General features: G+C 66.3%; 52 protein-coding genes, 1 tRNA gene and 1 pseudogene (2 of these 54 running past the window's edge). 25 read left to right on the forward strand and 29 right to left on the reverse strand.

Translation table 11 applies throughout. From position 1 onward, the window contains the following. On the reverse strand, positions 1-953 hold the 5' portion of the coding sequence (locus Q8S38_RS12735; RefSeq protein WP_305680793.1) for an acyltransferase family protein. Its footprint begins 103 nt before the window's first position; only the first 953 of its 1,056 coding nucleotides appear in the window; the start codon lies at positions 951-953; the stop codon falls past the left edge of the window. A gap of 703 nt (positions 954-1,656) precedes the next feature. Here Q8S38_RS12735 and Q8S38_RS12740 point away from each other — a divergent pair. From Q8S38_RS12740 to Q8S38_RS12760, 5 genes are all read left to right on the forward strand, one after another. Beyond that, positions 1,657-2,691, forward strand: coding sequence for an ABC transporter substrate-binding protein (locus Q8S38_RS12740; protein WP_305680794.1), 1,035 nt, complete (start codon positions 1,657-1,659; stop codon positions 2,689-2,691). 31 nt (positions 2,692-2,722) lie between these two features. After that, entirely contained in the window at positions 2,723-4,846 is a 2,124-nt protein-coding gene (locus Q8S38_RS12745; protein WP_305680795.1) for an ABC transporter permease, read from the forward strand. Further along, entirely contained in the window at positions 4,843-5,886 is a 1,044-nt protein-coding gene (locus tag Q8S38_RS12750; protein ID WP_305680796.1) for an ABC transporter ATP-binding protein, read from the forward strand. Before Q8S38_RS12745 ends, Q8S38_RS12750 begins: the two co-directional genes overlap by 4 nt. Positions 5,887-6,084: 198 nt before the next feature. Then, the gene (locus tag Q8S38_RS12755; protein ID WP_305680797.1) at positions 6,085-7,389 is read left to right on the forward strand and encodes an arsenic transporter; all 1,305 of its coding nucleotides are present in this window, start codon (positions 6,085-6,087) and stop codon (positions 7,387-7,389) included. 43 nt (positions 7,390-7,432) lie between these two features. Beyond that, positions 7,433-8,485 (forward strand): ArsO family NAD(P)H-dependent flavin-containing monooxygenase, encoded by a 1,053-nt coding sequence (locus tag Q8S38_RS12760; RefSeq protein ID WP_305680798.1) that lies wholly within the window; start codon positions 7,433-7,435, stop codon positions 8,483-8,485. A gap of 103 nt (positions 8,486-8,588) precedes the next feature. On the opposite strand, the gene Q8S38_RS12765 is transcribed toward Q8S38_RS12760, so the two are convergent. From Q8S38_RS12765 to Q8S38_RS12775, 3 genes are all read right to left on the reverse strand, one after another. Continuing rightward, positions 8,589-9,044 (reverse strand): RbsD/FucU family protein, encoded by a 456-nt coding sequence (locus Q8S38_RS12765; RefSeq protein WP_305680799.1) that lies wholly within the window; start codon positions 9,042-9,044, stop codon positions 8,589-8,591. Positions 9,045-9,076: 32 nt separating this feature from the next. Next, entirely contained in the window at positions 9,077-9,934 is an 858-nt protein-coding gene (locus tag Q8S38_RS12770) for an amidohydrolase family protein (protein ID WP_305680800.1), read from the reverse strand. A gap of 151 nt (positions 9,935-10,085) precedes the next feature. Continuing rightward, entirely contained in the window at positions 10,086-11,111 is a 1,026-nt protein-coding gene (locus Q8S38_RS12775) for an aldo/keto reductase (protein ID WP_305680801.1), read from the reverse strand. 182 nt (positions 11,112-11,293) lie between these two features. Here Q8S38_RS12775 and Q8S38_RS12780 point away from each other — a divergent pair, with 182 nt between their 5' ends. The 9 genes from Q8S38_RS12780 (at position 11,294) to Q8S38_RS12820 (ending at position 20,431) form a co-directional block, all read left to right on the forward strand. Continuing rightward, positions 11,294-12,646 carry an ABC transporter substrate-binding protein gene (locus tag Q8S38_RS12780; RefSeq protein WP_305680802.1) on the forward strand — a complete coding sequence of 451 codons (1,353 nt, stop codon included), beginning with the start codon at positions 11,294-11,296 and terminating at the stop codon, positions 12,644-12,646. Positions 12,647-12,744: 98 nt separating this feature from the next. Beyond that, positions 12,745-13,674 carry a carbohydrate ABC transporter permease gene (locus tag Q8S38_RS12785; RefSeq protein WP_305680803.1) on the forward strand — a complete coding sequence of 310 codons (930 nt, stop codon included), beginning with the start codon at positions 12,745-12,747 and terminating at the stop codon, positions 13,672-13,674. 151 nt (positions 13,675-13,825) lie between these two features. After that, positions 13,826-14,644 (forward strand): carbohydrate ABC transporter permease, encoded by an 819-nt coding sequence (locus Q8S38_RS12790; protein WP_305680804.1) that lies wholly within the window; start codon positions 13,826-13,828, stop codon positions 14,642-14,644. A 158-nt stretch (positions 14,645-14,802) separates the two neighbouring features. After that, the gene (locus Q8S38_RS12795) at positions 14,803-15,696 is read left to right on the forward strand and encodes a dihydrodipicolinate synthase family protein (RefSeq protein ID WP_305680805.1); all 894 of its coding nucleotides are present in this window, start codon (positions 14,803-14,805) and stop codon (positions 15,694-15,696) included. Positions 15,697-15,707: 11 nt separating this feature from the next. Further along, a complete protein-coding gene (locus tag Q8S38_RS12800; RefSeq protein ID WP_305680806.1) occupies positions 15,708-16,385 on the forward strand; it encodes a GntR family transcriptional regulator in 678 nt (225 codons plus the stop codon). Between the two features lie 156 nt (positions 16,386-16,541). Then, entirely contained in the window at positions 16,542-17,537 is a 996-nt protein-coding gene (locus tag Q8S38_RS12805) for a sialic acid TRAP transporter substrate-binding protein SiaP (protein ID WP_305680807.1), read from the forward strand. A gap of 164 nt (positions 17,538-17,701) precedes the next feature. Continuing rightward, positions 17,702-18,199 carry a TRAP transporter small permease gene (locus Q8S38_RS12810; RefSeq protein ID WP_305680808.1) on the forward strand — a complete coding sequence of 166 codons (498 nt, stop codon included), beginning with the start codon at positions 17,702-17,704 and terminating at the stop codon, positions 18,197-18,199. Between the two features lie 2 nt (positions 18,200-18,201). After that, positions 18,202-19,482: a TRAP transporter large permease gene (locus tag Q8S38_RS12815; protein ID WP_305680960.1), complete on the forward strand. Its 1,281-nt coding sequence runs from the start codon at positions 18,202-18,204 to the stop codon at positions 19,480-19,482. A gap of 199 nt (positions 19,483-19,681) precedes the next feature. After that, entirely contained in the window at positions 19,682-20,431 is a 750-nt protein-coding gene (locus Q8S38_RS12820; RefSeq protein ID WP_305680809.1) for an SDR family NAD(P)-dependent oxidoreductase, read from the forward strand. Between the two features lie 272 nt (positions 20,432-20,703). Here Q8S38_RS12820 and Q8S38_RS12825 read toward each other — a convergent pair. From Q8S38_RS12825 to dctP, 6 genes are all read right to left on the reverse strand, one after another. Next, positions 20,704-20,778: transfer RNA gene (locus Q8S38_RS12825), tRNA-Glu, on the reverse strand. 161 nt (positions 20,779-20,939) lie between these two features. Further along, positions 20,940-22,742, reverse strand: a complete 1,803-nt coding sequence (gene recJ, locus Q8S38_RS12830) for a single-stranded-DNA-specific exonuclease RecJ (protein WP_305680810.1) — start codon at positions 22,740-22,742, stop codon at positions 20,940-20,942. A gap of 82 nt (positions 22,743-22,824) precedes the next feature. After that, on the reverse strand, positions 22,825-23,268 hold the full coding sequence (locus Q8S38_RS12835) for a type II 3-dehydroquinate dehydratase (RefSeq protein ID WP_305680811.1): 444 nt from the start codon (positions 23,266-23,268) through the stop codon (positions 22,825-22,827). Positions 23,269-23,293: 25 nt separating this feature from the next. Beyond that, positions 23,294-24,589, reverse strand: coding sequence for a TRAP transporter large permease (locus Q8S38_RS12840; RefSeq protein WP_305680812.1), 1,296 nt, complete (start codon positions 24,587-24,589; stop codon positions 23,294-23,296). After that, positions 24,586-25,038: a TRAP transporter small permease gene (locus tag Q8S38_RS12845; RefSeq protein ID WP_371125880.1), complete on the reverse strand. Its 453-nt coding sequence runs from the start codon at positions 25,036-25,038 to the stop codon at positions 24,586-24,588. The genes Q8S38_RS12840 and Q8S38_RS12845 overlap by 4 nt, the downstream gene beginning before the upstream one ends. Before the next feature lie 107 nt (positions 25,039-25,145). Next, complete coding sequence (dctP, locus tag Q8S38_RS12850; RefSeq protein WP_305680814.1) at positions 25,146-26,135, reverse strand: TRAP transporter substrate-binding protein DctP; 990 nt, start codon at positions 26,133-26,135, stop codon at positions 25,146-25,148. Positions 26,136-26,332: 197 nt separating this feature from the next. Between dctP and Q8S38_RS12855 the strand changes: the two genes are divergently transcribed. Next, positions 26,333-27,004 (forward strand): GntR family transcriptional regulator, encoded by a 672-nt coding sequence (locus tag Q8S38_RS12855; RefSeq protein WP_305680815.1) that lies wholly within the window; start codon positions 26,333-26,335, stop codon positions 27,002-27,004. A gap of 111 nt (positions 27,005-27,115) precedes the next feature. On the opposite strand, the gene glpX is transcribed toward Q8S38_RS12855, so the two are convergent. The 5 genes from glpX to Q8S38_RS12880 all read right to left on the reverse strand — a co-directional run bounded on the left by glpX (position 27,116) and on the right by Q8S38_RS12880 (position 32,009). After that, positions 27,116-28,114 carry a class II fructose-bisphosphatase gene (glpX, locus tag Q8S38_RS12860; protein WP_305680816.1) on the reverse strand — a complete coding sequence of 333 codons (999 nt, stop codon included), beginning with the start codon at positions 28,112-28,114 and terminating at the stop codon, positions 27,116-27,118. A 60-nt stretch (positions 28,115-28,174) separates the two neighbouring features. Then, positions 28,175-29,521 (reverse strand): homoserine dehydrogenase, encoded by a 1,347-nt coding sequence (locus tag Q8S38_RS12865; protein ID WP_305680817.1) that lies wholly within the window; start codon positions 29,519-29,521, stop codon positions 28,175-28,177. Positions 29,522-29,575: 54 nt separating this feature from the next. Next, positions 29,576-30,007 carry a hypothetical protein gene (locus tag Q8S38_RS12870; RefSeq protein WP_305680818.1) on the reverse strand — a complete coding sequence of 144 codons (432 nt, stop codon included), beginning with the start codon at positions 30,005-30,007 and terminating at the stop codon, positions 29,576-29,578. Between the two features lie 213 nt (positions 30,008-30,220). After that, on the reverse strand, positions 30,221-31,441 hold the full coding sequence (locus tag Q8S38_RS12875; RefSeq protein ID WP_305680819.1) for an LL-diaminopimelate aminotransferase: 1,221 nt from the start codon (positions 31,439-31,441) through the stop codon (positions 30,221-30,223). A gap of 208 nt (positions 31,442-31,649) precedes the next feature. Then, a complete protein-coding gene (locus tag Q8S38_RS12880; RefSeq protein WP_305680820.1) occupies positions 31,650-32,009 on the reverse strand; it encodes a hypothetical protein in 360 nt (119 codons plus the stop codon). Between the two features lie 119 nt (positions 32,010-32,128). On the opposite strand from Q8S38_RS12880, the gene phaC reads away from it, so the two are divergent. Next, the gene (gene phaC, locus Q8S38_RS12885) at positions 32,129-33,952 is read left to right on the forward strand and encodes a class I poly(R)-hydroxyalkanoic acid synthase (RefSeq protein ID WP_371125877.1); all 1,824 of its coding nucleotides are present in this window, start codon (positions 32,129-32,131) and stop codon (positions 33,950-33,952) included. Positions 33,953-34,050: 98 nt separating this feature from the next. Continuing rightward, positions 34,051-34,974 (forward strand): hypothetical protein, encoded by a 924-nt coding sequence (locus Q8S38_RS12890; RefSeq protein WP_305680821.1) that lies wholly within the window; start codon positions 34,051-34,053, stop codon positions 34,972-34,974. Between the two features lie 221 nt (positions 34,975-35,195). Here Q8S38_RS12890 and Q8S38_RS12895 read toward each other — a convergent pair whose 3' ends face one another. After that, positions 35,196-36,533: an OmpP1/FadL family transporter gene (locus Q8S38_RS12895; RefSeq protein WP_305680822.1), complete on the reverse strand. Its 1,338-nt coding sequence runs from the start codon at positions 36,531-36,533 to the stop codon at positions 35,196-35,198. On the opposite strand from Q8S38_RS12895, the gene Q8S38_RS12900 reads away from it, so the two are divergent. Both Q8S38_RS12900 and Q8S38_RS12905 read left to right on the forward strand, forming a co-directional pair. Then, positions 36,532-36,966, forward strand: coding sequence for a hypothetical protein (locus Q8S38_RS12900; RefSeq protein WP_305680823.1), 435 nt, complete (start codon positions 36,532-36,534; stop codon positions 36,964-36,966). The two genes, Q8S38_RS12895 and Q8S38_RS12900, sit on opposite strands and share 2 nt — an antisense overlap. Beyond that, positions 36,963-37,811: a fumarylacetoacetate hydrolase family protein gene (locus Q8S38_RS12905; RefSeq protein ID WP_305680824.1), complete on the forward strand. Its 849-nt coding sequence runs from the start codon at positions 36,963-36,965 to the stop codon at positions 37,809-37,811. The genes Q8S38_RS12900 and Q8S38_RS12905 overlap by 4 nt, the downstream gene beginning before the upstream one ends. A gap of 75 nt (positions 37,812-37,886) precedes the next feature. Here the strand turns inward: Q8S38_RS12905 and argC are convergent, their stop codons facing one another. The 8 genes from argC to Q8S38_RS12945 all read right to left on the reverse strand — a co-directional run bounded on the left by argC (position 37,887) and on the right by Q8S38_RS12945 (position 43,959). Continuing rightward, the gene (gene argC, locus Q8S38_RS12910) at positions 37,887-38,822 is read right to left on the reverse strand and encodes an N-acetyl-gamma-glutamyl-phosphate reductase (RefSeq protein ID WP_305680825.1); all 936 of its coding nucleotides are present in this window, start codon (positions 38,820-38,822) and stop codon (positions 37,887-37,889) included. Positions 38,823-39,179: 357 nt separating this feature from the next. Then, positions 39,180-40,136 carry an agmatinase gene (speB, locus tag Q8S38_RS12915; RefSeq protein ID WP_305680826.1) on the reverse strand — a complete coding sequence of 319 codons (957 nt, stop codon included), beginning with the start codon at positions 40,134-40,136 and terminating at the stop codon, positions 39,180-39,182. A 17-nt stretch (positions 40,137-40,153) separates the two neighbouring features. Further along, positions 40,154-40,435 (reverse strand): hypothetical protein, encoded by a 282-nt coding sequence (locus Q8S38_RS12920; RefSeq protein ID WP_305680827.1) that lies wholly within the window; start codon positions 40,433-40,435, stop codon positions 40,154-40,156. Between the two features lie 31 nt (positions 40,436-40,466). After that, a complete protein-coding gene (locus Q8S38_RS12925; protein WP_305680828.1) occupies positions 40,467-41,291 on the reverse strand; it encodes a bestrophin-like domain in 825 nt (274 codons plus the stop codon). 109 nt (positions 41,292-41,400) lie between these two features. Then, entirely contained in the window at positions 41,401-42,159 is a 759-nt protein-coding gene (locus Q8S38_RS12930) for an SDR family oxidoreductase (RefSeq protein WP_305680829.1), read from the reverse strand. Between the two features lie 181 nt (positions 42,160-42,340). Beyond that, a complete protein-coding gene (gene rpsI / locus Q8S38_RS12935) occupies positions 42,341-42,820 on the reverse strand; it encodes a 30S ribosomal protein S9 (RefSeq protein WP_305680830.1) in 480 nt (159 codons plus the stop codon). A gap of 2 nt (positions 42,821-42,822) precedes the next feature. Further along, the gene (gene rplM, locus Q8S38_RS12940; RefSeq protein WP_305680831.1) at positions 42,823-43,284 is read right to left on the reverse strand and encodes a 50S ribosomal protein L13; all 462 of its coding nucleotides are present in this window, start codon (positions 43,282-43,284) and stop codon (positions 42,823-42,825) included. A 258-nt stretch (positions 43,285-43,542) separates the two neighbouring features. After that, complete coding sequence (locus Q8S38_RS12945) at positions 43,543-43,959, reverse strand: PaaI family thioesterase (protein WP_305680962.1); 417 nt, start codon at positions 43,957-43,959, stop codon at positions 43,543-43,545. A 162-nt stretch (positions 43,960-44,121) separates the two neighbouring features. Here Q8S38_RS12945 and Q8S38_RS12950 point away from each other — a divergent pair, with 162 nt between their 5' ends. Together Q8S38_RS12950 and Q8S38_RS12955 are read left to right on the forward strand one after the other, a co-directional pair. Continuing rightward, positions 44,122-44,934: an enoyl-CoA hydratase gene (locus Q8S38_RS12950; protein WP_305680832.1), complete on the forward strand. Its 813-nt coding sequence runs from the start codon at positions 44,122-44,124 to the stop codon at positions 44,932-44,934. Positions 44,935-45,061: 127 nt separating this feature from the next. Further along, a complete protein-coding gene (locus tag Q8S38_RS12955) occupies positions 45,062-45,592 on the forward strand; it encodes a CoA-binding protein (RefSeq protein WP_305680833.1) in 531 nt (176 codons plus the stop codon). Between the two features lie 92 nt (positions 45,593-45,684). Here Q8S38_RS12955 and Q8S38_RS12960 read toward each other — a convergent pair whose 3' ends face one another. Together Q8S38_RS12960 and Q8S38_RS12965 are read right to left on the reverse strand one after the other, a co-directional pair. Next, a complete protein-coding gene (locus Q8S38_RS12960; RefSeq protein ID WP_305680834.1) occupies positions 45,685-48,534 on the reverse strand; it encodes a bifunctional diguanylate cyclase/phosphodiesterase in 2,850 nt (949 codons plus the stop codon). Positions 48,535-48,548: 14 nt separating this feature from the next. Then, the gene (locus Q8S38_RS12965) at positions 48,549-49,310 is read right to left on the reverse strand and encodes an alpha/beta fold hydrolase (RefSeq protein WP_305680835.1); all 762 of its coding nucleotides are present in this window, start codon (positions 49,308-49,310) and stop codon (positions 48,549-48,551) included. Between the two features lie 197 nt (positions 49,311-49,507). On the opposite strand from Q8S38_RS12965, the pseudogene Q8S38_RS12970 reads away from it, so the two are divergent. Continuing rightward, positions 49,508-49,633, forward strand: a pseudogene (locus Q8S38_RS12970) (transposase); the annotation flags it as partial. Positions 49,634-49,731: 98 nt separating this feature from the next. Further along, entirely contained in the window at positions 49,732-51,009 is a 1,278-nt protein-coding gene (locus Q8S38_RS12975) for an O-acetylhomoserine aminocarboxypropyltransferase (protein ID WP_305680836.1), read from the forward strand. Between the two features lie 162 nt (positions 51,010-51,171). On the opposite strand, the gene Q8S38_RS12980 is transcribed toward Q8S38_RS12975, so the two are convergent. Continuing rightward, positions 51,172-52,239, reverse strand: coding sequence for a COX15/CtaA family protein (locus tag Q8S38_RS12980; RefSeq protein ID WP_305680837.1), 1,068 nt, complete (start codon positions 52,237-52,239; stop codon positions 51,172-51,174). A 141-nt stretch (positions 52,240-52,380) separates the two neighbouring features. Between Q8S38_RS12980 and Q8S38_RS12985 the strand changes: the two genes are divergently transcribed. After that, positions 52,381-52,590 (forward strand): DUF2842 domain-containing protein, encoded by a 210-nt coding sequence (locus Q8S38_RS12985; protein ID WP_305680838.1) that lies wholly within the window; start codon positions 52,381-52,383, stop codon positions 52,588-52,590. Between the two features lie 93 nt (positions 52,591-52,683). Here the strand turns inward: Q8S38_RS12985 and Q8S38_RS12990 are convergent, their stop codons facing one another. After that, positions 52,684-53,736: a polysaccharide deacetylase family protein gene (locus Q8S38_RS12990; RefSeq protein ID WP_305680839.1), complete on the reverse strand. Its 1,053-nt coding sequence runs from the start codon at positions 53,734-53,736 to the stop codon at positions 52,684-52,686. 134 nt (positions 53,737-53,870) lie between these two features. Here Q8S38_RS12990 and Q8S38_RS12995 point away from each other — a divergent pair, with 134 nt between their 5' ends. Continuing rightward, on the forward strand, positions 53,871-55,136 hold the full coding sequence (locus tag Q8S38_RS12995; RefSeq protein ID WP_305680840.1) for a GNAT family N-acetyltransferase: 1,266 nt from the start codon (positions 53,871-53,873) through the stop codon (positions 55,134-55,136). Between the two features lie 6 nt (positions 55,137-55,142). On the opposite strand, the gene Q8S38_RS13000 is transcribed toward Q8S38_RS12995, so the two are convergent. Next, a protein-coding gene (locus Q8S38_RS13000) for a GumC family protein (RefSeq protein WP_305680841.1) crosses the window boundary here: on the reverse strand, positions 55,143-55,577 show its 3' portion. 1,746 nt of this gene lie beyond the right edge of the window; 435 of the gene's 2,181 nt are visible here — the last part of the coding sequence; its start codon lies beyond the right edge, outside the window; the stop codon is at positions 55,143-55,145.

Here is a 55,577-nt window from a genome sequence, read left to right on the forward strand (position 1 = left end):
GCGGCGATCAGCAAGGCCCAGAGCGAGGCCACGACGGGATAGGCCAGCGCTGCATTGATGCCCAGATCGGCGCCCAGGCGCATGAAGATGACCGTGACCATCGGCAACGCGATGACATGCGTCAGATACAGCGAATAGGACACATCGCCGAGATAGAGCGCCGGGCGAAACACTGCCTGCCTGGCCCTCGCCTCGAGTTGCAGACTGCCCAGCACGATCATCAGGGCCGGGATGCCGGAGGCGATGGATCTGGGAACCGCCGTCATCGTCGCCATCCACATGACCAGGCAGACCGACGCGACGATCAGGATCACACCGAGGGGGACACCCAGCGGCCTCGTCTTCCTGAACAGATAACCCGCCAGCAGACCCATCAGGAATTCGAGGACGATGTCGTCGCCATAGAAGGCGATCGGCCCGGCCGGTTTGCTGATCTGGAGCGCGGCCAGAATCCCGATGACGATCGCGGAGGTGACGGCGACCCTGAAACCCCGCGGCGCCAACAGGCCGATCGCCACCGTAGCGTAGAAATACATCTCGTAGTTCAGGGTCCAGCCCGGGATCAGCACCGGCCAGTATCCCGCATAGGCGGGGTTGGGCCAGGGCAGGAACAGAAGCGACGCCAGGATATGGCTCGGGTCGAGGCGCGTGCTGGACAGCAGGGACGGCGCCACCGCGGCGACGGCGATGATCGCTCCCGTCAACAGCCAGTAGAGCGGCACGATCCTGATCACCCGCCGCAGCAGGAAATCGCCGGGCCGGGCATCGATATCGATCGCGGCGACATACATGATGAAGCCGCTGATGACGAAAAAGATATCGACGCCCCAGTTGCCGAGGTTGGCCAAAGGCAGGCCTTGATCGGGCGATAGTCTCAGAATCTGCGTATCGAGATGGGTATAGACCACCAGTGCCGCCGCCAGGCCGCGTAGGTACTGGATCACCACAACCATCGAAGATCGTTCCCTTGCGTCATCCACGTCGCCGACAAGATAAGCTGTGACGCTCTACAAGCGGCTGACGCATTGACACAGCGTAGCGAGCGCCGTCCAGTCAGGTCGCTCCTTAGCCTTAACTCGTTTCAGTTTGAGGCATGCAGGCCCCGTATTCGCTCCAGCGGTTGTTGCCGGCGATCCTCGCGACGGCTGCTCACCCCGCCGTGGGTCTCGCATCGCTCGGCACGGCCCCCGGCGACATCCGGCGGGCCTGGTCGCGCCTGGCACCGCTCGCGCCGGTCCGGTTCGCAGGACCGGCCGCGTCACCGCCGCGCCGAGTTCTGTTGATCCTTCGATCGGGCCACCCCATCCGGGTCCCGGCCATGGCTGCGGTCGAGCAGGGTCGGCGCCAGTGCCGCTTTGAGCTGCAGGGCCACAGCCCATGACAGTCCCAGCCACCAGCCCGCGATGGCGGTGATGGCGGCGATCGACCGGGGCGCCCTGCCCGTCAGCGCTCATTCTGGACGCGGTCAGGCGCGACGAAAGTGGGGACGGACCGATCTCTGACTTAAGGTCAGATTGCTCTTGCTGGCCATGCGCGTCAGCGTCATCCTCAGAAAAGGAGTTCCGGCTAAGGACTCGCAATGCGACCATCCGGGCCGTATACGCCTTGTCATAAATGCCGTCCAAGCAATGGGCGGTGCCATCAGGGGAAAACGCCATGAACAAACATCTGCTCGGCCTTGCTGTGGCCGGCGCGCTCAGCGCATACGCCATGCCATCCGCCCAGGCCCAGCAGGGCGAGCTGGTCGTCTACTGCACCGTCCAGGAGGAATGGTGCCGTCCGATGGTCCAGGCCTTCGAGGCGAAGACCGGCATCAAGGTCTCGATGACGCGGAAATCCTCCGGCGAAACCTATGCCCAGATCAAGGCCGAGGCCGCCAATCCGCGGGGCGACGTCTGGTGGGGCGGCACCGGCGACCCGCATCTGCAGGCGGCGGAAGAGAACCTGACCGAGGAATACCGCTCGCCCATGCTGGCGCGGCTGCAGCCCTGGGCCATCAAGCAGGCCGAGCAGTCGAAGTTCCGCACCGTCGGAATCTATGCCGGCGCGCTCGGCTATGGCTTCAACACCAAGATGCTGGCCGACAAGAAGATCGCGGAGCCGAAATGCTGGGCCGATCTGATCAAGGCCGAATTCAAGGACGAAATCCAGGTCGCCGACCCGAATTCGTCGGGCACCTCCTACACCATGCTGGCGACGCTCGTTCAGTTGATGGGCGAGGACAAGGCGTTCGCCTATCTCAAGGCGCTGCACAAGAACATCAACCAGTACACCAAGTCGGGCGCGGCGCCCGCGCGCGCGGCCGCAACGGGCGAATCGATGATCGGAATCGTGTTCCAGCACGACGCCGTCACCCAGGTGGCCTCGGGTGCGCCGTTGAAGGTCGTCTCGCCCTGCGAAGGCACCGGCTACGAGATCGGCTCGATGTCGCTGATCAAGGGCGCCAAGAACCTCGACAACGCCAAGAAGTGGTATGACTGGGCGCTCACCCCCGAGGCCCAGGAGATCGGCGAAAAGGCGAAGGCCTTCCAGGTCCCGTCCAATCTTTCCGCCAAGGCTCCGCCCGGCGCTCCCAATCTCGCCGAGACCAAGCTGATCGACTACGACTTCGCCAAATACGGCTCGTCGGCGGAACGTAGCCGCCTGCTGAAGAAGTGGGACGCCGAGGTCAAGACCGCGCCGAAGAACTGAAGGCGCGGCTGAGGAGGCGGCGGCAGACGGCATGAGGCTAGACGGCTTCTCGTTGTTCTGGAGCATGGCGGGGCTGATCGCTCTCGCCGTGCTGCCAGGGCTCAATGGCGATTCACGCTCGGGGCTGGCGCTCGCGCTCTCCGGGCATGGCGTCGTCCTGGTAGCACTCGCCGTCCTGGCGACCGCGGCCCTTCCGCCGTCCAGACGGGCCATCTCCTGGGCGGGGCTCGGCCTGGCCGTGCTCACCCTGCTCGTGATCGCGTTCGCCGGCTTCCGCCCGCAGGCGCTGACCAGCTTCGGCCTGCTGCCGTCGCAGCAGCCTCTCAATGTCGGTCCCGGGCTCGCCGTGGCGGCCGTCGCGCTGGTGGCGCTCGCGGCGGGCTCCTCGGCCCGTCTCGGGGCCTTCCGCAACGACCGATTCGTGGCGACCTGCGTCGCCCTGATCGGCGCGCTCGTGATCATCTTCGTGTTCTGGCCGGTGTCGCGGATGCTGGTCGAGGCTTTTGCCGGCAAATCCGGGCTGGTCTCGGCCGGGGAACTGCTCGATCGGCTGAGCGCGCGCGACATCTGGAGCCTGGGCTGTCTCGGCGGCGGGCAGGCCTGCGGCGTCGCGGTGAACTCGCTCGGGCTCGGCCTGCTCGTGGCGGGTCTGTCGACCGTCTTCGGCCTCACCTTCGCCTTGCTGGCGACGCGCACCAATGTCCGGCTCCCGAAGCTCTTCGACGCGCTGGCGATCCTGCCGATCATCACCCCGCCCTTCGTCGTCGGGCTGGCGCTGATCGTGCTGTTCGGGCGCACCGGCATCGTCACGGTGACCCTGAACGACTGGTTCGGACTGCCGCGCACGCGCTGGATCTACGGCCTGCCCGGCGTCACCATCGCGCAGGTTTTGAGCCAGGCGCCCTTGTCCTTCATCATCCTGTCGGGTGCGCTCAAGGCGCTCAGCCCGACGCTGGAAGAGGCGGCGCAGACGCTGCGCGCCTCGCGCCTGCGCATCTTCACGACCGTGACGCTGCCCCTGCTGGCGCCGGCACTGCTCAACACCTTCCTGCTCGCCTTCGTCGAGAGCCTTTCGGATTTCGGCAATCCGCTGGTTCTGGGCGGCTCCTTCGAGGTTCTGTCGACCAAGATCTTCTTCGCCATCGCCGGCGCACAGCACGAGCCCGCCCGGGCGGCGGTTCTCGCCCTCATCCTGCTCGCCTTCACGCTGGCAGCGTTTGCCCTGCAGATGCGCCTGCTGGCGGGCACCTCCTTCGTGACCGTCTCGGGCAAGGGCGATTCCGGCCTGCCCTCGCCGCTGCCCGCCGCGATGCCGGCCGGGCTCTGGCTGATCGCCGCGCCCTGGATCGCGCTGACCATCGCCGTCTACGGCGTCGTCCTGATCGGCGGTTTCGTCGTCGATATCGGCCGCTTCGACCTGACGCCGACGCTCGCGCATTTCGAGACCGGTTTCGCCGTCGGGGTGGGAGCCGGCGGGCTGACCTGGCTCGGCTCGGCCTGGGATTCCTTCTGGGTCACGGTCTGGGTCGCCGGCATCTCGGCCCCCCTGACCGCCATGGTGGGGCTGCTGACGGCCTATGTCCTGGCGCGCCAGGAGTTCAGGGGACGTCGCGCCTTCGAATTCATGACACTTTTGTCCTTCGCGATCCCCGGCACGGTGATCGGCATTTCCTACATCCTCGCCTTCAACGTCGCCCCGGTCGAGATCACCGGCACGCTCGCGATCCTGATTGCCTGCTTCGTCTTCCGCAACATGCCGGTGGGCGTGCGCGCCGGCATGGCGGCGCTGAGCCAGATCGACAAGTCGCTGGACGAAGCATCGTCCACGCTGCGCGCCAGCACGGCCCGCACGCTCGTCCTGGTGATCCTCCCCCTGATCAAGCCCGCGATCGTGGCGACGCTGATCTACAGCTTCATCCAGGCGATGACGGCGGTCTCGGCCGTCATCTTCCTGGTGACGGCACGGTACAATCTCGCGACCGCCTATGTGGTGGGGCGCGTCGAGGCCGGTGAGTATTCGCTCGCCATCGCCTATTGCGCCTTGATGATCGCCTTCATGCTGATGGTGATCTGGGCCGTCCGGCTCGTCGTCGGCGAGCAAACACTCGGCCGGCGCGTCGCCGAGCCACAGGCGACATCAGGAGGTCCGGCATGAGCGGCGGCGCACTCGAATTCCTGGGCGTCAGCCGGCGCTACGGCTCGGTGACCGCGGTCGACGACATCAGCTTCAGCGTCCAGGCGGGTACGCTGACCACGATTCTGGGCCCTTCGGGCTGCGGCAAGACCACGACGCTGCGCATGATCGCCGGGCTCGAACTGCCGAGCGCCGGCCGGATTCTGATCGGCGGCGAGGATGTGACGCGGCTCTCGGCGGCAGAGCGCAATGTCAGCATGGTGTTCCAGTCCTATGCTCTGTTTCCGCATATGAGCGTGCTGCGCAACGTCGCCTATGGGCTCCTCGCCTCCGGCCAGTCGCGGAGCGAGGCGGACCGGCTGGCGCGCGCCAAGCTCGAACTGGTCGGTCTGGCGGGGCTGGAAGAGCGGCTGCCTTCGGCGCTCTCGGGCGGCCAGCAGCAGCGTGTCGCGGTGGCGCGCGCGCTCGTTCTGGAACCGACGATCCTGCTGTTCGACGAGCCGCTTTCCAATCTCGATGCCCGCCTCAGGCGCAAGGTCCGCGACGACATCCGGGCGCTGCAGCAGGATCTGGCGCTGACCGTGGTCTATGTCACCCATGACCAGAGCGAGGCTCTGGCGGTGTCGGACACGGTGATCGTGATGAACCGGGGCAAGATCGCGCAGATGGGGCCGGCGCGCGCGATCTACGAGCAACCTGCAGACGCCTTCGTCGCCGACTTCATGGGCGAGGCCAATCTCTTCGAGGGCACGCTGTCGCGCAGCGACGCCGGCTGGGCCTTCAGCCGCCATGGCGCAACGATCGCACTCGGCGACCGGCCGGACCTGACGGAGCGGCCGGCGACGCTGGCCATCCGCCCCTATGCGGTCGAGATGGGAATGGCGAGCGAAGCCGGCCTGCCAGGCAAGGTCGTGCGCGCCACCTATGTCGGCGACTGGCGCGAATTCGAAATCGAAACCGCCTGGGGGCCGATCAATGCGATGTCGGCGACCGACGCCTTTGCCGCCGGCGACCCCGTCTCCCTCTCGTTTCGCAACGACCGGGTCATGATCCTGGCCTGACTGCCCTCCGTCACCGACAGGGCATGGCCGGCGCGGGTTTCGCCAGTTGGTCGGTTGGGCGCTATAGTCGTCCTCGGTGATGGCCTGCGCTCCGCGGCCATCCGGCCGGCCGGATGCCCGCGCGCAGGCGTGGATCATCCCGGAACCGACCACCTGTTCCCCGCGCGATCGACGCTGCGCTTTCTACGGACATCGTCCATGCTTGCACTCGCCATTTTCGTGGCCACGCTGATTCTGGTCATCTGGCAGCCGAAAGGGCTCGGCATCGGCTGGTCGGCACTTGGCGGGGCTGCGGTTGCCCTGCTGGCCGGCGTCGTCGGCTGGGCGGATCTCATCACGGTCTGGCACATCGTCTGGGACGCGACCTTCACCTTCGTCAGCCTGATCGTCATCTCGCTGATCCTCGACGAGGCCGGCTTCTTCGCCTGGGCGGCCCTGCATGTCGCGCGCTGGGGCGGCGGCCACGGGCGGCGCCTGTTTCCGCTGGTCATCCTGCTGGGCGCGGTCATCGCCGCCTTCTTCGCCAATGACGGGGCGGCGCTGCTGCTCACCCCGATCGTGCTGGCGATCCTGCTGCGGCTGAACTTCCCGCCGACCGGCGCCATGGCCTTCATCATCGCCTGCGGCTTCGTCGCGGACACCACCTCGCTGCCACTGGTGATCTCCAACCTCGTCAACATCGTCACAGCGAACTACTTCCAGATCGCCTTCGACCGCTATGCGGCGGTGATGGTGCCGGTCAACCTCGTCTCGCTGGCGGCGACGCTCCTGGTTCTATGGCTGTATTTTCGCCGGGACATCCCGGCGTCCTATGCTGTCGGCGATCTCGAGGCGCCCGCCTCCGCGATCCGGGACAAGGCCGTCTTCCGCGCCGCCTTCCCGCTGCTCGGGCTGCTGCTCGTCGCCTATTTCGCCACCGCGCCGCTCGGCATACCGATCGCCTTCGTGACGGGGGCGGCTGCGCTCGTGCTCGTCGCTATCGCGGGGCGCTGGTTCGACGGCGGAAGAGGCGCGGTGGTGTCCGTCCCGAACGTGTTGCGCGGCGCGCCCTGGCAGATCGTGCTGTTCTCGATCGGGATGTATCTCGTGGTCTACGGCCTCGGCAATGCGGGGCTGACCGACATCGCAGCCGGCGTCCTGGTCTGGCTCGCCGGCAAGGGCACCTTCATCGCAACCATCGGCACCGGCTTCGTCATCGCCGTGCTGGCCTCGATCATGAACAACCTGCCGGCCACCCTGGTCGGCGCGCTCGCCATCGACCGCGCCGCCGTCGCGCCGCTGACCCAGGAACTGATGGTCTACGCCAATGTCATCGGCAACGACCTCGGCCCTAAATTCACGCCGATCGGCTCGCTGGCGACCCTGCTCTGGCTGCATGTCCTCGCCGGCAAGGGCCAGACCATCACCTGGGGCCAGTACATGAAGGTCGGGCTCGTCATCACACCGCCGGTCCTCTTTGCTACGCTGGTGGCGCTTTGGCTCTGGCTGCCGGTGGTGTCATAAACCTCGGCTGAGGCTGCGCGCAGCGTCGCACTGGAGAGCCGGCATGGACGAACCGCTGGATGTGGTGGTCATCGGCGGCGGTCAGGCCGGGCTCGCCTGCGCCTATTTTCTGCGCCGGGCGGGCCTGCGCTTCACCATCCTCGACGGCGAACAAAGCCCCGGCGGCGCCTGGCTCCATGCTTGGGATTCGCTGCGCCTGTTCTCGCCGGCGCAGTGGAGTTCGCTGCCCGGCTGGCCGATGCCCGCCAGTCCCGACGGCTACCCCCAGCGCGATGCGGTGATCGATTATCTCGCCCGCTACGAGGCGCGCTACGGCTTCGCCGTCGAGCGGCCGGTCGAGGTCGAGGCGCTCACTCGCGACGGCGCCGGGTTCTCGATCGCGACCAGCACCGGCACGCGGCGCGCCCGCGTCGTGGTCAGCGCGACAGGGACCTGGCGCCATCCGTTCTGGCCTGACTATCCGGACCAGGCGCTGTTTGCGGGGCGCCAGATCCATTCGGCGGATTACCGCACACCGGGCGCATTCGCCGGCCAGCGCGTTCTCGTCGTGGGCGGCGGCAATTCGGGCGCGCAGATCCTGGCGGAGGTGTCGCGGCTGGCCGAAACCACCTGGGTGACGGCGACGCCGCCGTCCTTCCTGCCCGACGAGGTCGATGGGCGCGTGCTGTTCGAACGCGCAACCGCGCGCTGGCAGGCCGCGCAGGAGGGCCGCACAATCGACATGCCGGTCGGGGGCTTCGGCGACGTGGTGATGGTGCCGCCCGTCCGGGAGGCGCGCGAGCGCGGCGTGCTGCACGCGGTCGCGCCCTTCATCCGCTTCACACCTAACGGGGTGATCTGGCGGGACGGGACGCGCGCCCCTGTCGATGCCGTGATCTGGTGTACCGGCTTTCGGCCTGCCCTGTCGCATCTGGCCGGGCTCGGCGTGGTCGGCGAGGATGGCCGCGTCGTCACGAACGGCACGCGCTCGGTCGAGGAACCGGGGCTCTGGCTCGTCGGCTATGGCGACTGGACCGGAGCGGCCTCGGCGACGCTGATCGGCGTGATGCGCACCGCCCGTTCGACGGTGGCGGAGATCGCCGTGGCGCTGGGTTGACCCGGCGTACCGACGCAGCCCGCGGCTCTGGAGCGGTTGCACCGGCGCGCGATCAACCGGAGCTGACAGGGCCCGGGGACATCGCCCGTTCTCGCGTCAGTCGTCAGCCGGGCTGGCCACTGATGACGCCCTTGCGCAGCAGGAAGCAGCCATAGGGGCGCGGATCGCCGATCTGCACCACGGCAAAGGCGCGCCGCGCCTGATCGTAGAAGGCGAACCGCTCGATGCCGGCGAGCAGCGTCGGCGCCCCGAGCGCCGCGTCGATCTCGCGCTGCACCGCGCTTTGCACGGCGGGAATCGCGGCGGCGTCCCCAACGACCTGCATGCGGCGCAGCGGCTCGGGCTCGAAATCGTCGATTGGCAACACGGAGAGGATGGCGCGCGCCGCGCGCTCCATGCTCAGCCCCGGCAGCCGCACCAGGCGGCCGCTGGTGGTGGCGGCGGCGATGGTTTGCGCCGGGTGGTTGGCGTCGACCAGCGCGAGATCGTCGCCATGGCCCATGGCGGCGAGGATCCAGAGCAGATCGGCGGAGAGGACGGGGTCGAGGTTCTTCAGCATGGCGGGTTCGTCCTGTCAGGCGAAAGGCGGGTTTACAGCCGCCCCCGCCGGGCAAGATAGACGCGTTGCGCCGTGCCGCCGAAGATCGCAGCTCGCTGTGCCTCGCTGCAACCGTCGAGCAGCGTCTGCGCGGCGTCGAACCAGCGCTCGTAAGACGCGCGCAGCGTCACGACGGGCCAGTCGCTGCCGAAGATCAGGCGGTCCGGGCCGAAGGTCATCAGCAGGTGGTCGACGACCGGGTGCAGCGTGTCGAGGCTCCAGCCCGGCCCGGCCTCGGTGACGAGGCCGGAGAGCTTGCAGAAGGTGCCTGGATGGGCGGCGAGCGCCATGATGCCCTCGCGCCAGGCGGCGAGATCGTCGGCGACCAGATCGGGCTTGGCGCCGTGGTCGATGACGACGGTGAGCCGCGGCTCGCGGGCGAGCAGCGCCAGCGTTGCGGGGATATGCGGAGTCTTGATCAGGGCGTCAAAAACGAGGCCGTGGGCGACCATTGCCGCGAAGGCCGGGGCGAGCGAGTCCCGTGCGAGAAAAGCGAGGTCGGGAATGTCCTGCACCATCGGCCGCAGCCCCACCAGCAGCGGGTCGGCGGCGAGCGCGGCGACGCGGGCGGGCGCATCGGGCGCTTCGAAATCCGCCCAGCCGACGACGCCGGCAACGAAGGGCGTTTCGGCGGCGATGGCGAGCAGAAAGCGCGTCTCGGCTTCGGTCGGAGCCGCCTGGACGAGGATGGTGCGGTCGATGCCGTGGCTGGCGAGCAGCGGGGCGAGGTCTTCGGGCGCGAAGTCGCGGTGGATCGGCCCGAGCGCGGGCGTCAGCCAGCCATAGTCGCCGCGCGCGATCTGCCAGAGATGCTGGTGGGCGTCGATGCGCAGGAGCCGTGCCTCGCTCATCGCCGGCATCCTCCAGCCCTCATCCTGAGGAGCGCTCCGCAGGAGCGCGTCTCGATGGATGCTCCAGCTCTCTCGGGAGCCTCCTGGAGCATCCTTCGAGACGCCGCTGCGCGGCTCCTCAGGATGAGGGCTCGGGTGAGGATGAAGTGCTTCATGCCGGCACCGGGACATCGGCCGCGAGCAGGCCTTCCGCCTTCAGCGCGGTCCAGAGCGCGGCCGGGACCGGCTGGGCGAGTTCGGCGATCTGGTCGGCGACCTCGGCGGGCGAGACCGCGCCCATGACGAGGCTCGCCACCGCCTCGTGGCCGAGCGGGAACTGCAGGGCGGCGCGGCGCAAGGGCACGCCATGGCGGGTGCAGACGGCCTCGATCGCGGCGACGCGGGCGAGGATTTCGGGCGGGGCCGCGTTGTAGTTGTAGCGCGCGCCGGGGACCGGGCCGGTGGCGAGGATGCCGGAGTTGAAGACGCCGCCGAGCATCAGGCCGATGCCCTTCTCCAGCGCCAGCTTCATGAAGGAGGCGAGCGCCGGCTGCTCCAGCAGCGAGTAGCGCCCGGCGAGCAGCATGGTGTCGAAATCGCCGGCGCGGGCGAAGCGCTCGCACATCTCGGCCTCGTTGACGCCGACGCCGATCGCCCTGACGGCACCCGCCGCCCGCAGGGCTTCCAGCGCGCGATAGGCGCCGTCCATCGCCTCGCCGAAGCGCTGCTCGATCATCGCCGCGCCATGCGTCCAGATGTCGACATCATGGATCAGGACGATGTCGAGGTGGTCGACGCCGAGCCGCAGGGCCGACTGCTCGAGCGAGCGCATCGCGCCGTCATAGGAATAGTCGAAGCGCATCCCGTGCGGCAGACCGCCGCGATAGCCCGAGCCGTCGCCACGTCCGGCAAAGGGTTCCGCGACGCGCCCGACCTTGGTCGAGAGCACGAGCCCGTCGCGCGGCACCCGCCGCAGCGCCGCGCCGATGCGATGCTCGGAGAGGCCGTGGCCATAGAGGGGGGACGTGTCGAACAGCGTGATGCCCCCCGTGATCGCGGCCTCGACGGTGGCAACCGCCTGCGCCTCGTCGAGATGGGCATAGAGATCGCCCAGCGGCGCGCCGCCGAATCCCAGCGTCGAGACGGGCAGACCGTTGCGACCGAGTGGGCGCGGCGCGAGGGCAAAGGCGGGCGGCATCGGGCGATTCCGTTCTCGTTGCGCGGAGTATGTGCACACCGACATGTTAGCTTGCAACCATCTTTGAACGGGATTAGCGTCCTCTCCAAGATGGCTGCCGGAGACGAGGGACAGTTCCCGCGGACGGCGCCGCAAAATAGCCCGGAACGGGCGATTCGCGAGAAGTCCAGGGAGGACGAGAGATGAGTGATCCGTTTCTGAAGCCGAGTCGCCGCGCGCTGATGCGCGGCACCGCCGCCTTCGCCGCCGCAGGCGCGATCGGCTCGCCCCTGGTGCTGCGCGAGGCGCGCGCCCAGGCGGCCTTCAACTGGAAGCGCTTCTCGGGCACGACAATCGACGTGCTGCTGGTGAAGAATCCGCGCTCGGAGATGTTCCAGGCGGCGGAGAAGGAGTTCACCGAGCTCACCGGCATCAAGGTCTCCTCCGAGCAGGTGCCGGAGCAGCAGCAGCGCCAGAAGGCGGTGATCGAGTTCGCCTCGGGCAAGCCGAGCTTCGACGTGTCAGGCATCTCGCTGCATGTGCAGAAGCGCATGGCCGCCAAGGGCAAGTGGTTCGAGGATCTGAACCCCTATATCAAGGACGCCTCGCTGACCTCGCCGGACTTCGCTTTCGAGGATTTCGGCGCCGGCCCGGTCGCCTATGCGCGGCAGGCCGACGGGGCGCTCGATACGCTGCCCTTCTTCGTCGACTACTGGATGGTCTACTACAACAAGGAGCTCTTCGACGCGAAGGGTGTCGCCTTCCCCAAGACGATGGAAGAGATGTTCACCGCGGCGCAGAAGCTGCACGATCCCGCCAAGGGCGTCGCCGGCTTCGTCTCGCGCGGCCTCAAGAACGCCAACGTCCCGGTCTGGTCCTGCCTGATGCTCGGCCAGGGCATGGAGGCGACCTCGGCGGCGGGCAAGCTGCAGACCGATACGCCGGAGGCGATCTGGGCGGCCGATCTCTACCGCAAGCTCAACAAGGAAACCGGCCCGGTCGGCTCCGTCGGCTTCAACTGGAACGAGTGCCAGACCACCTTCATGCAGGGTCGCGCCGCGATGTGGCTCGACGGCATCGGCTTCGCCACACCGCTGGAGGATCCGTCGAAGTCGCGCATCGTCGGCAAGGTCGGCTATGGCGTGACGCCGCCGGGGCCGAAGGCGCATCATGCCGGCATGTTCGGCGACGGCATCGGCATCTCGCGCGGCTCGCAGAAGAAGCAGGCCGCCTGGCTCTACATCCAGCACATGACCAACAAGGCCCAGCAGCTCGCCATGCTCAAGGCCGGCGCCGGCGCGCCCGCGCGCTCCTCGGCCTATCTCGACACCGCGACGATCCAGGCGTCGAAGTTCGGCAAGCAGTATTTCGACTGCCTGTTGGCCTCGGCCAAGATCGCCCGGGCGGCGCTGCCGCAGATCGTGCCGGTCACCGAGTTCCGCGACGTCTTCGGCGTGGCGCTGACCAACATGATCGGCGGGTCAGATGTCGCCGCCGAGCTGAAGAAGGCGACGGAAGCCTTCGCGCCGGTGCTCGCCAAGAGCGAGCAGGGCTGAGGTCGACGCGTCATGGCCGGGCTCGACCCGGCCATCTCGCGACGAATGTGCGGTTTCATGGAGATGCCCGGGTCAGGCCCGGGCATGACGGCCCTGGCATGACCACGACGACCCTTCCCGTAGAACGGACCGAGCCGGCACAGCCCGCGCCCTTCGTCCACTCGGCCGATTTCACGCCGCGCTACTGGCTGTTCGCGGCGCCGGCCGTGCTCGTGGTCGGGACGGTGATCGTCTTCCCCTGGCTGTTCACGCTCTACATGTCCGGCCATGACTGGAAGATCGGCGGCGGGCCGGAGTTCGTCGGGCTGCAGAACTTCGCCGAGTTGTTCCGCGATGCGCGCTTCATCGAGTCGATGGGGCATACGCTGTATTTCACCGTGCTGGCGGTCGTGCTGCCGATCCTGTTCGGCACGGCGGCAGCCTTGGTCTTCCACCGCGAATTCCCGTTCCGGGGCCTGCTGCGCACGGTCTTCGTGATGCCGATGATGGCGACGCCGGTGGCGGTCGCGCTGGTCTGGACGATGATGTTTCACCCGCAGCTCGGCGTGCTGAACTATCTGCTGTCCCTTCTCGGTATCGGGCCGCAGGCCTGGGTCTATTCGCCGGATACGGTGATCCCGACGCTGATCCTCGTCGAGGTCTGGCACTGGACGCCGCTGGTCATGCTGATCGTGCTCGGCGGGCTCGCCGGCCTGCCGCGGGAGCCTTACGAATCCGCGCTGATCGACGGTGCCAATGACTGGCACATGTTCCGCCACATCACGCTGCCGCTTGTCTGGCCCTTCATCATGGTGGCGATCGTGATCCGGACGATCGACGCGCTGAAGGCCTTCGACACGATCTTCGTGATCACGCAGGGCGGGCCGGGCACGGCGTCGGAGACGCTGAACATCTTCCTCTATCTGCAGGCGTTCCAGTTCTACAAGATCGGCTACGCCTCGGCCGTCGTGGTGATCTTCTTCGTCATCGTCATCATGCTTTCCCTGCTGCTGCTCTATGCGCGGCAGAAGTCGAAATGGAACGCGTGATGGGGGCCTTGCGAGCACGCTCCCCGTCATCCTGGGCTTCGCGCAGCGAAGTCCCGGGATCCATGCTGGGGCGCCGAGCCCTCCGATGGATCCCGGGACGGCCTGCGGCCGCCCAGGATGACGGCGTTCCTTCAGTCGCGGGGGTGCGCCCATGACCCGCCTCGCCAAGAAACTCGGCTTCTACGCCTCCGTCTTCGTGCTGGTCTCGCCGGCGGTGCTGGTCTTCCTCTGGATGATCTCGCTGTCGTTCAAGAACGAGCTCGACAACACCGCCTTCCCGCCGGTCTTCATCCCTGATCCGCCGACGCTGAAGAACTACATCGACGTTTTCGCGCAGAACAATTTCGCGCTCTATCTCTGGAACTCGATCCTGGTCACGGGCGGGGCCGTGCTGATCGGGCTCGCGGTCGGCGTGCCCGCCGGCTACGGCATCGCGCGCGGCAAGGCGACGAAGTTCGCCATCCTGATCCTGGTCGCGCGGATGACGCCGGCGCTGTCCTACCTGATCCCGCTGTTCCTGCTGTTCCAGATGACCGGGCTGGTCGGCACCATCACGGCGCTCGTCATCACCCATCTCGTCATCACCATCCCGATCATCGTCTGGATCATGATCGGGTACTTCGAGAACATCCCGATGGAGCTGGAGGATGCGGCGCGCATCGACGGCGCCTCGAGCTGGCAGGCCTTCCGCCATGTCGCGCTGCCGCTGGCAATGCCGGGCGTCACGGTCGGCGGCATCCTCGCCTTCATCTTCTCCTGGAACAACTTCATCTTCTCGGTCGTGCTCGGCGGCAAGAACAGCCGCACGCTGCCCTCGGCGGTCTACAACTCGCTGACCTTCGAGCAGATCTCCTGGGGCCCGCTGGCGGCGGCCGCGCTGCTGGTGACGCTGCCGGTGCTGCTGGTGACGGTGCTGGCCCAGCGCCAGATCGTTGCCGGGCTCTCGGCCGGAGGGCTCAAGGATGGCTGACCCTTTCCGTCATTGCGAGCGCAGCGAAGCCATCCAGAGCCAAACGCTCAAGGTCTCCCTGGATTGCTTCGCTGCGCTCGCAATGACGGCAACATGCGTGCCCGACAGTATAGCCCCCAACAAGCCCATTGATCTCTCGCTCTGAAAGACGGTTCTCCATGTCCATCGATCCCAAGCGTTTCGGCCTCTCCTGCGCCATCACCACCCCGATGCATGAGGACGGCGCCGTCGACCTGCCGCGCCTCGTGACCCATGCCCGCCATGTCCTCGCAGAGGGCTGCGACAGCGTCACGCTCTACGGCACCACCGGCGAAGGGGCGGCGCTGGGCCTGCCAGAGCGGGCGGCGATGCTGGGCGCGCTGATGGGAGCCGGAATCGACGCGAGCCAGGTCTATGCCGGGGTCGCGGCGGCCTCACTCAACGAGTCGGTGGATCAGGGCCGCCTCGCCCTGGAGGCCGGCGCCAAGGGGCTGCTGGTCGCGCCGCCCTTCTACTTCAAGGGCGTCAGCGACGAGGGGCTCTATCGCTGGTTCTCGCAGCTGTTCGAGACGCTCGGCCCCTCCGTGTGCAACGTCATCCTCTACCACATCCCTTCCGTCACGGCGGTGGGCCTGAGCGTCGGGCTGATCGACCGGCTGAAGAAGGCGTTTCCCGGCGTGGTCACCGGCGTGAAGGATTCGTCGGGCGACTATGCCAACACCGAGGCCTATCTGAAGGCGCATGGCGAACTCGCCATCCTCGTCGGCGACGAGCGCCTGCTGGCCAAGGCGGTGCGCAACGGCGCGCAGGGCTCGATCTGCGGCGTCGCCAATCTCGTTCCGCATCTGCTGCGCCCGATCGTCTACGAGGGCAAGGACGACCCGACCGTCAACGCGCTGGTCGACGAAATCTGCTCGCATCCGGTGCTGGCGGCGGTGAAGGCGCTGGTCGGCCACTTGCACGGCGACGCCGGCTATGGCGCGATGCGCGCGCCGCTGGAGGCGCTGGACGAGGCGAGGCGCCAGCGGCTGTTTGCGGCCTATGACCGGATCACGCAGGCCAGGGCGGCCTGAAGGAGGATGTCTTGAACCAGTCCGAGCAGGATCCGCGCGAGGGCGAGCCGCTGAAGCTGAGGGAGCGCGCCTATGCCTCCTTCACCGAGCGGTTGCTGGCCCGCGAGATCAAGCCCGGACAGTTCGTGACCCAGCGCGAGTTGGTGGCGCTGACCGGCCTGCCGCTCGGCGCCATCCGGGAGCTGATCCCCCGCCTCGAGGCGGAAGGGCTGATCAAGACCGTGCCGCAGCGGGGCATGCAGGTCGCCCATGTCGATCTCAACCTGATCCGCAACGCCTTCCAGTTCCGGCTCTTCCTCGAGAAGGAGGCGACCGCGCTCTACGCGGTGAATGCGACCGATGACGAGATCGCAGAGCAGCGCGCCCGGCACGAGGCGATCATCGCCCGGGCCGAGGCCGGCGGCGACCCGCAGCTGATCGAGGATGCGGAGGATGTCGACCGGCTGATGCACGAGGCGATCATCGACCATCTCGACAACGACATCGTCTCCAAGGCCTTCCGCGTCACCTGGCTGAAGATCAGGCTGATCCGGCAATATGAGACGCGCATCCAGAACCACATCCTGGTGCCGGTGATGCGCGACCACCTCAACATCATCACGGCCATCGAGACGCGCGACCCCGTCCGCGCCGCGGAGGAGATGAGCATCCATATCGGCAACGCCCGTACGCGGGCGATGAGCTACTGAGGACGTCAAGCAGGCGAGCCGGGCGAACCGGCCGTCATTCGGGAGGGACCAGCGTCGAGATCCCACAGCCCTCATCCTGAGACGCGCCCCTGCGGGGCGCTCCTCAGGATGAGGGCTGTGGATCGAGGCGGCGGTCCGCACAGGGAAGGAACCACCATGACCACGCTGACCAAACGCGACTTTCTCGCCGGCTCCGCCGCTCTTGCGGGCGGGGCCATCGCCATGCCGAGCGTCCTGCGCGCGCAAGCGACCGTGCTGCGCTGGGGCGAGATGCTCCCCGTCACGCACCCGCAGGTGCAGATGGTCGAGCGCATCGCCAAGCAGGTGAAGGAGAAAAGCTCCGGGCGCATCGACATCCAGACCTTCCCGGCCGGCCAGCTCGGCTCCGGCAAGGACATGATGGAATCGGTCGCCTCCGGCGCGCTGACCATGACCACGGACGGGGCGGCCGCGCTCGGTTCCTTCCTGCCGCAGCTCTCGGTGGTCGAGGCGCCCTATCTCTGGCGCGACGCCGCCCATATGGCGAAGGTCGCCAAGGCGCCGGTGTTCACGCAGATGAATGCCGAGCTGGAGAAGAAGCGCGGCATGCGCATGGCGGCCGTGACCTATTACGGCAAGCGCCACCTCACCACAGGCTCCAAGCCGGTGAAGAGCGTCGCCGACGTCGCGGGCCTCAAGCTGCGGGTGCCGCCGGTCGATACCTTCCGCGCCATGGTCGAGGCCTGGGGCGCCAAGGCGACGCCGGTGAACTTCAACGAGCTCTACCTGGCGCTGAGCCAGGGCGCCGTCGACGGGCAGGAGAACCCGCTGCCGACGATCCACAGCGCCAAGCTGCAGGAGGTGCAGAAGCACCTCATCCTGACCGGCCACATCATCACGCCGCGGCTGGTCATCGTGAACGGCGATTTCTGGAAGGGCCTCAAGGACGCCGACCGCAGCCTGCTGGAGGCGGCCATCGCCGAGGGCGTTGCCTGGCAGGACGCCGAACTCGCCAGCCAGGAGGGCAGCCTCGTCGCCACCCTCAAGGCCGCCGGCATGAGCGTGACCGAGCCCGACCTCGAAAGCTTCTCGAAGCCGGTTCTGGCGACACTGCCCAAGCAGTTCGAGGGCAAATGGGGCAAGGGCACCTGGGACGCGCTGGCGGCGCTGTGATCTGAAGCGGTTCCACCACCTCCGGGTCATCCCGGACAAGCCGCGGAGCGGCGCTGATCCGGGATCCATGCCTGAACCGTTCCGGAATGGATCCCGGGTCTCCGCTTCGCTGCGCCCGGGATGACCCGGGTGTTTTTGACGTCATCGTCAATGAGGCTGATGTTTTGAAATCCCTCCTCCACCTCTCCGACCGGATCGTGCGCATGGCGGCCGTGGCGCTGCTGCTCTCGCTGCTGGTCGCGGTGCTGCTCGGCGTGCTGTCGCGCCAGCTCAACGCGCCGCTGGCCTGGACCGACGAACTCGCGCAGTACCTGCTGGTCTGGACCGGCTTCGTCGGCTGGATCATCGCGGCGCGGCGGCGCTCGCATATCCGCATCACCGTCTTCGCCGACAAGCTGCCCGCGGGCGCCGGCCGGGTGCTGGAGGTCGTCACGCAACTGGCCATCATCGCCTTCGCGGCGGTGCTGATCCGCTATTCCTTCGCGCTGATCGAGCGCAACTGGGACGTCGAGTCGATCGCGCTGCCGATCTCGGGGGCGGCGCTCTACATCGTCATGCCGCTGGCGGGCCTCGCGCTGATCCTGCAGGCGCTGGCCGAGATCGGCGATGTCGTGGCGGGCCGCCGCCACGTTACGGCCGAGCCGGGGAGCCAGCCGCTGTGACGATGCTGATGGTTCAGATCCTGCCCGTCTGGTTCGCCGCGCTCCTGATCGGCGTGCCACTCTTCGTCTCGATGGGGCTGGCGGCGATCGCGTTTGCCTTCCTCGGCGGCTTCCCGCTCGGCATCGTGCCGCAGAAGATCGCCCAATCGGCCAATTCCTTCCCGCTGCTGGCGGCCCCCTTGTTCATCCTGATGGGCAACATCATGAACTCGGCCGGCATCACCGACCGGATCTTCGCCTTCGCCACGGCCTGCGTCGGCTGGCTGCGCGGCGGGCTGTGCCACGCCAACATCCTCGCCAGCGTGATCTTCGCGGGCATGTCGGGCTCGGCGGTGGCCGATGCCGGCGGCGTCGGCACGCTCGAGATCAAGGCGATGAAGGACGAGGGCTACGATGCCGAGACGGCGGCCGCGATCACGGCGGCGTCCGCGACGATCGGCCCGATCATCCCGCCCTCGCTGCCGATGGTGATCTATGGCGTGTCGGCGGATGTCTCGATCGGCGGGCTGTTCCTCGCCGGAATCATCCCGGGGCTGCTGATGGCCGGTGGGCTGATGGCGATGGTGGTGCAGGTCGCGAAAAAGCGCGACCTGCCGCGCCATCCCTTCCCGGGCGCCGCGCAACTCTGGGTCGCCTACAAGGAGGCGCATTGGGCGCTGATGACGCCGGTCATCCTGTTCGGCGGGATGATGGCCGGCATCTTCACGCCGACGGAGGCGGCCGCTGTCGCCACGGCCTATGCGCTGGCGCTCGGGCTCTTCGTCTATCGCAGCTTCGATCTCGGCGACCTGCCGGAGCTCGTCGTGCAGACGGTCGAGACCACCGGCGTCGTGCTGGCGCTGGTGATGACAGCGGCCGCGCTCGGCTGGTGCCTGTCAATCTCGCGCATCCCGCAGGTGGTCGGCCCGATGCTGGTCGATCTCGCCGGCAACCCGCTGGTCTTCCTGCTGATCGTCAACCTGCTCCTGATCTTCGTCGGCTGCTTCATGGAGGCGCTCGCCGCCATGCTGATCCTGATCCCGATCCTGACACCGGCGGCGGCGCAGTTCGGGATCGACCCGATCCAGTTCGGGCTGATCTTCGTGCTCAACCTGATGATCGGCACGATCACGCCGCCGGTCGGCGTCGTCCTCTTCGTCACGGCAAAGGTCGCCAATATCAGCTTCGAGTCGATGTCGCGGGCAATCGTGCCCTGGCTGATGCCGCTGCTTGCCGTTCTCGTCGCGATCACGCTCTGGCCGCCGCTGACGACATGGCTGCCGAACCTCGTGATGGGACGCTGAGACGACCATCCCGGCTGCAGTCCGTCCCGGTCGCGCCGCCCTTCCGTGGGGCGTTTGACGCCGCCCAGCAGGACAGTGTGGCGAGCCAGGACGCAGGCGGGCCTTCATCGCCTTGTCATGGCCGGTGGTTGTGCTGCAAACCGGCAGGCGAGATCAGGCACGCTCCTTTGCGCGCCTGTGTGAGCCTGACGAGGACAGCATGACGAAGACGATCCTGATCTCCGGCGCCACCGCCGGCTTCGGCGCCGCCACCGCGCGGCGTTTTGTACAGGCGGGCTGGCGGGTCGTCGGCACCGGTCGACGCGCGGACCGGCTCGCCGCGCTGCAGGCGGAACTGGGCGACGCGTTCTGCCCCGCCGCCTTCGACATTACCGACGAGGCGGCGATGCAAGCCGCGCTGGCGGCATTGCCCGAGCCGTTCCGCGCGATCGACGTGCTGGTCAACAATGCCGGCCTGGCGCTCGGCGTGAAGCCCGTGCCCCAGGCTTCGCTCTCCGACTGGCGCACGATGATCGCGACCAACATCACCGGCCTCACCACGCTGACGCATCACCTGCTGCCGGGGCTGATCGAGCGCCGGGGCGCGATCGTCAACATCGCCTCCGTCGCGGCGAACTGGCCCTATTCCGGCGGCAACGTCTATGGCGGCACCAAAGCCTTCGTGCAGCAATTCTCGCTGGGGCTGCGCTCTGACCTGCATGGCAAGGGCGTGCGCGTCACCTCGATCGAACCCGGCCTGTGCGAGAGCGAATTCACGCTGGTGCGCAATGGCGGCGACCAGGCCGCCTATGACGCGCTCTACAAGGGCGCCAACGCCTTGCAGCCGCACGACATCGCCGAGACGATCCTGTGGGTCGCGACGCTGCCGCCGCATGTCAACATCAACAGCCTCGAGATCATGCCGGTGAGCCAGTCCTTCGGCGGCTTCCAGGTTCATCGCGAGGGCTGAGCCCCGGCCTGGGACCTGCCCTTGCCGGCGCCGGGTTCGTCGGACCGGCCCCTTGCGGCGCCTGTCCGCTCGGCGGCGACGTGGTGGGGAGCCGAGAGCGGCTCCCTGCCCTGTCCGTAGCTCGCTCGCACCGTCTCGTAACGGCAGGCCGGACACGATTCCGCATGGTGTCTCTTCGCAGGCGAACGCACAGCCTTGCGCTCCCGCGAACGATCCGACGGGCGGCTTCCAGGTTTCTGCATGATTGAGAAAAACTGACGTGGCCACCGAAGTGGCGCGACCTACGGGAGTCGAACCCGTCTCCCCAGCGTGAAAGGCTGGTGTCCTAACCGATAGACGAAGGTCGCGGGCTTCAAAACCGCGAGCGGTTCGTGTCGAAGCGGGGCGAGGTATAGTGGCAGGCTTCCCGCTCCGCAAGCGTCTGTTTCGCGTTCTGCCCAGCTCATGCTGCGACACAGGGCCCTCCCCGGCCTGCGCGCCGTCGGACCCGTCATGGCGGCAGCCGGCGTCAGGTCGGCCTGGCGATGTCGAGAACGCGCAGTTCCGCCGTTTCGTTGCCACCCCAGCGGTTGAGCGTGAGGGTCGCCGCGAGATGGACGCTCTCGCCGCGCGCCGCGAACAGGGCGCGGCCGAGCGGCTCCTGCGCGACGCGAAAGGCGATGCCGCCGACGCTGGCGCCGTCGCCGCCGCGCAGCTTGACGCGGACATGGCCGCCGCTGCCGATCTCGACCACGTCGGTCAGGCGGTGCGCGGGAAACACGAAGACCGGTTCCGGGCTGCCCTGGCCGAAGGGCCCGGCCTTGTCGATCTCGGCCAGCAGCCGCGGATTGGCGCCGCCCGCGCTCAGCGCGGCGTCGATCAGCAGCGCCTCCGAATCGCCGGCCGCCGCGACCTCCGTGGCCAGGCGCTCGACCAGGAAGGCGTGGAAGGCCGCGTCCTGCCCCGGCGCCAGCGTCACGCCGGCCGCCATGGCGTGGCCGCCGCCTTTGACCGCCAGCCCGGCCTCGACGGCGGTGCGGACCGCCCTGCCCAGGTCGACGCCCGCGACCGAGCGGCCCGAGCCCGTGGCGCCGCCCTCCCCGTTCAGCGCGAGCGCGAAGGCGGGCTTTCGGAAGCGCTCCTTCAGCCTGGCCGCAACCAGGCCGACGATGCCGGGGTGCCAGTCGGGCGAACCGGCCAGCAGGACGGGCAGGTCGGCGTCGCGCATCAGCGCATGGTCAGCCTGCGAAATCGCCTCGATCACGGCCTGGCGCTCGATCTCCTGGCGCTCCTGGTTGAGGCGGTTGAGTTCGGCGGCGATGCCGCGGGCCTCGATCTCGTCTCCGGTGAGCAGGAGCCGCGCGCCGAGGCCTGCATCGCCGATGCGGCCGCCGGCATTGATGCGCGGACCGAGGAGGAAGCCGAGATGCCAGGGCTGCACGGGTCCGTCGAGCCCGGCGACGTCCATCAGCGCCGCCAGCCCCGGTCGCGCCCTTCCGCGCAGGATGGCAAGCCCCTGGCGAACGAAGGCGCGATTGAGGCCCTGCAGCGGCACGACATCCGCCACCGTCGCTAGCGCCACGAGATCGAGCGCCGCCAGCAGATCCGGCTCGGCCCCGCGCGCCGCCCAGACGCCCTGGCGGCGCAGTTCCGCCCGGGTTGCCACCAGCGCCAGGAAGACGACGCCCGCCGCGCAGAGATGGCCGAGGCCCGATAGGTCGTCCTGGCGGTTGGGGTTCACCAGCGCCTCGACCTCCGGCAGCCGCTCGGGCGCCTGATGATGGTCGAGCACGACGACGTCGAGCCCCAGCCGCCGCGCCTCGGCCAGGGGCTCATGGCTGGTCGTGCCGCAATCGACCGTGACCAGCAGCGTCGCGCCCTCAGTGGCAAGTTGCCGGATGGCCTCGCTGTTGGGCCCGTAGCCCTCGATCAGCCGGTCGGGGATATGGATGCGCGGACGGGCGCCCGACGCCGTCAGGAAGCCGGCCAGGAGCGCCGCCGAACAGGCGCCGTCGACATCGTAATCGCCGAAGATCGCGACCTGCTCGCCCTGCGTGACGGCGCGCGCAAGCCGCTCGGCAGCGGCCTTCATGCCGACGAGCGTGCCGGGATCGGGCAGGAGATCGCGCAGCTTCGGCTCGAGATACAGCGCGGCCTGGCTGGCCTCGACGCCGCGCCCCGCCAGGAGCCGGGCGAGGATGTCGGGGATGCCCTCGATCTGCGACAGGGCCTCGGCACGGCCAAGGCCTGCCGCATCGAGCCGGTCGCGCCAGGGCCTTCCCAGCGCGGAACGGGTAACGCCGAGAAAGGCGCGCGGGGGATCGAGACTCATGGTGGCAGGGCGTCGCGCAGGCGCAGGCTTTCGTCAACCTCGCCGGGGTGCAGCGGGACGAATGGTGCGGGGATACCCCGGGTCAGGCCGGCTTCGGCTCAACGAGATCGAGCGCGGCGCGAACCGCCACGCCATAGCCACCGGCGCCGAGCCCGGCGATGATCGCGGTCGCCACCAGCGAGACATAGGAGCGGTGGTAGATCGGCTCGCGGCGGTGGATGTTGGTGATGTGGAGCTCGATGATGGGGCCGGGAAACATTTTCAAGGCATCGAGAATCGCCATCGAGGTGAAGGTGAAGGCGGCCGGGTTGATGACGATGGCGCAGCCCTCGTCGATCGCCTCGTGGATCCAGTCGATGAGGTCGTATTCGCGGTTCGACTGCCGAAACACGACCGTGAGGTCGCCCGCGGCGGCCCGGCACATCGCCTCGACCTGGGAAAGCGTGGTCGAGCCGTAGAGATGGGGCTCGCGCGTGCCGAGGCGGTTGAGATTGGGGCCATTGAGGACGTAAATCGGCTTTGTCACGCGTGCATCTTCCATGTCGTGGACATCAGCCCGGATATCCCATGAGGCGGGGAAGCCAGAGGACGAGGCCGGGCGAAAGGGTGATCAGGGCCATCGCGGCCATCATCGCGACGAGGAAGGGCAGACATTCGCGCACGATGTCGCGCAGCGGCACGCCGGTGATGGTGTTCATGATGAAGAGCAGGAGCCCGTAGGGCGGGGTGATCAGCCCGAGCATGATGTTGACCACGACAACGACGCCGAAATGCACCATGTCGATCCCGAGGGCCTTGGCAGTCGGGATCAGGACCGGGACGACGATCAGCAGGATCGCGGTGCCTTCGAGCAGGCAGCCGAGCACCAGCAGGACGACGTTGACCAGAAGCAGGAAGCCCAGCGGCGACAGGTTCCAGCCGGCGAGCAGGAGTTTCAGGCTGTCGGGAATGTTCTCGATCGTGACGACATAGTTGAACACCAGCGCGCCGGCGATCAGCATGCCGATCGAGGCCGTGGTGCGGGCGCTGTAGGCGAGCGAGGTGTAAAAGCCTCCCAGCGAGACGCTGCGATAGAGCACGACCGAGATCGCGAGCGCATAGGCCGCGGCGACGGCGGCCGCCTCCGTCGGCGTGGTCGCGCCGCCATAGATCCCGCCGAGCAGGACGACCGGCATCAGCAGCGCCGGCAGGGCCCGCCAGGTGATGCCCGGCAGCGCGCGCAGCGGGATCGGCGGCTCGACCGGGAAGTTTCGAGCCTTCGCCGTGTAGCCGACGATCGCCATCTGGACCCCGGCCATCAGGAGACCCGGGACGACGCCGGCCAGAAAGAGAAATCCGATCGAAGCATCGGAGACCAGCGCGTAGAGCACCATCGGAATCGAGGGCGGGATGATCGGCCCTATCACCGAGGACACCGCCGTCAGCGCCGCGGCGAAGCTCGCCGGGTACTTGCCGTCCTTGGTCATCATCGCCTGCATCATGCGGCCCGTCCCGGCCGCGTCCGCGATGGCCGAGCCCGACATGCCCGCGAAGATCACGCTCTGGACGATGTTGACCTGGGCGAGCCCGCCGCGAAAGCGCCCGACCAGCGCATCGCAGAAGCGCAGCAGGCGCTCCGTCATTGAGCCGATGTTCATCAACTCGGCCGCGAGGATGAACAGCGGCACGGCGAGGATGACGTAGTTGGTGTACATGCCGTTGAGCAATTGCTCCGCGGCGATGCTGAGGTCCTGGCCGGCGAGCAGCAGATAGAAGATCGAGCCCGCGATCATGGCATGGCCGATCGGCAGGCCGAGCAGCGAAAGCGTGACGATCGCGAGGATGCAGAGCGAAAACGGGCTGGTCATACGCCCGATCCCGCCTTGGTCGGATCGAAGGCCTCGGGGGCCGGGCCCCGCAGCGCCCGCCAGCCGAGCCAGAGATAGCGGATGATCGCCGCCACCGCGAAGGCGAGATAGATCGCGTAGACCCAGTTGAAGGGCAGCTTCAGATAGGCCGTACGCTCGACCTTCATGAAGGTCACGTAGTCGGCCATCGCCGGCAGGGAGACCGTGTAGAGTACGACCAGCGCGACCGCGGTAACCACCGCCATGACGCGCCGGGCGCGGGGACCGACCGAGCCGTAGAGGATGTCGAAGCGGATCTCGTCGCTTTCGCGGGTGACGAAGGCGGCCCCGAACAGCACGATCCAGAGCCACAGGATCACGCTGATCTCATGCGTCCAGCCGATCGGCAGGTTGAGCAGATAGCGGAAGACGATCTGGAGGATGAACACGGCGAACATCGCCCCGAGCATCAGCACCAGGACATTCTCCGCACGGCGGGCCAACCACCCGCCGAGCGACCGCAGACGATCCGTCAAAACCGCAGCCCTCCCCGCCCACCGGCCCGCTTCCGGCCGGCTCAGAGCGCGTTGATCTTGTCGATCATGCCCGGCTTCCAGCTCTTGGCGAGATCGGAGGCGAGATACTTCTTCTGGGCGAAGTCGCGGAAGGCGGCGACATCGGGCACATAGACCTCGAGACCCTGCTTCTTGAAGAAGTCGACGAGCTCCTTCTCCTTGTCGAGATGCGTCTTGGCGCTCCAGTCCATGGCGGCGTCCGCGGCGGCCTGGAAGGCGGCCTGCTTCTGCGGCGACATCGCCTTCCAGACCCGGTCGGTGACGCACAGCAGGTCGAAGCCGACGAGATGCGAGGTCAGCACGATCTGCGAGGAGACCTCGTAGAATTTCATGTTCTGGACGTTCGGCAGCGGATTGTCCTGCCCGTCGATCGCGCCGCTCTGCAGCCCGGTATAGACCTCGGCATAGGCCATCGGCGTCGGGTTGGCGCCGAGCGACTGGCCGAGGAACTGCCAGGCATCGCCGCCCGGCATGCGCAGCTTGACGCCGGCCATATCGGCGGGGGTCGTGATTTTCTTCTTCGGCTTCAGGCCGACCTGGCGGGCGCCAAAATAGGTCGGCCCGAGGATCTTGATGTTGAGCTTGTCCTCGGCCGCCTTCTTGAGATCGGCGCCGACCTCGCTGGCGAAGACCTTCTTGAGATGGTCGGCGTCGCGGAACAGATAGGCCGAGGTCACGATCGACCATTCCGGGATCTGGTTCGAGATGTCCTGCGGCGCGATATTGCCCATCTCGAGATTGTTGCGCTGCATGGCGACCAGCTCGGTGCCCTGCTTGAAGAGGTTGCCGCCGTAATAGGGCTGGAGCGTGAAGTCCTCTTTGATCGCCTCGCCGAAGCGCTTCATCATCTCGGCGCGGATGTCCTGCTCGGAGAACACTGCCGAGAAGCGCAGATTGGGCTTGGCCTGGGCGAAAGCCCCACCGCTGAAGCCGGCTGCGGCGACGACCGCGCCGCCCGCGATCAGTGCACGCCTGTCGATCGATTGAACCATGACGAAACCTCCCCCGTGAGCGGACTGTGACGCCGCTCTATGGGCGGCACTATTGCTGCAGGGACGAAGGCGCGCAACATCGATTTTTCATTTCCTATGAGATTTTTGATTTCGTCATATCGATTGCCCTGCATTCTGCTTCGGCTATGATGCCGCTGGCTGCGCCGCTCCGCGGCGCGCACAGCAGGGATCCTCTCATGCTCAGCCTCACGCCGCCGCCGCCTTCCGTCGGCGAAACGGCCTATCGACGCATCCGGGCCGACATCATCTTCGGCCGTCTTGCGCCGGGCCAGAAGCTGAAGCTGGAGGCGCTGCGCGAAAGCTATGAGGCGAGCGTCAGCACGCTGCGCGAACTGCTCAGCCGCCTGGCGTCAGAGGGGCTGATCGAGGCGGAGGGTCAAAAGGGCTTCGTCGTCACGCCCGTCTCGGCCACCAATCTGTGTGAGATCGCGGCGATGCGGCTGCTGCTCGAAGGCCATGCCCTGGCCCAGTCCTTCGCTGCCGGCGACATGGAATGGGAAGGTCGCGTGGTGGCGGCCCATCACAAGCTCGCCCTGATGGAGCGGCGCATGCTGGCGCGAGACCGCGACGAACCCGAACTGTGGAAGCGCTACGACTGGGAGTTCCACCACGCGCTGATCTCGGCCTGCGGATCGCAGGTGCTGTTGGAGACCCATGGCGCGATCTACGACAAATATCTGCGCTATCAGATGGTGGCGGTGGTCTTCCGGGGCGAGATCGCCGCCCGCGAGCACGAGGCGCTGCTCGACTGCGCGCTGCGGCGCGACATCGAGGGCGCCGTCGCCGTGCTCACACGCCATGTCGACGGCTGTGTCGAACACACCCTGGCCGCAGGGCTGCTGCCGTAGCGGCGGAACAGCCTTTCCCACGCCGACACGAAAAAAGGCGACCGGGAAACCCGGCCGCCCTGATATCGATCGAAGCGAAATGGGCAGGCGCAGGGTTTGCGCCGGCCCCGCTCAATCCAGCTTGAACTTGCCGAAATCGCGATGCTCGCCCTGGATGCGACGGACCGTTCCGGTGATCGAGCGGTAGACGATGGTTTCGGTCTCGATCACGTCCTTGCCGAAGCGCACGCCCTTGAGCATGCCACCATTGGTGACGCCGGTGGCGCAGACGATCGTGTCGCCCGAGGCCATCTCTTCCATGCTGTACTTCTTGTTGGGGTCGGTGATGCCCATGGTCAGGGCCCGCGCGCGCTTCTCCTCGGTGTCGAGGATCAGGCGGCCCTGCATCTGGCCACCGACGCAGCGCAGCGCGGCTGCAGCCAGCACGCCCTCCGGCGCGCCACCGATGCCGAGATAGAGGTCGATGCCGGTCTTGTGCGGCTCGGTGCAATAGATCACGCCGGCGACGTCGCCATCGGTGATCAGGCGGATCGAGCAGCCGGTCTTGCGGACCTCTTCGATCAGCTTGGCATGGCGCGGGCGGTCCATGATCAGCGTCGAGATCTCGCTGGGCTTGACGCCCTTGGCCTTGGCCAGCGCATGAATGTTGTCGGTGGCGGAGGCGTCGAGATCGACGACGCCGCGGGCATAGCCGGGGCCGATCGCGATCTTGTCCATGTAGACGTCGGGCGCGTTGAGCAGCTTTCCGGCCTCCGCCATCGCCATCACGGCGATCGAGTCGGGCATGTCCTTGGCGCAGAGCGTGGTGCCCTCGAGCGGATCGACGGCGATATGGACCTTCGGCCCCTGCCGGGTGCCGACCCGCTCGCCGATGAAGAGCATCGGCGCCTCGTCGCGCTCGCCCTCGCCGATGACGATCTCGCCGTCGATCGGCAGGCGGTTCAGCTCGCGGCGCATGGCGTCAACCGCCGCCTGATCCGCCGCCTTCTCATTGCCATGGCCGCGCAGCCGCGCCGCCGAGACGGCCGCACGCTCGGTGACGCGCACCAGCTCCATCGAGAGATAGCGCTCGATGATCTGGGAAGAGGAAATGCGGAGATCGTCGGACATGAGCGGTTCCCTTTGAGTCTTCGGTCGGCAGCGAGCCGGTACCACGACAACGCGGCTTGCCTATTCCCGTTCAATCCGGATGACCTGCGGCGGTTCGGCCACATGCCCGTCGGCGGAGACCTTGTCCAGCGCGGCGCGGATGGCGGCCTCGCTGGTGGCGTAGGTGATCAGCACGACCGGCACCGGCGCGCCCGAGCGGCCGGCGGGGTCCTGCGCCGCGGCGGCGGCCGAGCGGCGCTGCACGATGCTCTCCAGCGAGATGTCCGCCTGCGCCATGCGGGTGGCGATGCCGGCCGCCGCGCCAGGACGGTCGATGACCGAGAGGCGGACATAGTAGCCGCCTTCATGGCGCTGCATCGGCGCGCGCGCCGCCATCTCGAGGCGCGCGACCGGCAGACCGAAGGGCAGCCCCGCCGTCCCGCGGGCGATGTCGGCGATATCGGCGACGACGGCAGACGCCGTCGGGTCGCCGCCGGCGCCGGGGCCGACGAGGGTGAGTTCGCGCACCGCATCGGCATCGACGGTCACGGCGTTGAGCACGCCCATCACCTGCGCGATGGCCGAGGATTTCGGCACCATCGTCGGGTGGACGCGCTGCTCGATGCCGGTCTTCGTCCGCTCGGCGACGCCGAGCAGCTTGATCCGGTAGCCGAGTTCGTCGGCCATCTTCAGGTCGAGCGGGGTGATCGAGGAAATGCCTTCGACATGAATCGCTTCGGCGTCGATCTTCGTGCCGAAGGCGAGGCTGGTGAGGATGGCGAGCTTGTGGGCGGTGTCGTAGCCCTCGACATCGAAGGTCGGGTCGGCCTCGGCATAGCCCAGGCGCTGCGCATCCTTCAGGCAGGCCTCGAAAGTCAGCCCCTCCAGCTCCATGCGCGAGAGGATGTAGTTGCAGGTGCCGTTGAGGATACCATAAAGCCGCGTCACGGTGTTGCCGGCGAGCGCTTCGCGCAGCGTCTTGACGATCGGGATGCCGCCGGCCGACGAGGCCTCGAAGGCGAGCGCGACGCCCTTCTCTTCCGCCAGCGTCGCGAGCGCGACGCCGTGATGGGCGAGCAGCGCCTTGTTGGCGGTGACGACCGATTTGCCGGCCGACAGCGCCGCCTCGACCGCGGCCTTGGCCGGGCCCTCGGAGCCACCGACCAGTTCCACCAGGCAATCGATCTCGGGCGAGCGCGCGAGATCGACGGGATCGTCGAACCAGGTCAGCCCGCCGAGATCGACGCCGCGATCACGGGTCCTGTCGCGGGCGCTGACGGCGGTGACGCGGATGGCCCGGCCACAGCGTTCGCTCAGCGCATTCTCCTGGCGGCGCAGGATGCGCAGCACGGAGGCGCCGACGGTTCCCAGCCCGGCCAAGCCGATTCGCAGGGGCTTCGAAGGGGTTTCAACGGTCGCGCTTGTCATGGGCGCGGGGTCGCATGAGGGGGGCTGCGAGTCAACGGCGCAACCCCGTCTCGCTCAGCCGAAGCGGCAGACGACCTCGGCCGCCAGCCGCCGCAGCTTGCCATCGCCGAAGGTCATGTGAACACGCAGGAGATTGGTGCCGAAGGCCGTCGTCTTGATCGTGCGCAGGGCCTCCAGCGTGTCGCCGGTCCAGATCGTGGAGGTCTCCATCGCGGGCGTCCAGAACCAGGGCCGGGGCGCCACGATCGTCGCGGCGTTCAGAATGGCTTCCGCCGCCGCCTGCTCCATGCCGGCCGGCAGGTGGCGGGCCACGACCTCGGTGGCATCGCGGCCGCATTCGCGCGCCGTGGTCGCGGCGAGCACGTCGCCGACGAGCGGCGAATTCGTCTCCGGCACGCGCCCGCGCGAAAAATCAACGGTGCTGACCAGGCAGACGAGCGCGAAGAGAATGACGCCCCCCGCGAGCAAACGGCCTTTGCTGATCATCGCGTGCTGGAGCCCCATTCCGGACGGGATCGTCCGTGCCGACGGGTTCCCATGTTTTGGGGTCGCGGTCCAGAGGAAGCCTGCCGTCATTCTCGGGCGCAGCGCAGCGAAGACCCGAGAATCTCCGGCAGGATGAGCATCAGCGCGGCGTGTCACGAGATGCTCGGGTCAAGCCCGAGCATGACGCCTGAGCGGCGTGGCCAGTCCGCCCCCCTACCCCGCCTTGGGCATCTGGATGACGTTGTGGAGCGTGTGATCGGCGCCCTTGAGGAAGCGGCCGACATTGCGGGCGGCCTGGCGGATGCGCTGCTCGTTCTCGACGATGGCGATGCGGACATAGTCGTCGCCATGCTCGCCGAAGCCGATTCCGGGCGCGACCGCGACCTCGGCCTTCTCGATCAGGAGCTTCGAGAACTCCAGCGAGCCGAGATGGCGGAATTTCTCGGGGATCGGCACCCAGGCGAACATCGAGGCGGCCGGCGCCGGGAACTCCCAGCCGGCCTTGCCGAAGCTCTCGACCAGCGCGTCGCGACGCTTGCGGTAGATGTCGCGCATCTCGCGGATGCAGTCGTCGGGGCCGTTGAGGGCGGCCGCCGCCGCGACCTGGATCGGGGTGTAGGCGCCATAATCGAGATAGGACTTCACCCGCGCCAGCGCCGCCAGCAGGCGCTCGTTGCCGACGGCAAAGCCCATGCGCCAGCCGGCCATCGAGAAGGTCTTGGACATCGAGGTGAACTCGACGGTGACGTCCATCGCGCCCGGCACCTGCAGCATCGAGGGCGGCGGGTCGTTCTCGTCGAAATAGACCTCGGCATAGGCGAGGTCCGACAGCAGGATCAGCTCGTGCTTCTTGGCGAAGGCGACGAGGTCCCGGTAAAAATCGAGCGAGGCGGTGTAGGCCGTCGGGTTTGCCGGGTAGCAGGTGACGAGCGCGATCGGCTTGGGCACCGAATGGATCATCGCCCGCTCGAGCGCCGGGAAGAAGGCCGGCGTCGGCTCGGCCGGCACCGAGCGGATCACGCCGCCCGCCATCAGGAAGCCGAAGGCGTGGATCGGGTAGCTCGGATTGGGCACCAGCACGACGTCGCCGGGGCCCGTGATCGCCTGCGCCATGTTGGCGAAGCCCTCCTTGGACCCCAGTGTCGCGACGACCTGGGTGTCGGGATTGAGCTTCACGCCGAAGCGGCGCTCGTAATAGTGAGCCTGGGCGCGGCGCAGGCCGCCGATGCCCTTGGAAGCCGAATAGCGGTCGGTCCGCGGCTTGCCGGCGGTCTCGACCAGCTTCTCGATGACATGCTTCGGCGCCGGCAGGTCCGGATTGCCCATGCCGAGATCGACGATGTCGACCCCCTTGGCGCGCTCGGCGGCCTTGATCTTGTTGACCTGCTCGAAAACGTAAGGCGGCAGACGCTTGATGCGGTGAAAATCGGCCATTCGAACAGTTCCCTCGCCGGATCCGGCATATTGCATCGCAAGCGCGGCAGGCCTTCGGCTTCGCGCATGCTCGTCAGCCCGGCGCGCGATTCAGATCGTTGCGTCGCATGCGCCCTGCGCGGCATCTTTGGTCACGACAGCGTAAAAAACGCAAGATTCAATCAGGGCAATTGCTGCATCGCGAAACGGCCGGTTGGCGACCGAGCGCTCAGTTCGTCGGCAGCTGCGCGGGTGCGGGCGGCGGCGTCGCTCCCAGGGCTTTCGCCTGGTTGCCGGCGGCCTCGTTCGAGATCCGCTTCGCCTCCAGTTCGGCTTCCATCGTCTTGAAATCCGCGACGGGTTTGCGCGGGGCCTCGCGCGTCACCACAGAGCCGACCGGGACATATGCAGGATCGACCGGGCGGGTTTCCTGGACGAAGGGCTTGGCCTCCTGCGGGGTGGTCGCCATGCCCGCGGCCTCCGCGACCGCCTTGCCGGCCTCGCCCGCGCAACCGGCGGCACCCATCCCGATAACGGCCAGCAGCAGCAGCGTCGGGAGGGGCATTGTCTTGGGGGCGGCGACGGGCATGGCGGCATCCGGCAGGTTGCGGAATTCTCTTTGTAATCGATATCCGTTACGTCCTTAATAGGACCAAATTGGGGAGCCAACAGCGTCCCCCAGAGAAGATTTGCGACGGGGAGAACGCGATGGACCGGCAAACCGACAAGAAGCCGGCGGACGCGACGGCCTCGGACGAGGCGCAGGCTCCCGATCTCGACCAGTTCGCGCAGAACATGAGCCGGCTCGTCGAGGAGTACGGCAAGGTCACGGCGGCCTATCTCAAGCCGATCGAACGCGGCGAGGCCAAGGGCGGCCAGGCCGACGAGGCCAGCGAAATGGTCAAGACGCTCGGCCGCGTGGCCGAGACATGGGTGTCCGACCCGCGCAAGATCATCGAGGCCCAAGCCTCCCTCACCGGCGAGTTCCTAACGCTGTGGAGCCAAATGCTCAAGCGCGCCAGCGGCGAGCCGGCCGCCCCGGTCGCCGAGCCCGACAAGCGCGACGGCCGCTTCGCCGACCCGGACTGGTCCGGCCATCCGATGTTCGACTTCATCAAGCAGGCCTATCTGATCGGCTCGCGCTGGGCCGAATCGATGGTCGACAAGGCCGAGGATCTCGATCCGCATACGCGCGAGAAGGCGCGATTCTACGTCAAGCAGATCGCCAGCGCGCTTTCGCCGTCGAACTTCGTCGCCACCAATCCCGAGTTGCTGCGCGAGACGCTGCGCCAAAACGGCGAAAATCTCGTCCGCGGCATGAAGATGCTGGCCGAGGACATCGAGGCCGGCCATGGCGAACTCAAGATCCGCCAATCCGACCCGAGCGCCTTCAAGGTCGGCGTCAACATCGCCTCGACGCCCGGCAAGGTGGTGTTTCGCAACGACATCATCGAGTTGATCCAGTATGCGCCTTCGACCGAGACGGTGCTGAAGCGCCCTCTCCTGATCGTGCCGCCCTGGATCAACAAGTTCTACATCCTCGATCTCAACGCCGAGAAGAGCTTCATCCGCTGGGCCGTGGCGCAGGGGCTGAGCGTGTTCTGCATCTCCTGGGTCAACCCGGACGAGCGCCATGCCGCCAAGGATTTCGAAAGCTACATGCGCGAGGGCATCTTCGCCGCGCTGGAGGCGATCGAGCAGGCGACGGGCGAAAAGAAGGTCAACGCGATCGGCTACTGCGTCGGCGGGACGCTGCTGGGCGTCACGCTGGCCTATATGGCCGCGACGCAGGACAAGCGCATCGCCAGCGCGACCTTCTTCACGACGCAGGTGGATTTCTCGCAGGCTGGCGAACTCTCCGTCTTCGTCGACGAGGAGCAGATCCGGGCGGTCGAGGAGCAGATGACCAAGAGCGGCTATCTCGACGGCGCGCGTATGGCCGGCGCCTTCAACATGCTGCGGCCCAATGACCTGATCTGGTCCTATGCGGTCAACAACTACCTCAAGGGCAAGGCGCCGACGCCCTTCGACCTGCTCTACTGGAACTCCGATTCGACGCGGATGCCGGCGGCGAACCACTCCTTTTACCTGCGCAACTGCTATCTCGAGAACAAGCTCTCGAAGGGCGAGATGGTGATCGGCGGCAAGCAGCTCGATCTCGGGGCGGTGAAGATCCCGATCTACAATCTCGCCACGCGCGAGGACCATATCGCCCCGGCGCAGTCGGTCTTCACCGGCTCGCAGTGTTTCGGCGGCCCGGTCGACTACATCGTCGCGGGCTCGGGCCACATCGCCGGCGTCGTGAATCCGCCGGGCAAGGTGAAGTACCAGTACTGGACCGGCGGGCCACCCACCGGCACCTATGAGAGCTGGATCGCCGCCGCCCGCGAGCATCCGGGCTCCTGGTGGCCGCACTGGTTCTCCTGGGTCGAGGCGCAGGCGCCCAAGCGGGTGAAGGCGCGGGTGCCGGGCTCAGGGAAGCTGCCGGCGCTGGGCGATGCGCCGGGGACCTATGTGAAAGTGAGGGTTTAAGGCGAGTTCGCGACGAAGCTTTGGGGCACATCGAACTTAAGCTTGTAGATCAGCTCATCTGAGGAATCACTTTTTAGATAGAAACCAGGAGAAAAGTGATGGAGACAATTCTATCAAGCGTAGGTCAAATTGCTGGAATTGCCGGTATTTCCGTCGTAACTTTTCTTTTTGTCTGCAAGGCAATGCTTCAAAATGTCGATTGGCCTACTCCAACAAAAAGAGAGACATCAAAGACCTTAAACAGGATGCTGCTGTTCGCTTTTTCGCTGGCAATCGCCGGCATGATCACTTGGCTTGGCGCGAAAGCTATATCGGCAACACACGACGTTGCGTCCGAAACTATTAATAAAGGTGGCACAGTTGATTACCAATTTCGGATCGGAACATCTTCCAATTCAGCCTTCAAGGCGGGAGGAAACACAGAAATTTCAGCTCTATCAGAAATACAATTGATTGATTGGTACAGTACCGTTAGAGATAAATTGATTTATGGAGACTACTTGACTGAAAAAGAACTTATAAGAGAATATTTATACAAAAAATCCAAATGGACACCAGAATCCGAATCAGCTCTAAAATCCCGGTTGATAAATTATTCTGTTTCTAATAAAAACAAGTTATACTTTAAGAATACTGATGGCAGTAAATATCAAATTAAAATCAGTTCTAATCACAATTGCGATGAATCGTATTATAGTTTCGTTCAAATTTCGCCCGCAGTGTCTCAAAATTATGCAAAATACAACGAACAGCGCGATATAAAAGATATTTTAATCAGAAATGATACCTCTGGGCAAGAAATTACTTCAAGACTAGGATCAAATAATAAACTAATAGAGCAGTGGAACAATACTTTTTACAATAGAGATGGCGATTTTGATGAAATCATTAAAATAAAAAATACTGACTCAATTGGATTTAAAGTGCGAATACAAAAAAGATTAAATGACAACGACTATCAAATCGGCCTAATTATGCCTAAGATTCCCACCTGCATCGCACTTGCGACAAGTATTCAGTGATGGAACCAACGCTCGATCAATGGTTTATGTGAGTCAAGAATTTATACCGCAGCGCGGGTCGCGGGCAATGTGATTGCATTTTTATATTTTATGTAAGATCGGAAAAGGATCTTTAGTCTAGTACGCGCTGACACACTCGCCCAAGTCGATAAAAAGGCCGATCCATTGAACCGAGAAGCCGGCCCGAGGGCCGGCTTCTTTGTCTCGCCTTGCAGCGAGTATCAGTTCTTGCGCACCACGGGGCGGACCGGGATCGCCTCCGCCGGGTTGTCCCAGCGATAGGTCAGGCCGGCCGAGACGATGTTGATGTAGGGCTTGGCTTCGGCCGTGAAGATGACCGGACCCTGCTGCGGATGGGCACCGCCATAGTTCACCGACGCCTTGGTGACGTGGATAAAGGTGTAGCCGACATCGAGCTTCAGCTTGTCCGTGACCTGGTAGCTCGCACCGGCCGAGAGCCAGAGCCGGTCGTTGTCGGAGACGAAGACGGTGCGGTTGGTGTCGTTGACCGCCGAAAGCTCGTAGGCGACGCCGGCGCGCAGCGTCAGAGCCTGGTTGTACTTGTATTCGACGCCGCCGCTGAAATACCAGCTATCGTCATAGACGAAGTTGAGGCTCGAGATCGGCAGGCCGCTGATCTGGCTGACGATCGGGATGCGGCGGAAGCGGCTCCAGTTGGTCCATTCGACGCCGAGATGGGCCTGCCACTGGTCGTTGATGACCTGCGAGACGCCGAACACCACGGAATCGGGCAGGTTCAGATTCGCCTTGATCGGCGACACGCCGGCCACGGTCGAGATCGTGCCCTCCAGGGTCTGCCGGATCGAGGAGCGATAGGCGAGACCGATGGTCGTGCCCTGCAGCGGGGTCAGCGTCGCGCCGACACGGAAGCCGTAATCGATCGTATCGCCCTTGAGGACCTGGTTGGGGGCGGCCGGGCCGATGGCGGTCGCGAGCGCCGCGCCGGTGGCGTTCTTCAGGCTGGTGTTCAGATACTGGACCTGGAAGGCGGCGCCGACCGAGAGCCAGTCATTGACCTTGTAGCCGATCGTCGGGGAGACGTTGATCGTGCGCAGGGTCGCGGACCGGCCATAGACCTGCCCCGCATAGACCTGATTCTCGGGCTTGGAGCGCAGGCCGAAGGGCGCGCCCGTGGTCAGGCCGACCCAGAACCGGTCGGTGAGCTGCCAGGCGGAATAGGAAGCCGGGATGAAGGCGCCGTCGCCGCCGATGTTGCCGCTGCCGTTCTGGATCGGGCTGAGCGGACCGACCGGGGAGCCCAGGCGCGTCGCCCCGGTAGGCTCATAGGAGGCGTTGGCGTTGAGATAGGTGAAGTTCCACTGGCTGTTGCGGCCGGGGAACATGGTGATCGTGGCCGGGTTCCAGGCCATGGCGCCCATGCCGATGCCGCCCGAGGCCGCACCCGCATAGGCCATGCCGAGGCCCTCGGCGCTCTGGCCGCTGCGGATCGCGAAGGAGCTGGCCTGGGCCGCGCCGGCGGCGAGGAGCGCCGCGACCGAAACCGTGGCCACTGCGGCCGTGCGAACGATGCCCATCATGGAAGTCCATCCCGTCTGTCGTTTCTTCGGGACTGATCCGTCCCGCTCGATGACGAACATGACCCGAGCCGTTTCTGGCCGCAATCCCGCCTTGAAGTTCGTTTGTGAGGCTGTGTGCGAAGCTATTCCGCTAGGGAAACCGCAAAAACAGGCGAAACGGCCGCGTTTTCTTCCCTTGCCGGCTTCATGCCAGGCCGATCACATCGTTTACATACGAACTATTGCGGGTTTTCAGGATTTTGGATCAAACCGCGGCACCCTCGCCCAATCGGAAGGCAGGAAGCTTTCACCGACGCCGTTGCATTCACGCAACATTGCCCGGAGCCGCGACATGCACCCGCGCCATGCGTCGGAACGGGCTTGTCATCGGCGGCTGCATCTTGTCAGGTTCGCCACCCAATTAGATCGTTTGAAAACGGGGGAAACGACGTGAAACTGTTACGCTATGGCGCTCTTGGCCAGGAAAAGCCCGGCCTGCTCGATTCCAAGGGCGTCCTGCGGGACCTCTCGGGCAGCCTTCCCGACCTCGCCGGCAAGGCGCTGACCTCGGCCTCGCTGGCCAAAATTCGAGCAATCGACCCCGAATCATTGCCGGCGGTTTCCGGCGCGCCGCGCATCGGCGCCTGCGTCGGCGACGTCCGCAACTTCATCGCGGTCGGCCTCAACTTCGCGGACCACGCGGCCGAGACCGGCGCCGAAATCCCCAAGGAGCCGATTCTCTTCAACAAGGCGCCGAACTGCATCGTCGGTCCGAATGACGACGTGATCATTCCCAAGGGCTCGAAGAAGACCGACTGGGAGGTCGAACTCGCCATCGTCATCGGCGACGGCGGCTCCTACATCCCCGAAGACAAGGCGATGGCCGCCATCGCGGGCTTCGCCGTCTGCAACGACGTCTCGGAGCGCGAATACCAGATCGAGCGCGGCGGCCAGTGGGCCAAGGGCAAGGGCTGCCCGACCTTCGGCCCGCTCGGCCCCTGGCTGGTGACGACCGACGAGGTCGCGGACGTCCAGAATCTCGGCATGTGGCTCGAGGTCGATGGCGAGCGCGTCCAGAACGGCTCGAGCAAGACGATGATCTTCGGCTGCGCCTATCTCGTCCACTACATCAGCCAGTTCATGCGGCTGGATCCGGGCGACGTCATCACCACCGGCACGCCGCCCGGCGTCGGCCTCGGCTTCAAGCCGCCGCGCTTCCTGAAGGGCGGCGAGGTCGTCAAGCTCGGCATCGAGGGCCTGGGCGAGCAGCAGCAGCACTTCAAGGCCTATCAGGGCTGAGATCGCTCCTCGCCGACATGGAAAAGGGCCGCTCGCGCGGCCCTTTTTTGTGCCTCCGTCAAAGCGAGTGCCGGATCACTTCTCGGGCAGGCCGAGCATCAGCCGGATGTTCTGCACCGCGGCGCCCGAGGCGCCCTTGCCGAGATTGTCGAGCCGCGCCACCAGCACCGCCTGGCGCAAATCGTCGTCGCCGAAGACCCGCAGTTCGAGCCGGTTGGTATCGTTGAGCGCTTCGGGCTCCAGCTTGCCGCCCGCCTGCACGGCCGGAACGACCGAGACATAGGTCGAGCCGGCGTAATGCTCGGCCATCGCGTCGGCGAGATCGGCCGCCTTGGGCTTGCCCGGCAGCGTGTCGAGATGCAGCGGCACCGAGACCAGCATGCCCTGCCGGAAATTCCCGACCGAGGGAATGAAGATCGGCCGGCGAGTCAGCCGGGCATATTGCTGCAGCTCGGGCAGATGCTTGTGCTTGAGGCCGAGCCCATAGAGCTCGAAAGCCGGCGCCGTGCCGGCCTCATAGGCCTCGATCATGCTCTTGCCGCCGCCGGAATAGCCGGAAACCGCATTGATGGTGACGGCGTGATCGGGCGGGATGAAGCCGGCATCGACCAGCGGCCGCAGCAGCGCGATGCCGCCCGTGGGATAGCAGCCCGGGTTGGAAACGCGGGTGGCCTTCGCGATCGTCGCGGCATGGCCGTGCTCGAGTTCGGCGAAGCCGTAGACCCAGTCCGGGGCGACGCGATAGGCGGTCGACGCATCGACGATCTTGGGCGAGGCGTCGCCGAGTTCGTCAGCCAGTGCGACCGATTCCTTGGCGGCGTCGTCGGGCAGGCAGAGCACCACGAGATCGACCTGCGCCATCATCTCCCGGCGCGCGGCAGGGTCCTTGCGCTTCTCGGGGTCGATGCTCCTGACGACGACGCCCGGCATAGCCGCCAGCCGGTCGCGGATGCCGAGCCCGGTCGTGCCGGCTTCGCCGTCGATGAAGATGGATTTCGGGTTCTGGCTCATCGGGACCTCCGAGACCGGCATGGACGAAATGCTTGGTCGGCTTCAGGCACAAAAAAACCGCGCTTCGGGCGCGGTCGCGGGCGTTCGGACATCAAGCCGAGCGTCATCGCGGTCGCGCAGGGGCGGCCGAGACAGAGCGACGTCGGGCGTGGTTCACGGTCATGAGCGGGATATGAGCGAGGGAGGGGGCGCTGTCAATTGCACGCCGTCATTCTCGGGCGGCGCGAAGCGGCGACCCGGGAATCTCCGGATCGACATGCTCGGGTCGAGCCCGAGCCTGACGGGCGTTACGGTCAAGGATTTGAACCGCTTGCACCGGGAGGCTGCCAAACCGATTCCAGTCCCTCACACCCTGATTCACCCCGCCTTCTTCAGCGCCAGCGCCTGGATGTAATGCTGGACCAGCGCCGATCCGGCGATCGCGGTGGCGTCGGCGTGGTCGTAGGGCGGCGAGACCTCGACCACGTCCATGCCGCGAAAGTCGAGGTCGCGCAGGCCCCAGACCATGCGCAGCGCCTGATCCGAGGTGAAGCCGCCGGCGACCGGCGTGCCCGTGCCCGGCGCGAAGGCGGGATCGAGTGCGTCGATGTCGAAGGTCAGATAGGCCGGCCCGGTGCCCACGCGCTCCCTGATGCGGGCGATGGTGCCGGCGACGCCGAGTTCATGCGCGACATAGGCGTCGAGGACGTCGATCCCGCAATCGCGCGGGGCGACCGTGCGCAGGCCGATCTGGATCGAGCGATCCGTGTCGATCAGCCCCTCGCGCACCGCCTCCAGCACGAAGGAGCCATGGCTGACCGCGCCGACACCGTCATCCCAGGTGTCCTGATGCGCGTCGAACTGGACCAGTGCCAGTCTGCCATGGCGGGCGACATGGGCGCGTAACAGCGGCAAGGTGATGAAATGGTCGCCGCCCAGCGTGACGAGATGCGCGCCCGCGGCGATGATGCCCGCCGCCTCCCGCTCGATCGCCCGCGCACAGCCCTGCAGATCGCCGCGCGGCAGCAGGCAGTCGCCGTAATCGACGGCGGCGAGATGGGCGAAGGGGTCGATCCGCGCGGGGTATTGCGCGTCGCCATCGAAGATCGCGCTGGCGCGGCGCAGGGCCTGCGGCCCGAAGCGCGTGCCCGGGCGGTTCGAGACGGCGAGATCGAAGGGCACGCCCCAGATCACCAGATCGCAGCCGGAGACGTCCTTGGAATAGCGCCGCCGCATGAAGGAGAGCGCGCCGGCATAGGTCGGGTCCGCCGCGCCGCCGCGGCGATCGCCGGTGAAGGCGTGGTCGATCGGGGGCGTCTCGGCGGGTGCGCTCATGGGGATGATCCGTGACGTCAGGGCTTGCGGCCGACGAGCCAGACATAAAGGCACCAGGGCAGGATCAGGGCGAGCCCCGACAGCACCAGCCGCAGCACCGTCCAGGCGACCGGGTTCTGCAGGGCGCGGCCGTCCAGTTCCGGCACGCCATGGATCAGGCCGAGCGCGAAGGCCGGCGCGAGGAAGATCACCAGCGCATTGCCGATGCGGCGGCCGCGCGGCAAATCGCGCCGCGCCAGCGCGATCAGGGCGGGCACGGCGATCATGCCGAAGGCGATGAGGATCAGGAGAACGCGCATGGGTCGGAGTCCGGGACGGTGAATGAGCCCCTCATGGCCTGGCCTGAGGTGGGCGCGACATGAGCTGGGCCCGCAGATCGAGAGTGGCGATGCTGCGCTCGATCGGAGAGGGATCGGCACTCTGGTCACCGAGAAAGGGCCTGTCCATGACGAACAGAAGCCCGATCAGGAGACCGATCGCGCCGGAGTAGCCGGCCAGCGGCAGGATCACCACCCATCGCGGCACAATCATCGCCGCCTCCGCCGTCATCAGCAGCAAAAGCAGGATCACGGCGAGCCAGAAGGTGTCTGGCAGACCGCCGGCCGCCGAAGCCTCGATCTGCGATTGAGTATCGCCGATGGATTCGACGCCGGCCGAGATCAGTTCGAGCGTACTCCCGTCTCCCTTGATGGTTTGAGCCAGAACATCGACGTGCCCCGACAAAGCGCCCAGAGCCGTCGCCACATCGGGGCTCGGCCTCTGAGCGCGCATCGCCGGCCATCCGCGATCGACCAGGATGCGGGCATAATCACGCACTGCCCGGCGGGCATCGGCGGCCTCGGCGGAGTCGATGCGGCCCAGCGCACGGTCGAGCTGCAGCAGGTTCATCGCCTGGCTCTCGACCAGTCGGCGCGCATCATGAAGGCGATTGACCGATTGCAGCAGCAGGAAGGCAGTGAAGATGCCGGTGAGCGGGCCGATCAGCTTGAACGCATCGAGCGCGGCCGCAGACCGCTCCAGGTTCGGCTTCAGCCGAAACATGCGATGCGCGACCCAGGGCGCGGCCACGCAGATCCCGAGCGCCAGCGTCACCGCCAGGCTGATCAGCACGGTGGAGTGTATCTGATAGAGCCACGCGGCCATCGCTTCGTTCATGTCCCTGCTGCTAGGCTGCGGGGCGGAGCTATACCCGCCGCGCGCCTAAGGGCAAACCGACGCGTCGCCGCCTGCGGCCATCGCGGCGATCGCGGCATTGCGGCAAAGGCTACCGCCCGCCGCCGACGCGCAGGATCGAGCCGACGACATAGGACGCGGCGTCCGACAGGGCGAAGAGCACGACCTCCGCGACCTCCTCGGGCTGGGCGGCGCGCTTGATGGGAATCGTCGGCGCGATGCGGGCGACGCGGCCGGGCTCGCCCGAGGACAAAGCGTGGATCTCGGTCTCGGTCATGCCCGGCGCCACCGCGTTGACCCGGATGCCGGCCGGCGCCAGCTCTCTGGCCATGCCGAGCGTGAGGGAATCGATCGCGCCCTTCGAGGCCGCATACCAGACGAACTCGTCGGGCGAGCCGAGCCCGGCCGCGATCGAGGAGATGTTGACGATCGCCCTGCCCTTCGCCTGCGGATTGGCCATCAGCGCGCGCGTCGCCTCGCGCGCGACCAGGATCGCGCCGGTGACGTTGACGTCGATGCAGGTGCGGATGGTCTGCGGGTCGGCCTCGGCCAGCTTGCTCGCCGGGCCGGTGATGCCGGCATTGTTGACGACATGGGTCAGCGGCCCGAGCGCCGCTTTGGCTTCCGCGAAGACGCGGGCGATGTCGTCCTGCACGGCCATGTCGCCCTGCAGCGCGACCGCTTTCGCCCCAGCGGCCTCGCAGGCCGCCACGACCTCGGCGGCAGCCTTCGCCGCGCTCTGGTAGTTCACCGCGACGTCATAGCCGCGCTGTGCGGCCATCACGCAGATGGCGGCGCCGATGCCCCGGCTGCCGCCGGTGACGAGGAGGACGGGGCGGGCGGCGGTCATGGTGTCTCTCCTCGAGCGGTGCCGAACCCGTCATTGCGAGCGCAGCGAAGCAATCCAGACAAAGGCCGAGCGCACGATCCTGGATCGCTTCGCTGCGCTCGCGATGACGAAGGGACAGAGAATACGAAAAGGGCGGCCCTTGCGAGCCGCCCTTTCCACATACCGGGTGATCGGAAAACGATCAGCGCTTCGAGAACTGGAAGCTGCGGCGGGCCTTGGCCTTGCCGAACTTCTTGCGCTCGACGACGCGCGAATCGCGGGTCAGGAAGCCTTCCTTCTTGAGCGGGCCGCGAAGCTCGGGCTCGTAGAAGGTCAGGGCCTTGGAAATGCCGTGACGCACCGCACCGGCCTGGCCGGAGAGACCGCCGCCCTTGACCGTGACGACGACGTCGTACTGGGTCAGGCGATCGACGAGCTGCAGCGGCTGCTGGAGGACCATGCGCAGCACGGGGCGCGCGAAGTACACCACCTGGTCACGGGTGTTGACCGTGATCTTGCCGGTGCCGGGCTTGATCCAGACGCGGGCGATGGCGTTCTTGCGCTTGCCGGTGGCATAGGCGCGGCCCTGCGCATCGACCTTCTTGACGTGGACGGGGGCGTCGGGCTGGGTCGACTTCGCGACTTGGCCGAGCTGCTCGAGAGACTGAAGAACCTCGGCCATGGTCAGACCCTCGCATTCTTGCTGTTGAGCGCGGCGACGTCGAGCGCCTCCGGCATTTGGGCTGCGTGGGGATGCTCGGCGCCCTTGTAGACGCGCAAATTGCCGAGGATCTGGCGGAACAGCGGGCCGCGGGGCAGCATGCGCTCGACAGCCTTCTCGACGATCCGCTCCGGGAAGCGGCCTTCGAGAATGAACTTGGCCGAACGCTCCTTGATGCCGCCGGCATAGCCGGTGTGGTGGTAGTAGACCTTCTGGTCGCGCTTGCGGCCGGTCAGGACGACCTTGTCGGCATTGATGACGATGATGTTGTCGCCGCAGTCGACATGGGGGGTGTACGCCGGCTTGTGCTTGCCGCGCAGACGCAACGCCACAACCGCGGCGAGACGACCCACGACGAGCCCGGAGGCGTCGATCACAACCCACTTCTTTTCGACATCGGCGGGCTTGAGCGAGATGGTCTTCATCGCGGGCACCCTTCGGAGCGTTGAAAAAAGGACAAGCCGCCGGAGGACCGGCGGCGGTGTGAGCGGGGGATAGGGGCAGGCCGCGCCGGTGTCAAGCACTACCCGATGCTCACGATCCCGAAAAACGCATTGTTTTCAGCGGAATGCCGAAAACGGTACCCAGATACCGCGCTGCCCCATTCGTCATGCTCGGGCTCGACCCGAGCATCTCAGGCCAGAGATTCTCGGGTCGAGCCCGAGAATGACGACGCGTCCGCCTCAGCGCTCCGCGGGAATCGAATAGGTCCCCGTCGCATGGGCGACCATCTCGCTTTCGCCTTGCGAGTAGAGCGAGACCTCGCCCACCGCCAGTCGCTTGCCGAGCTTGAGCAGCCTCGCCTCCCCGATCAGTGCGGCGGGACCCGGCTTGCGCAGGAAGTTGAAGGACAGGCTCGTGGTGACGGCGAGCGCGACGGGGCCGATCTGGCCGAGGATCGCCGCATAAAGCGCGAGATCTGCGAGTGCCATCATGGTCGGGCCGGAGATCGTGCCGCCGGGGCGCAGATGCTTCTCGTGGTAGTCGCAGCGCATGCGGGCGCTCATGGCGCCGACCTCCTCGACGAAATAGGTGCGCCCGCCGATATGGAGCTGCGGGAAGACCTCGTCGAGGAAGGCCTCGATCTGCGCGGCGTTCATCCGGGGCGTGGTGTCGCGCAGGGTCTTGTCGCGCAAGGTCTTGTCACGGAAGGTCATGCGGGCGATCCGGCAAATGCCAAGTGGGGACATGCCCCTTGCAGCATGGGGGAGCGCGGCGGACAATACGGCAAAACGCACAGGGAAACGCCGAAGGTCACCGCCATGAACGCCCATGCCCCCCCCGAAGCGGCGCCCGCGCTGCGGCGCGCGGATGCCGACGGCATCGCCACGCTGACGCTCGCCCGCCCGCAATCGCGCAATCCGTTGAGCGAGGCGATGCTGGCCGCGCTGGCCGAAAGCTTCACCGCCATCGGCGCCGACCGGAGCGTCAAGGCGGTGGTGCTGGCAGCCGAAGGCCCGGTCTTCTGCGCCGGGCACGACCTCAAGGAGATGAGCGCGCACCGCGCCGATCCCGATCGCGGCCGCGCCTATTTCAGCGACATCCTCGCACGCTGCTCAGGCGTGATGCAGCAGATCACCGCCCTGCCCCAGCCAGTGATCGCGGCGATCGAGGGCACGGCGACCGCCGCCGGCTGCCAGCTCGTCGCCAGTTGCGACCTCGCGGTTGCGGGGGATGCCGCCCGCTTCTGCACGCCGGGCGTACATATCGGCCTGTTCTGCTCGACGCCGATGGTGGCGCTGACGCGCAACCTTTCCGCCAAGCACGCCATGGAGATGCTGCTGCTCGGCGAGATGGTGCCCGCCGACGAGGCCGCGCGGATGGGACTGCTCAACCGCGTCGTGCCGGCGGGTAGCGCGTTGGCGGAGGCGAAGCGTCTCGCCGGTGTGATCGCCTCGAAATCCTCAGGCACGATCCGCGTCGGCAAGCGCGCCTTCTATGCGCAGCGCGAGATGGGCCTGGCGGCGGCCTACGACCACGCCTCGGCGGTGATGGTCGAGAACATGCTGGCGCGCGATGCGGAGGAAGGCATCGGGGCCTTCGTGGAAAAACGTGCGCCGGTGTGGGAGGGGTAGCGCGGGTGCTACATTGGCGTCATTCTCGGGCGGAGCGAAGCGCAGACCCGAGAATCTCCGGCCGGAGATGCTCGGGTCGAGCCCGAGCATGACGTGCCTTCATCCCCCGCCTCACCCTTGGAATTCCATGTCCCACGACGCCTACCCCGACGCCCAGATCCGCGACATCCTCAAGAGCGTGAAGCGCATCGCGCTCGTCGGCGCCTCCTCCAGCGAGGCGCGGCCCTCCTGGATCGTGACGAAATACCTGCTCGACCGCGGCTATGACGTGATCCCCGTCAATCCAGGCCTCGCCGGCCAGACGCTGCTGGGCAAGACGGTCTATGCCTCGCTGAAGGACATCCCCGGCGCGATCGACATGGTCGAAATCTTCCGCAATTCGGAGGCCGCCGGGCCGCTCACCGACGAGGCGCTGACGCTCGAGCCGCTGCCGAAGGTGATCTGGATGCAGCTCTCGGTGCGCAATGACGATGCGGCAGCGCGCGCCGACGCGAAGGGCGTCACCGTGATCATGAACCGCTGCCCCAAGATCGAGTATGGCCGCTTGTCGGGCGAGATCGGCTGGCAGGGCATCAACTCCCGCATCCTCTCCTCGAAGAAGCCGGTGCTCGCCGGCAAGGGCTTCCAGAAGCTGACGATCCACCGCCCGGGGACGTGAGACCTCAGGCGGCACGGCTCAACCGCTCCATCTCGCGCGCGAAATCGAAGCGCAGCGGGTCGGCCTCAGCTGGGCGACGAACCCGTGGCAGGTCAGATCGGCTCCAGGATGGCCGGCACGCCATCGAAGATGCGAGCGAGCGGTTCCGGCTTGCCGAGCAGGAACCCCTGCGCATAGTCGACGCCGATGATGCGGAGACGGTCTAGCGTTTCGCTCGTCTCGACAAACTCCGCAACGGTCTGGACGCCGACGACTTTCGCAATATCGACAAAGCAGCGAACCATGACGTCGTTCAGCTTATCGGTGACGAGATCGCGGATGAAGCGTCCGTCGATTTTCATGAAATCGACCCGGAGCGATTTCAGATAGCCAAACGACGAAGCTCCCGCACCGAAGTCATCCAGTGCGACCTTGATTCCCATCGATCGCACGCGCTCGATGAATGCGGCTGCATCCGCAAGATTGGTAATCGCTTCGGTCTCGGTGATCTCGATACAGATCCTCGAGCAGATGTCTCGCCCGGCGCGTTCCAAGACGTCAAACGCCCAGGCGTGAAAGGCCCGGTCGCCAGTCGACCGTCCCGAGAGGTTCAAACTGATCAGCCGAATATCCTGAACCACAATGACGCTGGCAATCCACCTGGTTGCCTCGCGCAGAACCCAGCGATCGATGCGCGAAATCAGATGGAACCGTTCGGCTGCGGGCAGAAAAGCACCTGGGACTGCCAGCGAGCCATCATCGTTCTTCATGCGAAGCAGAAGTTCGGCATGCAGTCCGGGTTTATCGGCAGCGAGGGCACGAATCGTCTGTGCATGCAGGACGAAGCCGCCATCGTCCAGCGCCCGTTCGATCCGGTTTGTCCATTGCACCTCGAACTGACGTGATTGCATGGCCACATCGGTCTCGAGCCAGGCGTGAAAGCGGTTCCGTCCCGCCTCCTTCGCGGCGTAGCAGGCCGAGTCCGCAGCCTTTTGCAAAGCGGCGATATCCCCCCAGCGGGCGTCGATCGGCACCAGTCCGATGCTGGCACCGACGCGAAACTTCCGGCCATCGTGCACGAACCGAAAATCGTCCATGGCATCGCAAATTCGCTGCGCCAGTTTTCCGGCAAGTTCAACGGAACAGTTTTCGAGAATGATGCCGAATTCATCACCGCCGAGACGGGCCAGTGTATCGCAGTTTCGAACGACCCCGCGAAACAGTTTGCTGACCTGCCGTAACAGAATATCGCCCACGGCATGTCCGCAGGTATCATTCACGATCTTGAATTGATCGAGATCCAGATACAGCAGCGCATGACAGGACCTGTCCTCACGGGACTTGCCCAGCAAGAGCTTCAAGCGCGCTTCGAATTCGGTGCGGTTTTTTAGCCCCGTCAAAGCATCATGCGTTGCACGATACTTCATCTCCTTGGAGAGGCGTCTTTGTTCCGATACATCATGAAACACCAGAACAACGCCGAGGACCACGCCGTCATTCCGCACGATCGGGGCGGCGGAATCCTCAATTCCGAATTCGGTGCCGTCTTTCGAAATCAGGATGGTATGGTCGGCGAGGCCAACGATACGTCCCTCGGCAAGGCACGCCGCAACCGGGTTGGGGGCAACAGCCCGCGTGGTCTCATCGACGATCCTGAAAATCTCTTCCAGAGCCTTGCCTTGCGACTCGTCCTGTCGCCAGCCCGTCATTCGCTCAGCGACTGGATTCAGCCATGTAATCCGGCCCGTGGCATCCGTGGTAATGACCGCATCACCAATCGACTGCAGCGTCACGCGCATCAGCTCGTGCTGCTCGGCAAGTTGAGCACTGAGTTTCCGACGCTCGGTCACATCCTGCAAGGCACCGGAGAGACGGACCGGGCGGCCGTCGGAGAACTCGGCCGACCCAACAGCGCGCACAAAACGCTGCACGCCGTCAACGCGATGGATCGACAACTCGAGATCGAAGCTCTTTCCTGTCGAAAAAGCTTCATTGACGGCGGCTTCCAAGACGGGTCGCGATTCCGCAGTGTAGAATCCGATGGCTTCATTGAGATCAGGCGTGAAGCCGGCAGGCAGTCCATGGATGTCGCGAATGACATCCGACCACGTCAAAGATCCGGTGGGTATATCGAACTCCCAGCCGCCTACTCCCGCAAGGTTTCCCGTGCGATTCAGGAATTCCTGGGATTTTTTGAGTGCCACCTCAGAGAGCTTCAGCTCCGTTACGTCACTGGCCTGAGCAATGAAACCCTCGACCTTCCCCTTGACGAAAAACGGTGTGTAATGGGCGATGGTGAACGCAATCGAACCATCCCGCCTGAGCATATTTCGTTCAAATTGCTGCGGCTCACCCGCAAGCGCCGCCTGGATGTGTTTGTCGTTGAGATGGAAAAGCTCTTCTCCCAAAACATCCCGGATGTGTACTCCGGCCATTTCGTCGGCGTTCCGGCCGAACCAGTCGGCATAGTGCCGATTGGAAAACTTGCAGATCAGGTCGTTGGACCAAAAGGCGACGAGGCCCGGGAGCGCGTCCGCCATCGATCGCAGGAAGCGCTCGCTCGTGGTCACCGCGAGCGCCGATTCCACGGCGCGCGAGCGCGCGCCGATCAGCTCCGCCTCGAAGCGGGTGCGCTCCAATGCGACGAAGAATGTCCAGACGTAGCTTTCGCTGCCTTCGTAGATATCCGACCGGCAGTTTGCCAATACGGGTACGGCTTGCCGATCAGCCCCGATCAACTGAAAGAAACATTCAGAAATCGTCCCATTCCGCAACAATGTCGGAAAAACATGGGTCTGCAGAAAGATCCGGCTGGCCGGCGGGAGGATTCTGTCGATGGACTGACCCTGCAGATCCGAAGCATCGAGCCCGGTCACAGCTGTCATCTGGCGGTTCAGCCCGAGGATGGTCCCGCCGACATCGGTTATCAGAACGGAACAGGGCAGCTTATCGACGAGGATCACCGATTGTCTTCTTTTCAGCGCTGTTTGTCGTCGGAGGCGAGATAGCGTCTGATGGCCGCAACGACGAGATCCGGGTGGGTCATGTGCGCGCAATGGCCGGCCACATCGAGTATTTCAAGTTCGCTGCCCACGAGACGCTCGTGCATATACGTGCCAACCGACAGGGGAGCCAGAGCATCATTTCGATGTTGAAGAATAAGACTCGGCGTCGTCACATATTGAAGGTCGGCTCGATTGTCGGCGAAGAACGTCGTCTGCGCAAAAACCCGTGCCGTCACCGGATCGGTTGAACAGAAGCTGTCTGACAGTTCAGCCGATACGGTTCCCGCGCCGTCCGAACCGGCCACGACAGGAGCGAGATAATTTGCCCAGCCCATGTAATTCTGATCCATGAGCGCCAGCAAACCTTCCAGATCCTCCCGCTCAAAGCCGCCCTCATACTCAGGGCGATGGTTGAGGAAGCTCGGCGACGGCCCCAGCAGGATCAGTCGATCGAACAGGCCAGGTCGCTTGACCGACGCCAGGAGCCCGACGCTGCAGCTGACGGAATGGCCGACGAACGACACGCCGGATGTCAGCTCAAGCGCATCACAGACATCGAGGAGGTCCTGCACATACCCATTCAACGTGCCGTAACGTTCGTCATCGAAATCCCTGATGTCTGACCTGCCGCTGCCGACATAATCGAACAGGACCACGCGATGGGTCGTACTGAACTGCTGCGCGACACGTTTCCACATGGTATGATCGCAACCGAACCCATGCGCATACACCATGAACGGCCCCTGAGCGCCATGTACCGTGACATTATTACGCTTTAACACAGTCATTGATCGTTCTCTCGTCTCCCCCTGGCGACACTGTATAGTGATGCATTCCGGATTCGACGAGGACCGATTCGAAAAATTCGGACATCGGGCATAGGTGGATTTTCGGCCGGAAAGCGGCATGATTGCCGTGGACAGGAGCGGGTCTGTCGAGACGCATGCGCCGGAACCACAGCCCGGCTTTCAAGGCGCAGGTCGCGCCGGCTGCCATCGAGGGCGAGACAGCGCTGGCCGATCTGGCGCTGCGGTTCGAAGTCCACCCCAACCAGATCAAGGGCTCAAGAAACACCGGATCCTGTTTGACGCCATCGGGACCGTTCGATAAAACGAACGCAATGTCTCGCATTCAGAAGATCGCAGGGAGTTGACCATGACCGACCGCGCCCCAGGGTTCCATACGCTCGCCATCCATGCCGGCGCCGCGCCCGATGCGGCCACCGGCGCGCGCGCCACGCCGATCTACCAGACCACGTCCTTCGTCTTCGACGATGTCGACCATGCCGCCTCGCTGTTCGGGCTGCAGGCCTTCGGCAACATCTACACCCGCATCGGCAACCCGACCAATGCCGTCTTGGAGGAGCGCGTCGCGGCGCTCGAGGGCGGCACGGCGGCGCTCGCGGTCGCCTCGGGCCATGCGGCCGAGTTCCTCTGCTTCCACGCGCTGATGCAGCCCGGCGACGAGTTCGTCGCCGCCAAGAAGCTCTATGGCGGCTCGATCAACCAGTTCAACCACTCCTACAAGAACTTCGGCTGGAACGTGATCTGGGCCGATTCCGACGATCTCGAGGCGTTTGCCGCCGCCGTGACGCCGAAGACCAAGGCGATCTTCATCGAATCCATCGCCAATCCGGGCGGCGTGATCGTCGACATCGCCGGCATCTCGAAGATCGCCCGCAAGCACAACATCCCGCTGATCGTCGACAACACCATGGCGACGCCCTACCTGATCCGCCCCTTCGAGCACGGGGCCGACATCGTCGTGCATTCGCTGACCAAGTTCCTCGGCGGGCACGGCAACTCGATCGGCGGCATCATCGTCGATGGCGGCTCGTTCAACTGGGTCGGCGACGACCGCTACCCGATGCTCTCCAAGCCGCGGCCGGAGTACAACGGCATGGTGCTCGGCGAGACCTTCGGCAATTTCGCCTTCGCCATCGCGACCCGCGTGCTCGGCCTGCGCGACATGGGCCCGGCGCTCTCGCCCTTCAACGCCTTCATGATCCTGACCGGCATCGAGACGCTGCCGCTGCGCATGCAGCGCCATTGCGAGAGCGCGCTCGCGGTCGCGACGCATCTCTCGCAGCATCCGGCCGTGGAATGGGTCAGCTATCCCGGCCTGCCCGGCGACCGGTATCACGAGCTGGCCAAGCGCTACTGCCCCAAGGGCGCGGGCGCGGTCTTCACCTTCGGGCTGAAGGGCGGCTACGACGCCGGCGTCAAGCTCGTCACCGAGCTGAAGCTGTTCTCGCATCTGGCCAATATCGGCGACACGCGCTCGCTGGTGATCCACCCGGCCTCGACCACCCATCGCCAGCTCAGCGACGCGCAGAAGACGGCGTCCGGCGCCGGCCCGCAGGTGATCCGCCTGTCGATCGGGCTGGAGGATGTGGCTGACCTGATCGACGATCTGGATCAGGCGCTGGTCTGAGCGCTGTCTTTCCGGGGCGTCGCGCAGCGACGTACCCGGAACCCACGACCGGGTGAACCTGTCCTCGACACCGCTGCGTCGACAGGGAACCCACGAGCGGTCACCCGGTCGTGGGTTCCGGGTTCACGCCTGCGGCGTGCCCCGGAATGACTGGTGGGAGGTTCAGCCCCGCGCGGCACCTTCCGTGCGCGTCACATGCACGACGCCCATCGCCAGCACCAGGAAGCCGAGCGCCTGGTGGGCGAGGCCGGCCCAGAGCGGCACGACCAGCAGCAGCGTGACGATGCCCAGCGCCGACTGGACGAGGACGAGGCCCGAGATCGCGGTGGCGCGCATGGCCCCGCCCGAGCCCGGCGCGATCTTGCGCAGCACCAGCATGTGCCAGAGCGCCAGTGCCAGCAGCAGATAGGCGCCGATGCGGTGGTTGAACTGCACCAGCGCCGCGTTGTCGACGAAGTTCTCCCAGAAGGCCGGGCGCACGAACAGCGTATCCATGCCCGGCACCAGCGCACCGTCCATCAGCGGCCAGGTGTTGTAGATGAAGCCGGCGCGCGAGCCGGCGACCAGCCCGCCGAGCGCGATCTGGCCGAAGAGCAGCGCCAGCAGCACCCAGGCCAGGGTGCGACCCTGTGCGGGCTCGATGCGCCGCGCCGGCGTCATCCAGGTGGCAAAGGCGACGACCGAGGCGAAGAACAGGGCGGCAAAGGTCAGGTGCAGCGTCAGCTTCACTGGCGCGACCGCGATCATGCCCGGCTGCAGGCCCGAGGCGACCATGATCCAGCCGATCGTCCCTTGCAGCGCCAAGAGCAGGCCCATGCCGAACAGGACCAGCGTCTGGCGCCAGGGCAGCAGCCGCAGCGCCGCCACGATGAGGAAACCGCCGAGATAGACCAGCCCGATGAAGCGGCCGAGCTGGCGGTGGCCCCATTCCCACCAATAGATGAACTGGAATTCGCCCAGGCTCATGCCCTGGTTCAGCAGCTGGTATTGCGGGCTGGCGCGGTATTTCGCGAATTCGCTGGCCCAGACCTCGGACGAGAGCGGCGGCAGCGCGCCGGTGATCGGCTTCCATTCGGTGATGGAGAGCCCCGAACCGGTCAGCCGCGTCGCGCCGCCGACGATCACCATCACGAAGACGAGGGCGGCCACGGTCCAGAGCCAGCGGCGAATGCCGGCATGGCTGGTGGCCGGCAGGGCGGCGGGTCGGGCTCGGTCGAGGGCGATCGTCACGGGAGCGGGGCCTTCGGTCGCAAGAGCTTGCGCTTCACAAGCGGGATGACAGGTGACAGATAGTCGGCGCGCCCCAGCCCGACAACGCCCGCATTGCCGCAGGCCGGCGCCCGCGCCGACAGCCAGGATGATCCCGCCCCGATGAGACAGACCCACCGCAAGCTGATCGGCGCCGTCGTCATCCTCGTCTTCGTCTGCGTCTATGCGCTGGTCGCGATGGCGCTGGCGCAGGGCCGCATCACCACGGCGCCGAAGCTCGTCCAGACCATCGCCTATATCGCACTCGGGCTGGCCTGGGTGCTGCCGCTGCTGCCGCTGATCAAGTGGATGGAGCGGAAGGACCGGGCCTGAAAATCTGCCGTCATTTTAGGGCGGAGCGCAGCAGAGACCCGAGAATCCCTTGCCGGAGATGCTCGGGTCGAGCCCCGAGGATGACGCGCTGACCTACCCCACATTCACCCGCCTGCCCCGGTTCCAGAGCCAGAACGGCAGGCCCGAGAGCAGCGCTTTCACAGCCGCATCGCTCTGGTGCAGGCCGTTGAGCGACACGCGCGGCAGGGCGTGGAGGTGGTCGGCATGCTCAGCGAAGAGATGGCCCGGCCGCGTCGTCACCGCGCTGGCGAAGCCCGCCTCCTGCGTCAGTGCGAAATCGCGCGGCCCGGCCGAACTCGGGTCTCCGACGGGATAGGCGAAATGGCGGATGGGAACACCGAGTTCCGCTTCCAGCCTCACCTTGCCCTCGACGATCTCCGCCCGCGCGAACGCCTCGTCATGCTTGGCCAGCATCGGATGCGTCAGCGTGTGCGCACCGATGGTCACGCCAGGCGCGCCGGCCAGAGCGCGCAGCGTCTCCCAGGGCAGACATTCGCGCTCGGCCAAGGCCGCGCGGTCGATGCCGGCCTGCGTCGCCAGATCGGAAATGACTGACAGCAGAATCGCTTCCGGCTGTTTGCGAAGACGCCAGTATAGTGCCTCAAAGGCGCGCTGCTTGTCGGTGTCGCTGTCCGTCCGCGCCGTGAAGGGGCCGTCCGGAAGGGTCAGCGAGAGCGCCGGCAACGCGCGAATCGCCTCCTCGAGCTCCAGCCACCAGAGCCGCGCCGTGCGGTCGGCGAAGCCCGGCGTGACGAAGAGCGTCCAGGGCGCGCCATGTTTCGCCAGCACCGGCCAGGCGTGCTCGATGTTGTCGCGGTAGCCGTCGTCGAAGGTCAGCGCGACGAAAAAGCGGCCCGTCCGCGGCGCCGACAGGCGCAGAACCGCCTCGTCGAGCGAGACGAGGTCGTACCCCTCGGCGCGGATCAGCGCGAGCGTGCGGTCGAGAAAATCCGGCGTGATCTCGAGCAGGCCGTTGGGCTGAAAGCTGCCGGCGGCCGGCGGCCTGACATGGTGCAGCGTCAGGATCACGCCCGCGCCTTGCGCCAGCCCCCTGCCCCAGCGATCGGCGCGGGTGGCCGCGATCGCCTGGAAGATCGCCGAAAAGGCATGGTGGCGCAGGTTCATCTGTCCGTTCCGCGGCAACCGCTCGCTAACGCTGTTGGGCAATCCCGCCCTCGCAGCGCCGCGATCTTGCCCAGTCCGTTCACAATAGCGGGTTAAGGACATGCATCGTCGCCCATCCGAGGTCCGGCCCGTCCATGTCAGCCCTTGCCGAGTCGTCAGCCACTGCCGCGTCCGGTTCTGCCGGAACGCATCGCATCGCGTCGCCCGCGCGAAGCGATGACGGCCTGAGCGCCGCAGCCTGGCACAGCCTCTCGGTCACCGCCGACATCGCCACGATCGAGGCCGAGTGGCGCGGGCTCGAAGCCCAGGCGCTGGTCACGCCCTATCAGGCCTATGGCTGGGTGCGGCCCTTCGTCGAGACCGTCGGCGCGGCGCAGCGCATGGTGTTCCGCCATGCCGTTCTGCGCGATGCGTCGGGCGCCGCGCTGGCGATCCTGCCGCTGGTCATCACCCGCCGCAACGGCATCCGCTTTGCCGAGTTCGTCGGCGGCAAGCACGCCAACTACCATATGGGTATCTATGCGCCCGGTTTTGCGGCCGCGCTCGATGCCGAGGCGATCCGCCGGATGCTCGCCGAGATCGGCGCCGCGATCGGCGGGCTCGACGCCTTCATCTTCGTCAACCAGCCGACGCAATGGCAGGGCATCGCCAATCCGCTGGCGGGGCTGGCGGCGGGGCCGAGCCCCAGCGGCGCCTACAAGCTCGCCCTCGAGCCCGGCGATGGCGAAGGCTCGTTGCGGCGCTCGATGAGCAGCCACGCGCACAAGAAGCTCAAGAACAAGCGCAACCGTTTCGCCACGTTCGGCCCCTCCGAGGTGCTCCGCGCCCGCGCACCGGGCGAAATCGCGCGGGTGATCGACGCGTTCCTGCGCCAGAAGGCCGCGCGCTTCGCGATGATGGGCGTGCCAGACCCGTTTGCGCTCCCTGCCGTCCGGCGCTTCCTGGAACAGGGCGCGCAAGGGACTGCGGACCGGCCGCCGGTTCTGGAGCTGTACTCGCTGGATGTCGGCGGCCAGTCGGTCGCAACCTATGTCGGCGCGGTGCAGGCCGGGCGCTTTTCGGGCATGGCGACGTCCTTCGCCATGGACAGCGAGGTCGCCAAGACGAGCCCGGGCGAGATCCTGCTGATCGAGCTGATCAAGCTGAAATGCCGCGAGGGGATCACCATCTTCGATCTCGGCGTCGGCGAGGCGCGCTACAAGACGACGATCTGCAACGAGCGCGACGATCTGGTCGACAGCTTCCTGCCGCTGACGGCGAAGGGACACGCCTTCGCCTGGTTCAGCCGGGCCAAGCGCGAGGCCAAGCGCCGCATCAAGGCCTCGCCGGTGGCGCTAAAGCTCGCGCACCGCGTCTCTGGTTGGCTCAACCGCGGCCGTGGCCGGACCAGCGACGACTAGGGCGCGTCAGATCGGCGCGGGGTCGCGCTCGCGCAGGTCGCGCATCGGGATGGTGTCGGGCGCGTCCAGCATCAGCGTCACCGGCGCCTTGGCGAGATCGGCCAGGCGATAGGCGGCCTCGACGGCATGGCCATTGCCGAGCTGGCCGGCCATCACAAGGCCGCCCTGCGCGCGTTTCGCCAGAGGCGCGAGAACCGGGGCGGCATCGTTCGAGGCGGCGGCGACCAGGACCCAGTCATAGGTCTCGCAGAGCGCGTCGAGCGCGACCTCGACCAGATCGGGCGCGGCCAGCACGGCATCGCGGCCGGCGCGGCCAGGGCCGATGCGGTGCAGCCTGGAGCCCGGCTCGCGGGTGATGATGTCGGAAAACAGGGCCTCGCCGGCGAGCAGCTCGGAGAAGCCGGGCTGGCTGCGGCCCTCGTCGGCCGCGAGATCGACGAT

Origin of the sequence: Allobosea sp. (assembly GCF_030695125.1) — a bacterium.
Lineage (GTDB): Bacteria > Pseudomonadota > Alphaproteobacteria > Rhizobiales > Beijerinckiaceae > Allobosea.

What these genes read in the sequence shown, in the direction of transcription:
- Q8S38_RS12740 (WP_305680794.1), top strand. Translation starts at nt 1,657, where the DNA reads ATGAACAAACATCTGCTCGGCCTTGCTGTGGCCGGCGCGCTCAGCGCA.
- Q8S38_RS12745 (WP_305680795.1), top strand. Translation starts at nt 2,723, where the DNA reads ATGAGGCTAGACGGCTTCTCGTTGTTCTGGAGCATGGCGGGGCTGATC.
- Q8S38_RS12750 (WP_305680796.1), top strand. Translation starts at nt 4,843, where the DNA reads ATGAGCGGCGGCGCACTCGAATTCCTGGGCGTCAGCCGGCGCTACGGC.
- Q8S38_RS12755 (WP_305680797.1), top strand. Translation starts at nt 6,085, where the DNA reads ATGCTTGCACTCGCCATTTTCGTGGCCACGCTGATTCTGGTCATCTGG.
- Q8S38_RS12760 (WP_305680798.1), top strand. Translation starts at nt 7,433, where the DNA reads ATGGACGAACCGCTGGATGTGGTGGTCATCGGCGGCGGTCAGGCCGGG.
- Q8S38_RS12765 (WP_305680799.1), bottom strand. Translation starts at nt 9,044, where the DNA reads ATGCTGAAGAACCTCGACCCCGTCCTCTCCGCCGATCTGCTCTGGATC.
- Q8S38_RS12770 (WP_305680800.1), bottom strand. Translation starts at nt 9,934, where the DNA reads ATGAGCGAGGCACGGCTCCTGCGCATCGACGCCCACCAGCATCTCTGG.
- Q8S38_RS12775 (WP_305680801.1), bottom strand. Translation starts at nt 11,111, where the DNA reads ATGCCGCCCGCCTTTGCCCTCGCGCCGCGCCCACTCGGTCGCAACGGT.
- Q8S38_RS12780 (WP_305680802.1), top strand. Translation starts at nt 11,294, where the DNA reads ATGAGTGATCCGTTTCTGAAGCCGAGTCGCCGCGCGCTGATGCGCGGC.
- Q8S38_RS12785 (WP_305680803.1), top strand. Translation starts at nt 12,745, where the DNA reads ATGACCACGACGACCCTTCCCGTAGAACGGACCGAGCCGGCACAGCCC.
- Q8S38_RS12790 (WP_305680804.1), top strand. Translation starts at nt 13,826, where the DNA reads ATGACCCGCCTCGCCAAGAAACTCGGCTTCTACGCCTCCGTCTTCGTG.
- Q8S38_RS12795 (WP_305680805.1), top strand. Translation starts at nt 14,803, where the DNA reads ATGTCCATCGATCCCAAGCGTTTCGGCCTCTCCTGCGCCATCACCACC.
- Q8S38_RS12805 (WP_305680807.1), top strand. Translation starts at nt 16,542, where the DNA reads ATGACCACGCTGACCAAACGCGACTTTCTCGCCGGCTCCGCCGCTCTT.
- Q8S38_RS12815 (WP_305680960.1), top strand. Translation starts at nt 18,202, where the DNA reads ATGCTGATGGTTCAGATCCTGCCCGTCTGGTTCGCCGCGCTCCTGATC.
- Q8S38_RS12820 (WP_305680809.1), top strand. Translation starts at nt 19,682, where the DNA reads ATGACGAAGACGATCCTGATCTCCGGCGCCACCGCCGGCTTCGGCGCC.
- recJ (WP_305680810.1), bottom strand. Translation starts at nt 22,742, where the DNA reads ATGAGTCTCGATCCCCCGCGCGCCTTTCTCGGCGTTACCCGTTCCGCG.
- Q8S38_RS12840 (WP_305680812.1), bottom strand. Translation starts at nt 24,589, where the DNA reads ATGACCAGCCCGTTTTCGCTCTGCATCCTCGCGATCGTCACGCTTTCG.
- Q8S38_RS12845 (WP_371125880.1), bottom strand. Translation starts at nt 25,038, where the DNA reads ATGCTCGGGGCGATGTTCGCCGTGTTCATCCTCCAGATCGTCTTCCGC.
- dctP (WP_305680814.1), bottom strand. Translation starts at nt 26,135, where the DNA reads ATGGTTCAATCGATCGACAGGCGTGCACTGATCGCGGGCGGCGCGGTC.
- Q8S38_RS12855 (WP_305680815.1), top strand. Translation starts at nt 26,333, where the DNA reads ATGCTCAGCCTCACGCCGCCGCCGCCTTCCGTCGGCGAAACGGCCTAT.
- glpX (WP_305680816.1), bottom strand. Translation starts at nt 28,114, where the DNA reads ATGTCCGACGATCTCCGCATTTCCTCTTCCCAGATCATCGAGCGCTAT.
- Q8S38_RS12865 (WP_305680817.1), bottom strand. Translation starts at nt 29,521, where the DNA reads ATGACAAGCGCGACCGTTGAAACCCCTTCGAAGCCCCTGCGAATCGGC.
- Q8S38_RS12870 (WP_305680818.1), bottom strand. Translation starts at nt 30,007, where the DNA reads ATGATCAGCAAAGGCCGTTTGCTCGCGGGGGGCGTCATTCTCTTCGCG.
- Q8S38_RS12875 (WP_305680819.1), bottom strand. Translation starts at nt 31,441, where the DNA reads ATGGCCGATTTTCACCGCATCAAGCGTCTGCCGCCTTACGTTTTCGAG.
- Q8S38_RS12880 (WP_305680820.1), bottom strand. Translation starts at nt 32,009, where the DNA reads ATGCCCGTCGCCGCCCCCAAGACAATGCCCCTCCCGACGCTGCTGCTG.
- phaC (WP_371125877.1), top strand. Translation starts at nt 32,129, where the DNA reads ATGGACCGGCAAACCGACAAGAAGCCGGCGGACGCGACGGCCTCGGAC.
- Q8S38_RS12890 (WP_305680821.1), top strand. Translation starts at nt 34,051, where the DNA reads ATGGAGACAATTCTATCAAGCGTAGGTCAAATTGCTGGAATTGCCGGT.
- Q8S38_RS12900 (WP_305680823.1), top strand. Translation starts at nt 36,532, where the DNA reads ATGGAAGTCCATCCCGTCTGTCGTTTCTTCGGGACTGATCCGTCCCGC.
- Q8S38_RS12895 (WP_305680822.1), bottom strand. Translation starts at nt 36,533, where the DNA reads ATGATGGGCATCGTTCGCACGGCCGCAGTGGCCACGGTTTCGGTCGCG.
- argC (WP_305680825.1), bottom strand. Translation starts at nt 38,822, where the DNA reads ATGAGCCAGAACCCGAAATCCATCTTCATCGACGGCGAAGCCGGCACG.
- speB (WP_305680826.1), bottom strand. Translation starts at nt 40,136, where the DNA reads ATGAGCGCACCCGCCGAGACGCCCCCGATCGACCACGCCTTCACCGGC.
- Q8S38_RS12920 (WP_305680827.1), bottom strand. Translation starts at nt 40,435, where the DNA reads ATGCGCGTTCTCCTGATCCTCATCGCCTTCGGCATGATCGCCGTGCCC.
- Q8S38_RS12925 (WP_305680828.1), bottom strand. Translation starts at nt 41,291, where the DNA reads ATGAACGAAGCGATGGCCGCGTGGCTCTATCAGATACACTCCACCGTG.
- Q8S38_RS12930 (WP_305680829.1), bottom strand. Translation starts at nt 42,159, where the DNA reads ATGACCGCCGCCCGCCCCGTCCTCCTCGTCACCGGCGGCAGCCGGGGC.
- rpsI (WP_305680830.1), bottom strand. Translation starts at nt 42,820, where the DNA reads ATGGCCGAGGTTCTTCAGTCTCTCGAGCAGCTCGGCCAAGTCGCGAAG.
- rplM (WP_305680831.1), bottom strand. Translation starts at nt 43,284, where the DNA reads ATGAAGACCATCTCGCTCAAGCCCGCCGATGTCGAAAAGAAGTGGGTT.
- Q8S38_RS12945 (WP_305680962.1), bottom strand. Translation starts at nt 43,959, where the DNA reads ATGAACGCCGCGCAGATCGAGGCCTTCCTCGACGAGGTCTTCCCGCAG.
- Q8S38_RS12950 (WP_305680832.1), top strand. Translation starts at nt 44,122, where the DNA reads ATGAACGCCCATGCCCCCCCCGAAGCGGCGCCCGCGCTGCGGCGCGCG.
- Q8S38_RS12955 (WP_305680833.1), top strand. Translation starts at nt 45,062, where the DNA reads ATGTCCCACGACGCCTACCCCGACGCCCAGATCCGCGACATCCTCAAG.
- Q8S38_RS12965 (WP_305680835.1), bottom strand. Translation starts at nt 49,310, where the DNA reads ATGGTGTATGCGCATGGGTTCGGTTGCGATCATACCATGTGGAAACGT.
- Q8S38_RS12975 (WP_305680836.1), top strand. Translation starts at nt 49,732, where the DNA reads ATGACCGACCGCGCCCCAGGGTTCCATACGCTCGCCATCCATGCCGGC.
- Q8S38_RS12985 (WP_305680838.1), top strand. Translation starts at nt 52,381, where the DNA reads ATGAGACAGACCCACCGCAAGCTGATCGGCGCCGTCGTCATCCTCGTC.
- Q8S38_RS12990 (WP_305680839.1), bottom strand. Translation starts at nt 53,736, where the DNA reads ATGAACCTGCGCCACCATGCCTTTTCGGCGATCTTCCAGGCGATCGCG.
- Q8S38_RS12995 (WP_305680840.1), top strand. Translation starts at nt 53,871, where the DNA reads ATGTCAGCCCTTGCCGAGTCGTCAGCCACTGCCGCGTCCGGTTCTGCC.